A 57,671-nucleotide genomic window follows, 5' to 3' on the forward strand; every position below is an offset into this window, starting at 1 on the left:
GATTAAATTCCGAAACCCCAATTGCGAAAGCAGTTGGGGTTTTGTTTTGCGCGCTAGAAAAGCGTTGTAGAGCTTTTTTCCTTTCCTTCGTCGTCGATATATAGCTCCGCTACAACGTCATGAGGAACTGATTGTCTCGTGACAAACACCATTGCGTACCGTTGAAGAAATCGATGCAAAGCGTCTCTGCATTTTTGGTAAGGTGCAGCTCATTTTCAAAGGGACTTATCTTCATTCGCAGGACGCGGCAACGATCTTTTTCAAAGAGATGCTGTAGAAATGCCTGAAGTGATACCGATCAAGGACCACGAGAAAGAGAATCGCCTGGTCAACAAACGCCTGCTTGCCTGTGCGCTGTTGGTCATTGGCATTACCTGTGCCCTGGTGGGCCGTATGTATTTTTTGCAGGTGGTGCAGTTTGACTATCACTCTACGATCTCCGAAAACAATCGCGTCCACGTCCTGCCTATCACTCCCACCCGTGGGCTGATCTATGACCGCAACGGTGTAGTGCTTGCCGACAACCGCCCCAGCTATAACCTGACGATCACCCGCGAGCGCACCACAGACCTTAAAGGTGAGCTGGACACGATCATCGATTTGCTGCATTTGCCTACCGAAGATCGTGGATTGTTCGACAAGGCTCTCAAGCAGGCACGCCACCCATTTGTTCCTGTGACCTTATTTTACGAACTCACCGAGGAACAGATCGCAGTGCTGGCTGTGAATGAGTTCCGCCTGCCCGGAGTTGATGTAGAACCCCAATTCGTTCGGCATTACCCTCTGGGTCCGCATTTTGCTCATTCGATTGGTTACGTAGGACGGATCAACGAGAAGGAGTCGAAAGTCATCGACTCGGTGGAATACCGTGGCACCCAGTCGATCGGTAAAACTGGGATCGAGCGCTTCTACGAGTCCGAGCTGCATGGTCATGTGGGTTACGAAGAGGTTGAGACGAATGCTCAGGGCCGGGTGCTTCGCGTACTCAAGCACACCGACCCGGTCCCTGGAAAAAATATTGTCCTGAGCCTCGACGTCAAACTTCAGGAAGCAGCAGAGCAAGCCTTGGGGGATCGCCGTGGTTCGGTGGTTGCTCTCGATCCGCAAACCGGTGAAGTGCTGGCCATGGTCAGCAAACCAAGTTTCGATCCGAACCTCTTCGTCACCGGCATCAGTTTCAAGGAATATGCCGCACTGCACGACTCTATCGACCGGCCTCTGTTCAACCGTGTCCTTCGGGGCCTGTATGCGCCTGGCTCGACCATTAAGCCCGAGGTGGCCATTGCCGGCCTCGACAGCGGTGTCGTCACTGCCCAAACCCGCGTGTTCGACCCTGGTTACTACCAGTTACCGGATTTTGACCACAAATACCGCAACTGGAACCATAGTGGCGACGGTTGGGTGGATATGGACACGGCCATCATGCGTTCCAATGACACCTACTTTTACGACTTGGCCCATAAGCTGGGGATCGATCGCCTGCATGACTACCTGGCTGAATTCGGCCTGGGCCAGAAAGTGTCCCTGGATATGTTCGAAGAATCAGCCGGGCTGATGCCATCCCAGGCTTGGAAGCGTGCTACACGACGCCAGCCGTGGTTCCCCGGTGAGACGGTGATCCTCGGCATCGGCCAGGGCTATATGCAAGTCACCCCGTTGCAACTGGCTCAGGCTACCGCTTTGATCGCCAATAAGGGCGTATGGAACCGACCACACTTGGCCAAGACCATCAATGGTGTGCCGCCAGTAGACGAAAACCCCATGCCCAATGTGGTCCTTAAGGACCCGCGCGACTGGGAGCAGGTTAACCATGGTATGCAACTGGTTATGCACGACCCACGCGGCATCGCGCGGGCGGCCGCGCAAGGTGCGCAGTATCGAATCGCTGGCAAGAGTGGTACCGCGCAGGTTGTGGCGATCAAACAGGGTGAGCGCTACAACCGCGAGAAAACGCGGGAGCGTCATCGTGATAACGCTTTGTTTGTCGGCTTTGCCCCGGCCGAGCATCCAAAAATTGTTATTTCGGTCATGATCGAAAACGGCGAGGCCGGAGGCCGTGTGGCAGGGCCTGTGGTGCGGCAGATCATGGATGCTTGGTTACTCGACCAAGAAGGACACCTTAAACCGCAATATGCGACACCTGCTAAAGCGCCTGGAGATCCTCACGTCTGAGTCATGGTTTCCATTCATTCCAGCTCTCTACGCCCTCGTAGACCAGCCATGGTTTAGCCTGGGCGGTCCAGATGTGCGAGGTTGGCCGGACGCCGGGATCATCGTCCAGCGTCGCCACTCGCACAATGACATGGGGCTGGTGTTCTCGCTCTGCGATCAAATGAGAGCCGCAGCGTGAGCAGAAATGCCTGAGCTTGCCCGGCGAAGACTCGAAGGAGACCAGCAGTTCTTCCCCTTGCATCCAGCGAAAGTGCTCACGCATCACCCCGGCGGTGGTGACAAACGGTGCCGCATGCACCTTGCGGCAGCTGTCGCAGTGGCAGTGGCTGACAGGCATGTCCAGGCGGCAAACTTGATAGCGCACCGCTTTACAAAAGCAACTTCCGTTGAGTGGGTCAGTCATAAGGTAGGGTCAGGTCATGGACGGGTCATCATCATTGCTTACAACTCCAGGTTGCGCATTGTTTGATGTCACCTACGGTCAATGGAGGAGGTGACTTATGCACGTATTAGATCGCATCGAGCGAAAAATCCTGCTCAACGCTTCACGTAAAAAAGTCTGGGACGCGCTGACAGATGCCGAGCAATTCGGCCAATGGTTTGGCATTGCTCTCAAGGGCAAGGCCTTTGTCGAGGGGGAGACCGTTGAGGCGCCGATCACTTACCCCGGTTATGAGCATGTGATCTGGAAGGCCAGGATCGAACGCATACTGCCCCAGACCCTGTTCTCGTTCCGTTGGCATCCATTCGCGGTCGACGACACGATCGACTATGACAAGGAAAACCCGACCCTGGTGGAGTTCACTATCGAGGACCATGCGCCCGGTATTCTGCTGCGGGTGGTTGAGTCAGGTTTCAACGAAATTCCCGATGCCCGTCGCCAGAAGGCGTTCAAGATGAATTCCCGAGGCTGGGACGAGCAAATGGGCAACATCGAGAATTTCCTCAAATGATGCCCACTGTGTATTTACTATCGGAAACTGTCTGACAAGGAGAGTGCCATGTCTGGCCAACGTCATTACCTCGGATTCATGCCGCCCTACATTCTCAATCGCCTGATTGATCATGGCTCGGAATGGCAGCGTTCGCGCGCATTGAAAACCCTGACGCACGTCCGTCAGTTTTTGCCCGCGACCGCTCGCCAGTCCCAAGCGTCCGTGGCCGAGGCCCATCAGCCCGGTCAACTGCAGCGCAATATTTACGATGCTCAACACTTGACCGTGCTGCCGGGCGCGCTGGTTCGGGTCGAAGGTCAGCGTGCCAGCGGCGATGTCGCCGTAGATGAGGCGTACGATGCCTTGGGTGCCACCCATGACTTTTTCTGGCAGGTCTATGGTCGAGACTCTATCGACAACCGGGGCTTTGCGTTGGCCGGCACCGTGCACTACGGAGAGGGCTATGAGAATGCGTTCTGGAATGGTGCGCAAATGGTGTTTGGCGACGGCGATGGCGAGGTGTTCCAGCGGTTTACGCGCTCGCTCGACGTGGTGGCGCACGAACTCACCCACGGTGTCATCGAAAGCGAAGCGGGCCTGGTCTATCGCAATCAATCCGGTGCACTCAACGAGTCGATTTCCGATGTGTTCGGTGTGCTTACGCGTCAGTACGTCCTGAAGCAAACTGCAGAGCAGGCCGACTGGCTGATCGGCGCCGACCTGCTGACCGACAAGGTCAAAGGTAAAGGCCTGCGCTCGATGTCCCACCCTGGCACCGCCTATGATGATCCTGTGCTCGGCAAAGACCCGCAGCCTGCGCACATGGACGATTTCATCAATACCCAAGACGACAATGGCGGTGTGCACCTCAACTCCGGTATTCCCAATCGCGCGTTCTACCTGGTCGCCATAGCACTTGGCGGTTCGGCCTGGGAGCGGGCTGGCCAAATCTGGTATGACACCCTCTGCGACAAAAACTTGGACAACGACGCTAACTTTCAGGCCTTTGCTACTCTGACCGTACAACATGCCCACCAACGTTTCGGCACTGAAGCGGCTGATGCTGTGCGTAAAGCCTGGGAGGAGGTTGGCGTCGGTCTAGCAGGAGAATCACCCAATGAAAGAACTTCCGGCCTTGGGTAACGACGCCACCGTGCGCCTGTCCCGTCAGGGCGGCCAGGTGACCACCATGACCCGGCCGCGTGAAATCGAATTTGCTCAGTGCAATGTCGACGAGCGTGAGCAAATCTGCAATGTGCTGAACCGTTGCCTGCCGCAAACGTCGACGGACGTAGGCCGGGGCGATCAGCGCTTCTATCAGATTGAAGTTCGCTATCGCTCGGACAATCGTGATGATCAACTGCGTTTTACGGTACCGGAAGACCAGGCCTCGGAAGAGCTGAAGCGTTTATGGGACAAAGGCCAGGTGTAATACCCGTTCTGCGTGAGTATTACTTTTCGCCCTGAAGCTCGCGCCGCGTAGAATCACCGGCTCAAAGCGATTTCTGAGGTGCGGTACGGTGGATTTACAGCAGGGTTTTGTCCTGACCCGGCATTGGCGCGATACCCCGGCGGGCACGGAGGTCAGCTTCTGGCTGGCCACCGACCAGGGGCCACGGTATATCCGTCTACCTGTGCAGACCTCCGTGGTGTTTATCCCTGAAGCCCATCGCAAGCCGTTGGATTGGCTGCTCAAGGGGGAACGCGATGTCGAGTTGCGCCCGCTGCAGCTGTGTGACTTCCATCACCGCCCCGTCCTCGGTCTGTATACCCGCCAGCATCGCCAGTTGATGGACCTGGAAAAACGCTTGCGTGCCGCGGGCGTTGATGTGTACGAGGGCGACGTACGGCCTCCTGAGCGCTACATGATGGAGCGTTTTATCACTGCGCCCGTGTGGTTCGGTGGTACGCCGCAGGCCACGGGCGTGCTGTCGGACGCCCAGATGAAACCCGCGCCGGACTACCGCCCGCCGCTCAGGCTGGTGTCCCTGGATATCGAGACCACCGCCCAGGGCGACCTGTATTCCATTGCCCTGGAAGGCTGCGGCGAGCGCCAGGTGTATATGCTCGGGCCGCCCAACAGCAGCGGCGCCGTGGACTTCAAGCTCGACTATTGCGACAGCCGCGCTCAGTTGCTCGAACGTCTCAATGCGTGGCTGGCCACTCATGACCCCGACGCCATCATCGGCTGGAACGTGGTGCAGTTCGACCTGCGGGTGCTCCATGAGCACGCCCAGCGCCTCAATGTGCCCTTGCTGCTCGGGCGCGGTGAAGAGGCCATGAGCTGGCGTGAGCATGGCAGTCGCAATCATTACTTCGCGGCAGCGCCGGGGCGTTTGATCATCGACGGCATCGAAGCGCTGCGCTCGGCGACTTGGAGTTTCGAATCCTTCAGTCTGGAACACGTTGCGCAGACCTTGCTGGGCGAAGGCAAGGATATTTCTACGCCGTACCAGCGCATGGACGAAATCAACCGCATGTTCGCCGAGGACAAGCCCGCTCTGGCGCGCTACAACCTCAAGGACTGCGAGCTGGTCACGCGGATTTTCGAGAAGACCGAACTGCTCAAGTTCCTGCTGGAGCGCGCCAGTGTCACCGGGCTACCGGCTGACCGCAGCGGCGGCTCCGTCGCCGCGTTTACCCACCTCTACATGCCGCTGATGCACCGCGCAGGCTTCGTCGCGCCGAACCTGGGCGATAAGCCGCCCCAGGCCAGCCCTGGCGGTTTCGTCATGGACTCACGCCCCGGTCTCTACGAGTCGGTGCTGGTGCTGGATTACAAAAGCCTGTACCCGTCGATCATTCGCAGTTTCCTGATCGACCCCGTGGGCCTGATCGAAGGCCTCAAACACCCCGATGACCGCGAATCGGTGGAAGGTTTTCGCGGTGCTCGGTTTTCCCGCACGCGCCATTGTCTGCCGTCGATTGTCGCGCGCGTGGCCGAAGGGCGTGAAGCGGCCAAGCGCGAACACAACGCACCGCTGTCCCAGGCCCTGAAAATCATCATGAACGCCTTCTACGGCGTGCTCGGCTCCAGCGGCTGTCGGTTCTTCGACACGCGTCTGGCCTCCTCGATCACCCTGCGCGGTCACCAGATCATGCGCCAGACCCGCCAATTGGTTGAGGCCCAGGGCTATGAGGTGATCTACGGCGACACCGACTCCACCTTCGTGTGGCTCGGCCGTGCGCATTCCCAGGAGGATGCCAGCCGCATCGGCCAGGCGCTGGTCACGCATGTCAACGATTGGTGGCGCGAGCACCTGAGCACCGAGTTCGGTTTGCAGAGCGCCCTGGAGTTGCAATACGAAACCCACTTCACGCGCTTTCTGATGCCTACCATTCGCGGCGCGGAGGAGGGCAGCAAGAAGCGCTACGCCGGCCTGGTCGTGCGCAGCGATGGTCAAGAAGAGATGATCTACAAGGGCCTTGAAACCGTGCGCAGTGACTGGTCGCCCCTGGCGCGACAGTTCCAGCAAGAGCTTTACCGCCTCATCTTTGACCGCAAGCCGCACCAAGCGTACATCCGCGATTATGTGCGTCGAACCTTGAGCGGCGAACTCGACGAGTTGCTGGTCTACCGTAAACGCCTGCGCCGTCGCCTGGACGATTACGAACGCAACGTCCCGCCCCATGTGCGAGCGGCGCGTTTGGCAGACGATTACAACGACCGCCTGGGTAGGCCGCGCCAGTACCAGCGTGGCGGCTGGATCAGCTATGTGATCAGCGTCAACGGGCCTGAACCGCTGGAAGTGCGCCAGGCGCCGATTGACTACGATCACTATGTCACCCGCCAATTGCAGCCGGTGGCCGACGCGATTCTGCCATTCGTAAATGATGATTTCAGCACGTTGGTCGGCGGGCAGATGGGGCTGTTCTAAAACACTTGCGATGCACGGTCGGGCGTGTGCACGCTTGGGGCTCATCGCCATTAAGGAGAGGCCATGATGTATACGCTCTACGGCACCGACGAATCCGGCTCATGCATGATCGAAATCGCCTTGCAGCGTTGTGCAGTACCGTGGCGTCGGGTGGACGCCAGCTCCTGGCACGACGGCGAAGGCAGCGAGGCCCTGGCGCGTATCAACCCGCTTAAACAGATCCCGACGCTGGTGATGCCCGATGGTCAGGTACTGACGGAGAGCGCCGCCATCCTGATTCACCTCGGCCTGGCATTCCCCGACGCGCACCTGCTGAGCGGCGACCGCGTGCAGATCATCCGGGGCCTGGTTTATATCGCGGCCAATTGCTACTCGGCGATCGGCATCATCGATTACCCGCAGCGCTGGTTGGGCGAGGCGCCGGAGGCGGTGCAAGCGCAACTGGTCTGTGGCACACGCCGTTATCTGCATCAAGCCTGGGTGGTATTCGCCGAACAGTTTGCCGAGCAGTTGTTTGCCGACAACGGTGAGCCCAATGCTCTGGGCATCATGGCGGCGGCGGTGTCGCGCTGGGACGCGGCGCGGGAGGCGTTGAGCGCCGTGGCGCCAGGCTTTGCGCACACCCTGGCGCGTGTGGATGCCGACCCTGGCGTGGCGCCCGTGTTCGCCCGGCATTGGCCGCAATGGACGGTGTCGTGATGATTCTGCAATCAGGCGAAACAATCCCTGCGGCCCCACTCAACCCCTTGCGTCACGGGAGTCCTGACCTACTCTTTCTCAAAGTGCCGTAGGAATCATCCTTGAATTTGACTGTCGCAGACATGAAACTCAAGAACCCTGCATGAAATTCAAAGGAGGTGCGCATGCTCATCCGGTCGCTGACCCTGGCTACCTTGATGGCGTTTACGGGGCCGCTGTTGGCGGCTGAGGATATCAACCCGCTCAAGCAGGATTTGGGCAAGGCCCGGCCGCTGGTGGTGGTGGAGCTTGATTCCGGCAACGATACGTTGGCCAAACTCAAGAAAGAGCTGGACGAGCCGGCCATCAAGCAGTCCTTTGAAGAACGCAGCATGGTGTTCTACACCGTCAAGTTCGGCAGTATCGGAGCTGAAGGTGAGAAGTTCGCCAAAGACCCGAAAGACAACAAGAAACTCACCCCGCCGGAAACCAACGCATTGATCCGCGCCCTCAAGCTCGGTGCCGGCAGCGGCACCAAAGTGATTCTGGTGGGCAAGGACGGTGAGAAGAAGCTCGAAAAGACCGTGCCGCCGGACACCCTCGACCTCAAGGAATTCTTCAGCACCATCGATCAGATGCCCATGGCGGAAAAAGAAGCCGCGGCGGCTCCTGAGCCCCAACCTGCGGCGCCTGCCCCGGCTCCGGCCAAGGGCGCCAAGCCTGCTAAACCCGGTAGCAAACCCGCGGTGCAACCATTGGATGATTGATGTCGGCAGGAGCGAGCGTGCTCGCTCCAACCGCTATGGCCGCTGTTTGCGCAGCGGAAACGGAAAATAGAAGAACCGCAGGAACGCCACGCGCTTGATCACCTCCCCGATCAACAACGGCGCGATCACCGCCACCCCAAACCCGATACACGCCGCGACGAATTCATGCAGCCCCATGCGCACCAGCAGGTCGACCGTCTTGTGCTGGATCTCGCCATGGAAGATCAGCAGGATCAATGTGGACTGACCGATGTAGGTCATCGCCCGCGTGAGCAGGGGCGACACCATGATCACCTTCGCCAATGCCCAGCACAGGTACACGCCGATCAGCGCCAGCAGGCTGGTCCACAGCCAGTGGTCGTAGCGACGTTGCGCCAGGTCCATGGTGGCGTGGCTGTAGAGGAACACCGCGGCGAACAGCACCACCGACACCAGCAGCGTCAGCCATGAGCCGGCGTGGGTACGCAGCCAGTCGCGCAACAGGTAGCCATACACGAAACAGGCGCTGCTGATCAGCGTGATGTCGAGGCTGAAGGGCAAGCCGGGCAGCACCCACGTGTGCTCGCCGAGCGTCACCGGCAGTTGCCAGAACCACGGCAGCATCCAGATGCCCAGCAGCAGCGGTAAGATCATCGCCGCGCAACTCACCGCCAGCGGTAAACGTTGAATCAGCCGCAGCAGCACCCAACTGAACAGAATCGCCACCCAGAAGTGCGGCAAAAACCACAGCGCCTGCCACGGGATTGTGTCCACCGTGGCATACAGCACGCCGCCGATATCCGGCAGTAACGGTTGGCCGCGCAGCACATCGCGCACGATCACATACACCAGCATGGTAAAGAAAAACGGTTTGAGCAGACCATCGGCCTTGCGCAGCGCCATCTCCACAAACGGCTGTTCCGGCTTGAAAAGCACCCCGGACAGAAAGAAAAACAATGGCAGCACAAACGACGCCAGGATCGGATACAGCAGATCGGGCGAGGTGGCGACGAACCAACTGTGGGCATACACGATCACCAGGATGCCGATGCCTTTGGCGATGTCCATTTGAATCCAGCGATGTTTCACCTCAATGCTCCCATTCGATCAAGCCCAATCTCACGCTTTACGCCACGGCTTGAGCCACAGTCCCATGCCCATCAACACCACGGCGCCGGCCAGTGTGCTTAGCCCCAACTGCAGCCACACGCCCTGCACCGGGAACAGCACCAGGGCCCCCAGGCCCAGTGCCAATGCGCTGAGCAGCCAGTGGCGCATCCACGGTACGGCGCCGAGCAAGCCCTGGCGCTGCATCAGCAGCAGCGCGGTGCAGATCACCCCGGCCAGTGCGGCCAAGGGGATGCCCGCCAGGCCAAACACGAAGGGCAGGGCGCCCAGCAACAGCACATTGACCAGGCTGCCCAGCAGCTCGCAGCGCAGCGGCTGGCGTGTGTCGCCAGCGGCGTAGGCGTAGCGCGCGAGCAAGGCGTTCCAGGCGCCGAACACTAGCGGCACGGCAAACCAAGCCAGCAGCAGCGGCAGTGGCGAATCCATCGTGTGCTTGGGCAGCAGCAGCGTCACCAGGCTCGGCGCAGCGGCCACCAGGCCGACGCCGGCGGGCAGGGTCAGCACGCTGGCGGTCTCAAGGCCGCGCTTGAGCAAGGCCAGGCGCTCATCGCCCTGACGCCGGCTCATCATGCCCAGCAGCACCTGGTTGAGGCTCATCAGTGCAATCAGCGGCAGGTTCATCAGCTTGCGCGCCAGGTTCACCCAGGTCACCGCGCCTTCCCCCAGCAGCGATGCCACCAGGCGTTCGATCAAGGCCAGGCCCTGGCTGGCACCGTTGCTCAGCAACAGCGGGCCGATGCGCTGGCCCAGTTCGCGTAAAGGCGCAAGCCTCAGTTGCCAGCGCCATGGGCGCCAGCCCTGACGCCAAATCGATGGCAACAACGCCAGCGGCATCAACAGGCTGCCGACCAGGCACGCCAAGGCCAACGACTGCGGCTGCGTGGCGCTGCCCGCGAGAGCGAGGTACGCCACCGGCGGCAGGTTGAACAGCAACGACCCCAGGCCCGCCAGCACAAAGCGTTCGTGGGCTTGCAACGGGATACTGAACAAGGCGTGCAGCAGCAACCCCGGCACGCACCAGGCAACGATCTGCAAATTATTGCCGGCCAGGACGGCGGCACTGGCGGCCAGCCCCGGCCCCAGTATTTGCACCAGCCCCGGCGCCAACAGCGTCAGCAGCAGACTGGTCAGTAGTGCAATCAGCAGCAAGGCCGGAAACAACACCGCCAGCCAATCCGCCCGCTCAGCATCCTTGCGCGCCAGGAACAGTGGCAGGGCGGCGGCACTCAGCACGCCCCCGGCCAGGGACATGCGCAGCGCTTCGGGCAGGAACAACGCGATCAGGAACGCATCGCTACGTTCGCCGGCGCCCCACGCCGCCACCAGCAGCCATTCGCGCGCAAACCCCAGGCACAAGCCCAAGAGGGTCGCCACGGTCAGCCATGCGGCGGAGCCGAGCATCAGGAGTGGGCGCCATCAAGCAGCGGCTTGCCGTAAGCCACACGCTTGACCTGCGGCACGCGCGCCGGAAACAGCCGCCGCGCCTCCAGCACATTGATCCCCACCATCAGCCAGAACAGCGCCACCATCACCACCGCAAAACTGAAGTAGTGATCGAACAAGCCGCTGACCAGCGCCGCCAGGATCCCGGCCGTGCTGCCCAGCCACAGGGCATTGTCCTTGGTCAGGCGGATCGGGCCTTTATCCGGGCGCGCTTCACGCCACCAGCGCACGGTCACCGCGACGAACAGCAGCATGCCCACCAGACCGATCTTGTAGATGTAATTGAGCCACAGGTTGGAGATCCCCAGCAGGTGCGAACCGGGCACCGGTGGGTCGGCCTTGAACCCGATACCCAGGGGATACGCCGCCACCGCCTGCGGGAACATGCGGTACTCGTCGAAGCGCACCTCCGTACTGGCATTGCTCGACGAAAAGATGGTTGCCAGGCGATCCTGCAACGGCGGATAGGCCAGCACCAGCGCTACTGTCAGCGCGGCGCCGATCATCAGCAGGCGCCCGGTGTACGGCACTCGCCGCGTGGCCATCCAGATCAAAACCAACGCCAGGCTGACCATCGCCCCACGGCTGCTGGCCAGCAGCAGCGCCGCCGCGCCGAGGCACGCCACGCCCAGGCCGAGGGCGCGTTTCCAGCCTTGTTCGGTCATGCCGAAGCAGAATGCCAGCGGCAACAGCAAGGCCATGATCCCGCCGATGGCATTCGGGTGGGTCCAGGGCGAACCCATACGCGACGACATGGCTTCCAGCCCGAACTTGAGCATGTCGAAGTTGGCGTAGTTGAACATCGCCAGGATCGGCGCAATGCCGGCACCGGAGCGGGTGCGCACGAACACGGCGATGGACAGTAGCAACATCGCCAGGGTGCCCAGCAGCAGTGCGATCACCAGGGCTTCGCGGTGTTTGCGCTGCACCAGCAGTTTGGCGGCGAGAAATACCGCCGACAGGTTTAGCAACCAGCGCAGCCAATTGGCTACGCCACTGGTGTCGGCCTGGATGGTGACCTGGCCGACGATAAACGGAAACACGCTGAACAGCATCAGCCACAGCAGCATCTGGTCGGTCGGCCGCGACGCCAGGCTCGGCGTGGCGGGCAGGCGCGCCAGCAAGCTGTGCCACAGGATCGCGCCCCAGGTCAGGGCCAGGATCGCTTCGCTGACCGTACTGCGGATGCCCAGATTGACGGTGGAGTACGGCATGAACGTCGCCAGCCCCGCAAACAGCAGCAAGCCCCATAACGGGAAGCGCAAAATGGTCACCATGCCCGCGAGGCCAATCACCGCCAGGAATGCCTTGGCCGGTGACAGCAACAAGGCCAGGGCACCAAACAGCAGGCCGAAAAGGATCGCGACGAGGCTTGCCAGATTCACTCTCACTTCAGTTCCTCAATCAGGTCGGCCAAGCGCTGGCGATAGGCCTGGTGATTGAAGCGCTCGGCCCACAGGCGGCGTTGCTCCGCTGAATCCTCAGCGGGCCGTTGGCTCAGGCTGAGCATCAACTGCACCAGCGCCGGGCCGTCGGAGGGGGAGAAACGCGGTGCGGTCGGCGGCGTTATTTCATCCAGCGAGGTACCGTTGGCCACCGCCACCGGCGTGCCGACGCTCAGCGCTTCGATCACCGGCAGGCCGAAGCCCTCGGCGTATGAGGGTTGCCATAGGCGTAAGGCGTGGCGGTACAGCGCATGCAGCTCGCCATCCGACACGCCGCTCAAGGCCCTAATGCCGGGCAGGCTACGCTGGGCCTCGGGCAAATGATCGAGGCTGCCCACCAGCACCAGTTCCGGCACTGCGGGTGATTGGCGTCGCGCCTGCTGCCATGCGTCCACCAAAAATGGCACGTTTTTGCGCAGCTCGCGGGTGCCCACCAGCAACCAATAGCGCGCGGGCAACTGGCGCGCCGTGAGGTCGGCGGCCAGCGCGGAAAACCCGTCGACCTGATTGGGCAGCACGCGGATCTTGCCCGTAGCCTTGGGAAACAGCCGCGCGGTTTCGTCGGCGCTGTACTGCGAGGGGGTCCACACCCGATCGGCGCTATGCACCGCATAGGTGATCGACAGGCGATCGCTGGTCTTGTAGATCAGCGCCTTGAGGCGGTTGGCGTGGTAGTTCTGCAGGGTGATCTGGAACAGGTCATGCAGCAGCACCACGGTACGCAAACCCGGTGGTTTGGGCGGCAGCGGCAGGCCCATATTGAACGTGCTGATATACAGGTCGATGTGCTGCTCGCGTAGCGCCCTCGGCAGAAAACCGGCTTCGAAGCGCAGGCGATTGTGTGGCTGGTGCATGGCGGTTTTTGCGCAGCCCCAGGCCGGGCAGTGGGCCTGCAAGCGCGCTTCGTCGCCCAGGGGCGCCACGGTGAACCGTTCGAGTTCGAGGCCCGGCAGGCTGTACAGTGCGCTTTCCAGCGCATACACCTGGCGGCTGATGCCCGATTGCGGCGATGTGCCAACGGTGCGGTAATCCAGGCCTATACGCATGCGGGTGCCTCGTGCGGGTGCGGCAACAGCGTGGCATAGACACGCTCCAGCTGGCTGGCGGCAACGCTCCAATCATGGGCGCGGCGCACATAGGCGCGGCCGGCGTCGCCCATCGCGGTGGCGGCCTCCGGGTGCTGCAGCAGGCGCACCACCGCATCCGCCAGGCCGGTCGCGCTTTGCCCGCCGAGGTAGTCCAGACCTTCCACCAAATCCAGCCCCGACACACCTTGCTCGGTGCTCGCCAAGGGCAGGCCGGCGGCCAGGGCTTCGAGTACCTTGAGCTTAGAACCGCCACCGTGGCGCAGCGGCGCGAGGAACACCGAACAGCTTGATTGCAGGTGCAGCAGGTCCGGCACAAAGCCTTGCCATTCGATGCGCGAGTCCGGCCAGCGCGCGCGCCAACTGCCAGGCATGCCGAAGCCGCACACGCTCATGCGCGCCTCGGGGCAACGCTCCCAGACCTTGGGCAGAATCTCGTCCAGCGCCCACTCGATGGCATCCACATTCGGCGCGTATTCGTAGTTGCCCAGGAACAACACGCGCTGGGTCGAAGGGTCGGGATGGGCGCCAGCAAAGTGACCGCAGTCCACACCATTGACCACTACCGCCACCGGTTTGCCGGCGATGCCTTCCAGCACCTGGGCATCGCTGGGGGTAACGGCCACCACTTGGGCGGCCTGGCGCATCACCCGCTGCTCCCAACGCTGATAGCGCCATTGGTCGTAGCGGATGAAGGGCAGCGACCAGCGCGGCAGACGGTCGTAGGTCGCGGCGCCGAGGGCCGATTCCACATTGTGTTCGGTCAGCACAAAAGGCTGGGACAGTCGAGCCAACGTCTGCTCGTAGGGCTCAAAGGTATAGGAATGCTCGATCTGCACCACGTCCCACGGCTCTTTCAGCAATTGCTCGAAGCGCTTTTGCAGCGGCCCCGACAAGCCGTTGACGCTGGCCAGCAACGGGTAGGGCGCGAACAATCCGGCCACCAAGGTCTTGAGGCTGCGCAGCGGGCGGCGCGGCAGAATGATCACCTGTTCGAGAAACGTCTCCAGCATTTGGCGGTCGGCGGGCGCCACCGGGTGTTTGTCGTGCAGCAGCAAGGTGATCCGATGCCCGCGCGCGGCCAGGCTGCGCAGCAGGTGGAACTGGCGCGTCTTGCCGCCGCTGGTGGCGGGCCAGGGCGAGTAGGGCAGGATCCATAAAATGCGCATGGCCGTTTCTAGTCCCATAACAGAATTTGCAGGTTCGGTTTGACCGCTACGGTCAGCCCTTGTGTGCCGCTGACCGGGGTTTGCGTGCCGCGCAATGGGTCATACAGGGTGGCGCGGGCCAAACCGGGCAAGTGCGCGTTACCGCCCTTGGCCGACCAGAAGAACCATAGCTTGCGCCCGTCCGCGCGGGTCCAGCTGATGCTGAACAGGCCGTCGGGCAGGCGGTCGGCGTTGGGCGGGTCGGCGGGAGTGAGCGTGGGCCCGCTGACGTCGAGGAAGTTTTTCAGCGCGGTGTAGACCGGCTTGGGGTTGGCGTCGATGTCCAGCAAGCCGTAGGACTGATCGCGCACGCTGGCGCGTTGGTCGAGGTCGCTGAGGGTGAACAGGAAAATCCTGTCGTAGTCCAGCGCGCTCATCAGGGCCAGGCGCCGCACCACGTAATCGGCCTGAGTTTGCGCAGAGATAAGGTCCTGCGCGTCCTTGGGCCCTTTGTACGTCGACCAGCCCCACTCGGTACTCCACAAGGTCTGGACACCGCTGTTGCGCAGGGCCTGGTTGAGCTGGGTGGTCTTGGCGACAAAGTCCAGGTTGGCCGGGTCGTTGCCTTCGGGCAACTGGGTGTACGGGTGGTACGAAATGACCGTGTTCAGGCTGGCCACGCCCAGCGCGCCGAGGGCGTCGAGCATGGACTGGCCGTTGGGCATCTCGCCGAAGAACGCCATGCCGGCGGCCACCACCGGTTTGCTCGGGTTGACCGTGCGCAGCGCCGTGGCGGTGATCGTCAGCAGCCTGGCATACCCGGCCGGGTCGGCCACCGGGCGCCAGAAGCCCAGCAGGTTCGGCTCGTTCCACACTTGCCAGGCGTTAACGCTGGGGTAGCGCTGGGACAGCAACAGCATGCGGTTGGCGAATACGTTCGGGTCTTTGGGCGGGTACTGGTCCTGATAGGACGCGCCGACCGGTGCGGTGGTTGCGAAGGGCGCGGACCCGACCAGATAGAACACCGACTTGAGTTGGTTGTCTTGCAGCTTCTGCACCAACTGATCCAGGGTCGCCACCCGGTATTGACCCTCGACGGGCTCCAGTTGGTCCCAGTGCAAGTCCAGGCGCACCCACTCCAGCCCAAGCGCCTTGAGACGGTCGATCTGTTTCTGATAACGCTCGGGGCTGAACCATAGGAACTGCGCGTTCACCCCGAGAAAATCCTTCCACACCACCGGCTTGCCGGCCTTGAGCACATGGCTTTCGGCATCCGCCGGACGGCCCCAGAAAAACGCCGTCAGGCTCAAGGCTGCAACGACGGCCAGGCTGGCGAGGTACGTGCGTTTACGCGCCATGGCGGGCTCCTGCGATGGCTTGACCGAACAGTTCGACGAATTTTTCCGCAGTCAGAGGCCACAAACGCTGGCGTCCGATTTCTCCGGCGCTTTCGGCCCAGTCCCGGGCCAGCAGCGGTTGACGCGCCAGCCTCAGAAGCTGCTCGCTCAGCGCGGCCACATCGCCCTCGGGATAGATCGCCCCGTTGCCGCTGGCCACTTCCTCGGCAAAGGCGCGGGCATCGGAAGTGATCGCGCCGCGCCCGCAAGCTGCGGCCCAGGACAGCGCACCGCTGGTGCCACGCTGGCGCCCCAACAGGCCGAGTTTTTTCGACTCGCGATAAGGCAACACCATTACATGGTGATCTTGGATGGTCTGAGCGATCTGCTCAGCCGGCAGGTTCAGTTGCCAGTCGACGGCATCGGCCAGGCCCAGTGCGACGATCTGAGCGTTGAGCTGTTCCAGGTAGTTGCCGCCCGCGCCGAAAGCCATCTCCGGCGCGGTGCCGCCGGCCAGTGTCAGGCGCACCCGTTCGCGCAACTGCGGGTCTTGTTTGAATACGTCCGCCAGCGCCTGAACCAGGTCTTCGATGCCCTTGCCGCGGTAGATAAACCCAAAGTACAGCAGGCGCAGGGGCTCCAGCGGCGGCAGCGCAACCGGGTCGATGGCCAGGTTGGCATGGTTGATCACCGCCACTTTGCCGGCGGGCAATTGCATGCGCTGGCTCAGGCACCCCGCGCCCAGGCGCGTAAGGGTAACCAGACGCGTCAGGCTTTGGGCCACCTGACGTTCTTCGCGCAGGGTCAAGGGATCGGCCAGCACCACGGCCGCCTGAGGCATCGGGCTGGGCAGGCGCTCCACCAGATTCAACGGAAATGGCAGACGCTCGCGTCGCCAGACCATGCGCTCCGGGTCGTGTACGGTGGCGGTCAGGGGCAATCGCGGGTAGGCCTTGCGCAGTTCACGCAAGGCCAGGAATTCCCCCAGGCGCCCGCCGCCCAGCTCGGCGTGGACCAGGTCCACGGTGTGCCAATCAAAGGCGCTGATGGCCGACCTGATTGCATCGCTGTTGCCCGCCACGCCCGCCAGCGGGGTCAGCACCGTCACGCCACGCGCTTGGAGTGCCGTGCGGAAATGGTTCGCGTAGTCGGCGATGCCATTTTTCTCCGGCGGCAGCGGCGCGAGCAGAGCGATACGCATCAGAACGCTCCCCGGTATTTGGCGATGGTCTTGAGTACTTTGGACGGCACTTCGAACTTGCGCCGGTTGATGATGATGCCGTCGACTTTGCCGAACGCAGTGTTGAGGATCGATAGCGCATGCTCGACCACCGGCACCGTGCTCTTCTGGGCTTCCACCACCAGTGCGATCAGGTCGGCGCGGCGCAGTGTGATGAACGCATCGCGGTTGTCCAGCAGGGCCGAGGCGTCCAGCAGCACCACTTCGCCCGGCGCCGCCGGCTCAGCGCCGCCGACCCGTACGTTGATGCCGTTTTCATCGAGTAGCTGGCGCAATTGTTCGACCACAAAGGTCACACCTTCGCCATGTCGCGCCGAGGTCAGGCCCAACGTCAGACCCCGTTCGGCGATGCGGTCCGGGCGCAACAGGCTGTAGAGCCGGTAGATGCTCGCATTGAACGCGTTGGTGCCTTGCGCGGTGCTGGTGTCCAGTTCCGGCAGGGTGGTCCACAGCGGCAGGCCGAACTTGCGTTCCACCAATCCACCGTCGTGGATGCGCTGATCCAGCAGGTAGCACAGGTACACCACCAACAGGCCGACAACGATGGCGAACGGAATCGCCAGCACCAGCATCACCAGGGTTTTGGGGAAGATCCGCCCGGGGTTGAGGGTGGCTTCTTCGATCACCGCGATATTGCTGATCTGGCTGTTGTCCAGCTCACGGTCGATGCGCGATTTCTCCAGGTTGTCGACGTACAGCGCGTAGTTACGCTCGGTGGCGCTTAGCTCCCGGGCCAGGCGGGTCAGCTCCGGCTCAATCTCCAGGGCTTGCTTGCGTTGGCTTTCAAGGTTGGCCAGTTGCTTCTGTTGCTGGGTCAGTTGGGTGCGCAGGGCGCGATTGTTGCTCGACTCGTCCAGCAGCACCCGCTGCAAGTGGATTTCCAGGGTGTTGGGCGCGCGGTTCTCGGAGCTTTGCACCGTGTCGCTCTCGCTGGCGACCTGGGCCTGCATGGCTTTGATCGACGCATCCAGGGCTTTGACCGGCGGCGCGTTGTCAGTGTAGGTGCGCATCATGTCAGCCTTTTCCAGCAGCTTCTGGTTGAGCAGGCGACGCAGGTCCTGCTGCTGCGGGTTGAGTGCGATCTGGCGCACCGTGGTGACTTCCTTGGGCTGGCTCTTGAGCTGGTTACGGGTGCTCTCGATGGCGCTGTCGGACGAGGCGATCAGACGTGTGGTGTTGAACACCTCGCCACGCAGCACATTGATGCGCTCGGACAAATCCTCCAGACGATCGGTGATGCTCGCCGCGCCGATTTGATTCAGGTGCGTAAGGATCTGCTGCTTGTAGCTCTTGATCTCGGTGGCGCTGTTGGACACCTGCCCCTCGTAGAAGGCATAGAGGCTTTTGCGCCCCAGGGCCTGGGTGCGTTCGCTGATATAGGTTTCGACCCAGTGCTTGACCACCTCCTGGGCAATCTGCGGATCGCCCCAGGTGAAGGTGATGTCCATCACCGTGGAGCCGGCGGCATGGCTGACGTCAAAGTTCTTTTCCAGGCTGGCGGCGAGGCGTTCCACCGGGGTGGTTTTTTCCACGATGCCAACGGTTTCCAGCACCACGCGCAGGCCGTCGAACACCGCGCCGATGGCGCTCTTGACGTAGTACTTGATGCGCTTCCAGGCGCCTTCCGGCGGCGGTGCGTTATTGATTACTTCCAGGTAGTGCTCGGCCACCGCGCGCACGATCGGCCGCCCGGTCAGCAGGCGCTCCTCGTCGACGATCGGGTCGCGCTGGGTGCTGGGCATGACCAGTGCCTGACGGTTGCTGATCTCGATCGGCAGTGTCGAGTCACGCCCCGGCTTGACCAGCAGGCGCGCGGTGGATTCGTACTTGGCCGGCAGCAGGAATGCCCCCAGCAAAATGATCAGCATCGCGGCAAGGGCCGCCAGTTTGAACTCGTGGCGGAAGATGAAGAACAGGCGCAGAAGATCGCGGAAAGAACGGATCTCGATCATGGGATGTCGCTCCTTTTAATTGCTGCCGCCGCTGGTGCGCGTGTAGTTGTAGCCGACGCCAATGGACTTGGTGAACGGAATCAATTGGTTCAGGTAGGTATCCACCCCCTGGATGCGCTCACCCACATTGGACTTGGGCACAAACACCACATCGCCACGTTGCAGCCGCACCGGTTTGCGCCCGTTGGGACCGGTTTTGAGCAACTGGCTGAAGTCCAGAAAGTACGCGCGGTAGGCACCCTGGGCGTCTTCGCGCAGCAACGCGACCATGCTGGCGTCGCCTGCCGGGTTGATCCCACCGGCGCCGACGATGGCTTGCTCCAGGGTATTGGCCGTGGCGATCTGCACCGCCGTCGGGTTGTTTACCGCGCCGCCGACAATCACCGAGTTGGCCGGCGCCTGGTTGATATTTACTGTCACGCGCGGCTCGCGGTAGGTGGGCGCGAGTTTGCGGGTCAGCTCGGTGGCCAGCTCCGAGGGCTGGCGTCCGGCGACCTGGATCGGGCCCAGAAACGGATAGTTGATCTTGCCGTCGGTTTGCACCGTGTACAGGGTCAGCTCGTAGATGGTGCTGACGTTGAACGCCGATAGGGTGGGCATCTCGCCGGCGTCGCGCACGATGCGCAGTTGGTCGCCGATGCGGATGCGTTCCACCGCCGGCGGCAATTGCGCCAGTTGGTCGAGGGCGCGCTTGCCGTCCTCGACGGTTTTGTCATCCGGCGCCTCGATACGCGCCGGTGTATTGCAGGCGGCCAGGGCCAGCATGGCCAGGGCGAGCAGGGTTCGTTTCATCAAGGGGGACTTCCTGTGGGTCATGATGCTCACCTCCAATACCCGGGAAACATGCTGATGCGCCGCTTGAGGGACACCGGCAGGCGCCGCTCCAGGTGGCCAAGCCGGTAACCCAGCCATTTGAATGCACTGCGTACCAGCACTTCGGGCGCACGGTGCAGCGCGCCCGCCTTGCGCAAGGCAGCCAGTTCCGCCAGCACGTAGCGCTTGCCTTCGCCGCCCGCGTCGCCGAAGGCTTGGCGGATCCACGGCTCGCGGCCGTAGAACACGCCGATATCGAAGTAGCGGTGAAACTCGTCCATGAGTGAGTAATCGTGGGAGTGATGCACCTGCGCCGTCGCGGCGTAGCGCACTTTGTAGCCATCGAGCAGCAGGCGCGCCGCGACGTAGGCGTCTTCGCTGCCGATCACATCGACGGGGAACCCACCCACGGCGTGCAGCGCGCTGCGTCGGTACACGGCAAACGAGTCGGAGCTGAAGCAGGTCTTGATCCCCAGCTCCGGCGCGTCGACCAGGCTTTTGCTGCGGCTGTGGGGCGGGTAGTTGAAGTGCCGCGACTGCGCCCCCAGCAGCCCGGCGTCGGGGTGTGGTAACTGGCGCCCATAGGCGACGCCGTTGAGCGGGTCCTGCTGCAGCTCATCAAGCAGGTTGGCGAAGGTGTCGGGGGCAGCGGGAATGGCATCCTGGGTCATCACGATCAGTGCGTCGCCGCCCACTCGTTCGCTGGCCCAGCGCCGGGTGCCGCCGTGATTGAAGGTGCGCGCGTCGATCACTTCGACCCGTGCGCCGAAGGCGCGAAAGCGCGCCACGGTGTCGTCGCTGGAGGCGCTGTCCACCACCAGCATCTCGTCCGGTTGCAAGGTTTGCATCGCCAGGGCCGGCAGTAACCGCGCCAAGTGGCTGGATGCGTTGCGGGTCGGGATGATCAGCGCGGTACGCATGTCATTTTTTCGCGTCGGCCGGGGCGCGGCCGTAAATGTCATCGAAACGCACGATGTCGTCCTCGCCCAGATACTCGCCGCTCTGTACCTCGATCATTACCAGGTCGATGATGCCGGGGTTGGTCAGCCGGTGTTTGTGCCCGGCGGGGATGTACGTGGATTCGTTGGCGTTGATCAGAAATTCCCGTTCGCCGTTGGTGATCTGCGCCGCGCCGCTGACCACCACCCAGTGCTCGCTGCGATGGTGATGCATCTGCAGCGACAGCGACGCTAAGGGTTTGACCACGATGCGCTTGATCTTGAAGCGGCTGCTTTCCTCCAGCACCGTGTAGGTGCCCCATGGCCGCGTGACGGTGCGGTGCAGGCTGTATGCCGGGTGATTCTGGCGCTTGAGTTCGGCGACGATGTAACGCACATCCTGGCTGCGGTGGGCGTCGGCGATGAGCAGCGCGTCGGGGGTGTCGACAATGATCAAGTCGCGCACGCCGACCGCGCCGAGTACGCGTTTTGGCGAGTCGATGTAGCAGTTGTGTACGTCATGCAAAATCGCTTCGCCGTTAACTTGGTTGCCGTGGGCATCGTTGGGCGTGAGTTGGCGCAGCGCTTCCCATGAGCCGATATCGCTCCAGCCGATGTCGCAGGGGATCACGGCAACCTGGGCGGACCTCTCCATCAGCGCCACGTCGATGGAGATATCCGGCGCCTTGCCGAACGCCTCCGCATCCAGTTCACGCTGGCGCGAGGCGCTGTTCTGCAGGCTCTGGCTGTGTTCCAGCGCGGCGCGTGCGGCTTGCAGCACGTCGGGCGCATGGGTGGCCAGTTCATCCACCAGGGTGCTGGCCTTGAAGCAGAACATGCCGGCGTTCCACAGGTGTTTGCCACCGTCGAGGTAGGCCTGGGCGGTGGCCTGATCGGGCTTCTCGACGAAGCGTTTGACCCGGTTGCCGTGGGTGAGCGCTTCGCCTTGCTCGATATAGCCAAAGCCGGTTTCCGCGTGGTCGGGCTGGATGCCGAAGGTCACCAGGAAACCGGCGTCGGCCAGTTCGCGGGCCTGAGTCACGGCTTCGGCGAACGCGACTTCATTCAGTATCAGGTGGTCCGCTGGCATCACCAGCAACTGCGCCGTATCGCCGAAATGCTCTTGCACATGCAATGCCGCGACCGCGATGGCCGCCGCCGTGTTGCGCCCGAACGGCTCCAGCAACAGGTCCAGGGGCAAGCGGGCTTTGTTCACGCTGCGGTAGTCATCGAGGGTGCGAAACAGCAGGTCGCGGTTGGTCACTGTCAGCACATTTTCCACGCCGGGCAGTTTGGCGGCGCGCTGGAAAGTTTTCTGCAACAGGCTCTGGCCGTCACGCATGCGCATGAAAGGCTTGGGCATATTTTGTCGCGACACCGGCCACAGCCGCGTACCCGAACCACCGGAAATGATGCAGGGGATTAATCCGTTGAGGGTATTCATCAATACACTTCCTTGGTGGACAGGACGGCCGGGACCGTCATGAAAACGATGTACAGGTCAAACCACACCGACCACTTGGAGATGTATTCCAAGTCGTACTCGACACGTTTCTGGATTTTGAACAGGGTATCGGTTTCCCCCCGGTAACCGTTGATCTGCGCCCAGCCGGTGATGCCCGGTTTTACCCGATGACGGGAGCTGTATTCGCTCACCGCCACTTCGAAGGGAATGCCCGCCGCCTTGGTCGCCGTGGCATGGGGGCGCGGGCCGACCATGGACATGTTGCCCAGCAGCACATTGAACAGCTGTGGCAGCTCGTCGATGCTGGTCTTGCGGATAATGCGCCCCACACGGGTGATGCGCGGGTCTTCGCGGGTGGTCTGACGCTCGGCGGTGAAGTCGCTCTGGTCGGTGTACATCGAGCGGAACTTGAATACCCGGATCTCGTTGTCGTTGTAGCCGAAGCGGTTCTGGCGGAACAGCACAGGGCCTTTGGAGTCGAGCTTGATTGCAATCGCCGTCACCAGCATCACCGGCGACAGCGCCACCAGCGCCAGGCTGGCCAACAACACATCCTCGCAACGCTTGATCACCGGCGACCAACCGCGCAGGGGCAATTGCGAGGTGTTGAACATCAGGATGCCGCCCACGTCGGTGATGCGGCTGTGACCGTAGCGCAACGCGGCCATGTCGGGCACCAGCATCACGTTCACCGACATCTGCCGCAGGCGGTTGACCAGGCCGTGGATACGTTGCTCGGCGGCCCAGGGCAGGCAGATCATCACCTGGTTGACCTGCTCGGCGCGGATCAGCTTTTCCAGGTCGCGAGTGTTGCCCAGCAGCGGCAGGTTGCTCAGTTCCTTGGGGATACGCTCGGTGCGGTCATCGATAAAGCCCACCAAGCCGGAGCGAATATCGCCGTTGCGCTGCAGGTGCTCGGCCACATGCACGGCGGTGTCGGTAAAGCCCAGAATCACTGTACGTTGCAGGTATTTGCCCTGGCGCATCAGGCTGCGGTACAGGCGCAGCATCAGCAGGCGTTCCAGGCAGAACAGACCGAGGCTGGCGATGTACCACGCCACCAGGTTGCGCGGGGTCAACTGCGGGAACATCTGCAGAATCTGGTACATGAACAACAGGATGCAAAACGCCGCCGACCACGCCTTGATCTTGGTTTTCAGACGCATGCGGTTGCTGAACAATTCTTCGGAGTAGATGCCCAGCGCCTGGAATAAAATGATGGTCAACGCCGCAAAGAACACCAGCAGGCCAAGGAAGTGCGTGCGCATCTCCGGGGCCATCGGGTCCAGGAAAAACACCAGCACCAACGGTGGCAAAATAGCCGACAGACCGTGGATCAATTTGACGAAAACAACAAAGAATTCAACAAAACCGGCGCGCGTTAAAAACAGGCTGTCGACGGACGACTTCTGTCGCATAAAACATCCCTCATTGCACTCCAGGCGTGTCGTTTCGGCGTTTAAGCAGCAAGCTGCATTGGCGCTGAGTTGAACAACGGCACGCTGGGTAATACGCAACTATCCAATTCAAAAGGATCAATCCAATTGAATTGAATACGCGGGGCTAAAACTAAGGAGCGTTTCCTTTAAGGATTAGTCAACGAGTTGACGATGCTGCGGAATGGCTTGTTAGAAGGGTTAAGCGCTGGAGCTTTCGGCATTTTATTGACCTTCCTTGTTCGAGACTATCGCCTTTGAATATGCTTTTGAGTGTAGGAATAAATATGAGATTTTTCCTGCTCAATGCAAAAAAACCTTTTTCGAAGGGAGGTAGGAAAGGGGGACAAAAGGTCAGGCAGGACCCACTGGAGGCCCTGCCACCGGGCGGGGGAGGGTTCAGAAGTTACCTTTCAGACTGACCGTAAAATTACGCGGCTCTCCCCACCCGACGGCAGGGGCGTCCCGTTGATCGTTCTTGGCGCCGACCCGCCTTTCAAAGCGTATCCAGCTCAATTTTTTGTGTGGGTCGGGCGTGCTGATTAATCTACGGGCTTTCACCCAGGACGACTCGGGCATGATCGATTTTGCAACCTTGGCGGTTTTTTCCGGCGCAGTGCTGTTGTTGCTCCTGTCACCGGGGCCGAACATGGCGTTCGTAATCAGTCATGGCATCTCCCATGGCTGGCGCGGTGGCCTGGCCGCGAGCCTGGGGATCGGTGTGGCCGACATGGTGTTGACGGTGCTGACCGCCACCGGTGTCACCGCAGTGGTTGCCGGTTGGCCGCCGTCGTTCGACCTGATTCGCTATGCCGGCGTGGGCTACCTGCTGTGGCTGGCGTTCAAAACCGTGCAAAACCGCCCCGGTAATGCGGTCGCTGCCGTCGAGCCCGTGGCGCTCAAGCGTGTATTCCTGCACGCCATGCTCAACAGTCTGCTCAATCCCAAGGCGTTGCTGTTTTTTGTCGTGTTCCTGCCGCAGTTCGTACAACCCGAGGCGGGGGCGATTGCCGGGCAACTGTTGCTGCTTGGAGGAATTCTGACGCTGATCGCTGCGATATTTCATGGCGTGCTGGGGTTCAGCGGCGGCGCCATCCGCCGTTGTTTCAGTGGCCGCCCGGGCAGCGCCGTGCTGCAAAGATGGGGGCTGGCCACTGTGTTGACGGCGTTGGCAGTGCGCCTGGCGCTGATGTCCCGGCCCGCTTGATGCCGCCTTTAGCCCAGGCGTGCGGCCGCGCGCGCGGTGATCTCGCCACGGGTCTTGCGCGATTCGACGGTGCGCTTGTTGGCTTCATCCAGCACCGCCTGCGGAGCTGTGTCCGGGCGGCCGGCGTTGAAGGGCGGGGCCGGCGCGTATTCAAGCTGCAACTGCACCAATTGCGCGGCCTCCGGGCTGTACAGCTCGGCGGCCAGGGTCAGGGCGAAATCGATCCCGGCCGTAATGCCCCCACCGGTCAATAGGTTAGCGTCGCGCACCACGCGGTCTTGCACCGGGATGGCGCCGAGCGGGGCGAGCATATCGTGGTAGGCCCAATGCGTGGTGGCTTTGCGACCGCGCAGCAGGCCGGCCGCGCCGAGCACCAGCGAACCGGTGCACACCGAGGTCACGTAACGCGCGGTATCGGCCTGGGCCTTAAGGAAGTCCAGGGTGACCGGGTCTTCCATCAGCGCGCCAACGCCCGAACCGCCGGGCACGCAGATCACGTCCAGGGCGGGGCAATCGGCGTAGGTCATGGTCGGGGTGAACACCAGGCCGGTACTGGAGGTGACCGGCGCCAGGTCCTTCCACACCAAGTGCAGCTTGACGTCCGGCAGCGAGCCCAGCACGTCGTAGGGGCCGGTAAGGTCCAGTTGCTGGATGCCGGGAAACAAAACAAAACCGATATGCAGGGTCATCAAGAACGCTCCGAGATAGGGGTGGACGGCCTCACTGTAGAGGCCTAGGCTTTGGCGAATACGCCATTGAGCCCACAAATCACGCCAATCATGACCCGAACCGTCCACGTCCTCGCGTTCCCTAATGCCCAAGTGCTCGACGTCACCGGGCCGTTGCAAGTGTTCGCCTCCAGCAATGACCTGGCGCGCCAGCGCGGTCTGCCGCTGCCTTATACCGTGTCAGTGATTGCCGCCCAGACGGAACCGGTGATGACCTCTGCCGGCCTGGCGCTGGTGGCCGAGCCGCTGCCCGCCGTCGATGCGCCGTGCGACACCTTGGTGATCGCCGGCGGCTGGGGGGTGTACAGCGCCGCCGATGACCCGTCGCTGGTGGCGTGGGTGCGCGATAAGGCCCGGCATACCCGGCGCATGACCTCGGTGTGCACCGGCGCGTTCCTGCTGGCTGCCAGCGGTCTGCTCGACGGTTGCCGCGTGGCGACCCACTGGACGCGTTGCGAGGAGCTGGCCAAACGCTTCCCGTCGCTGACGGTGGAGGCCAATCCGATTTTCATCCAGCAGGGTTCGGTGTGGACTTCCGCCGGCGTCACCGCTGGCATCGACTTGTGCCTGGCCTTGGTGGAGGAGGACCTGGGGCGCGCCGTGGCGTTGGAAGTCGCGCGCCATCTGGTGGTATTTCTCAAGCGCCCGGGTGGGCAATCGCAATTCAGCGCGACCCTGGCCCTGCAAGAGGGCGGCAGCCGCTTCGCCGAACTGCATGCGTGGATCGCAGAACACCTCACCCTCGATTTGAACATCGCCACCCTGGCCAGCCAGGCTGGCATGAGCGAGCGTAGCTTTGTGCGCCACTACCGCGCCGAAACCGGCCAGACTCCCGCACGCGCTGTGGAGCTGATCCGTGTCGAAACCGCGCGCCGGCAATTGGCCGACAGCAGCGCCTCGATCAAGCGCATCGCCGTGCAGTGCGGTTTTGGCAGCGAGGAAACCCTGCGCCGCAGCTTCCTGCGCGCCCTCGACGTGACGCCCCAGGCCTATCGCGAACGCTTCAGCGCGCCGGTCTAGGCGAGCAACTCCAGCAGCGCATCCAGGGTCGCCTGCGGTGCCTCCTGAGGGATGTTATGGCCCACGCCGGGCAGCACGCGGCGCTGATAAACGCCGCTGAAGTGCACCGCGTCTTCATCTTCCTCAGAGGGCGGCCCCACGCCGTCGTCGGCGCCGCATAGGGAAATGCAAGGCACCGTGATCGACGGCTGTTGCGCGAGGGCCTGTTCAATCGATTCCAGTGCGGGATCGCCGGGCGCATACATGAAACGGTGACGATACGAGTGAATCACCACCTCGACAAAATCCGGGTTGTCGAACGAAGGCGCCGTCTGCTCGTACAGGCTCGGGCCTGCGGACCAGGTCGGCGACCACAGTGACCACAACAGTTCACACAATTCACGGCGGTTGGCGGTCAAGCCGTCGACGCCGCGCTGCGTGTGAAAGTAGTACTGGTACCACAAGCGATGCTCGGTTTCGGGCTGGCGTGGCGCGGTGGACTGGGCAATGTCCTGAATGTTGTAGCCATCCCCGCTGACCAGCGCGCGCACCCGTTGCGGCCACAGTGCGGCGACGATGCACGCGGCGCGCCCACCCCAGTCGTAGCCTGCCAGGGTGGCGCGGGGGATCGCCAGCGCATCCATGAAATCCAGCAAGTCCTTGGCCAGCGCTGCCTGTTGCCCGGAGCGCAGCACCTGATCGTGGATAAACCGCGTCGGGCCGTAACCGCGCAGGTATGGGACCAGCACACGGTAGCCGCGCTCGGCCAGCGGCGGCGCGATAGCGTCATAGGCGCGCGGGTCGTAGGGAAAGCCATGCAGCAAAATCACCGGCTCGCCGTCCAGGGGGCCATGAGTTTCATAGGCGATGTCGAGCATGGACGTGCGCGCGTACAGCAGTGGAGCGAGGAGGGCCATGGGAAGGTTCCTATGGGTGGTTCGGGTTCTGCCCACTGTAGTTCAAAGGCCAGCGGCGGGCAGCGTGGCGCTGCTCGCCCTGTGCAGGTTTTACGGTTGCCACACAGTCTTGGCGCCACTGAGCTTACGGTCCAGAAACGTGGCCGCGCTGATCAAGGCCAAGTGGCTCAACGCCTGGGGCGTGTTGCCCAGGTGGCGCGCCTGGTTGTCGAACTCTTCGGCGTACAGGCCCAGTGGGTTGGCGTAGCGCAACAGTTGCTCGAACTCCAGGTGGGCTTTTTCCACCTGGCCGGCGCGGGCCAGGCATTCGACGTACCAGAACGAGCACGCGGCGAACGCACCTTCGGTGCCTTGCAGGCCGTCGATCTGGCTGTCGTCGTTGCGATAGCGGTAGACCATGCCGTCGCGCACCAGGCTTTTCTGAATCGCCTCCAGGGTGCTCAGCCAGCGCGGGTCCGTGGCCGCGACGAAGCGCACCAGCGGCATCAACAGCATCGAACCGTCCAGCGCGGTGCTGCCGATGTACTGCACAAAATGCCCGCGTTCTTCGTTCCAGAAGTTGCTCCAGATATCGGCGTAGATCGCTTGGCGAGTCTGGTCCCAGCGCGCGAACGGTGCCGGCAGCGAGCGCTTGGAGGCCAGACGGATCGCACGATCCAACGCCACCCAGCACATCAGGCGCGAGTGCAGAAAGTGGTGTTGCTCACCGCGCATTTCCCAGATGCCGACATCCTTGTGGTTCCAGATTTCGCAGACCTGATCGGCAACCTCCACGGTATGTTTCCAGCCTTCGTGGGAGATGGCTTCGCCGTACTTGTTGACCAGGTAAACCGCGTCCATCAGTTCGCCGTAGATATCCAACTGAATCTGATCGAACGCTTCGTTGCCGATGCGCACCGGCGTGGCGCCGCCGTGGCCGCCGAGGTGGTCTAGCTCGGTCTCCGGCAGTTCCTGGCGACCGTCGATGCCATAGAGGATGTTGATTTTGGTCGGCTGGCCGCAGCAATCGCTGACCCGCCCCCTGAGCCAGCGCATGTAAGCGTTGGCTTCCTCGACAAAGCCCAGGCGCATAAAGGCGTAGACGGTGAACGAGGCGTCGCGGATCCAGGTGTAGCGATAGTCCCAGTTGCGCTCGCCGCCCGGGGTTTCCGGCAGGCCGAAAGTGGCGGCGGCGATGATCGCGCCGTGCCGGCGCGAGGTCAGCAGTTTGAGCGCCAGGGCCGAGCGGTTGACCATCTCGCGCCAGCGCCCGCGGTAGGTGGATTGGGCGATCCAGCCGCGCCAGAACTTCAGGGTGTGGGCCAAGGCCAGGTCGGTGCAGCCGCCGTCTACCCGTGGGTCGTCCTGGCCACCGAGTACGAACTCGGCCGTTTCTTCCTGATTCAGGGTGAAGGTGGCCACGGCTGCGTTGTCGTCGAGCTGCAACGTCTGGCTGCCGGACAACCGCAGGCCGGGTTGGCCCTGGGCGGTGAAGCATACGGTGCCGTTGTCGAGGCCGGCGTGGGTCGGCGTTCGCCCATAGTCGTGACGCACTGCGCAACGCAGGTGCAAAGTGGCACTGCCGCTGACCACTCGCACGCGGCGGATCAGCAGCGGCAGGTCGTCGATTTCTTCGCTGATAGTCAGCAGGTCGGTGATTTCCACCACGGCAGTGTCGCTGAGCCAGCGGGTTTGCAGAACGTTGGTGTCGGGCAGGTAGATCTGCTCGCGGCGCGCGTTGGGCAGGTCTGGGGTGAGTTGGAAGGTGCCGGCCTCGGGCGAGTCCAGCAGTGCGCAAAAGATCGACGGGCTGTCAAATTCCGGCCAGCAGAAAAAGTCGATGCTGCCTTTGTCGTTGACCAGGGCGGCGCTGCGCATATCGCCGATGATGCCATGGGCATCGATGGCGCTTTGGGGTTCGTTTTTAAGATCAACCATTGTCGCGAAACTCCGGATACAGGCTCATGCCGCCATCGATAAACAGGGTGCTGCCGACCACATAGTCGGAGGCGTCGCTGGCCAGCCACACCACGGCGTTGGCCACGTCCTCCACGTCACCCACGCGCCCGTAGGGAATCAGTTTGAGCAACTCTTTTTGCGCCGCGCCTTCGGTGGCGGCGCGGTTGATGGCGGTGCGAATCGCCCCCGGCGCGATGCCGTTGATACGGATGCGCTGCTCGCTGACTTCCTGGGCGAGGGTGCGCATCAGCATCTCCACGCCGCCTTTGGATGCCGCGTAGTTCGCATGCCCGGCCCAGGGGATCACTTGGTGCACCGAGCTCATATGGATAATTTTGCCCGCCGCTCGCGACACGCCTTCGCGTACGCCTTGGCGCTTGAAGATGCGCACCGCCGCACGGGCGCAGAGGAATTGCCCGGTCAGGTTCACGCCGATGACCGCGTTCCAGTCGTCGAGGCTCATGTCGACGAAGGCGGCGTCCTTCTGCATGCCGGAATTGGCCACCAGGATGTCCAGGTGCCCGAAGGCGTCGAGGGTCTGGGCGAACAGCCGTTCCACATCGTCTTCCTTGGAGACATCCGCGCCGATGGCAATCGCCCGGCCACCTTCGGCATTGATCTGCGCCGCCAATGCTTCGGCGGGGGCGGCCTGGGCGTTGTAATTGAGCACCACCGCGGCGCCGGCTTGCGCCAGGGCTTTGGCCGCACCGGCGCCGATTCCGGAACTGGCGCCGGTTACCAGCGCCACTTGTTGCTCCAACGAGATATGCATGCACACCCAGCCTTTGATTCGTGAGTTCAGTTAGCTGACTGATGGCACACAAGGGAAGTTCAGATGCCTGGATTCCGGCGCTTACGGATTAAAGCTTATCTGATATAAAAATTAAAATATAAATAACTAGATGGTATTAACAAGCCGGCTAAAAGCGTTTGACAGGATTTTGCGCCCCGTGTTTTATAGGGACACCTCAATCCGCTCCGCTGGTAGTTCAGAAGTCATCGCGGAGTTACCTATAAGAGATGCCCATGTTTTCATTGGCCGTTATAGGGGAACTACCAGATCAGGGGCCGGCGCCTGTCCGTATTGGCTTGCCTATGTCAGTGATCTTCAATGGCAATGATGTCGTCGTGCACATTGGAGTTGTCACCCTGTCTGCAGTACGCTCCCTGATTATTAATTACGTGCTCATGCGTAAGTTGTTTGCTTGTTTTGCAGCCTTGAACACCCAACGGTTATACGTGGGGGCATGCTTAGTTCATCGCTGTTGATAAGTACCCGCTGTCGTCCCTGTCATTAAATAACCCTTATCCGAGGAGGATGTGTCGTGGGCACTCCGGGTTACTTAGAACAACTAAAAAGTCATGACCCTCGTTCAGAGTTGTGGTGGGATTCATCCCCCGTGTTGTATGCCCCCCATAAACACTGCTTGCTGGATAAGTACCCAACGGTAGCTGCATATATCGAGCGGTTGATGCCGGATGATTGGTGCCAGTCGCGAAGTTTCAGCAGCGTGACCACTAACCCGCGTCTGGTGACTGCGGTGATTCTGGACAGACGGGAATACGGGGCTTCACGCGTTGATCAGAGCAATCTGTCGCCTGAGGCGTTGCACAAAAAGTTGTACGACGAAGTAATTATCGACGGTGCGTCGGCGCTCAAAACCCTGTGGGAGCAATCGTTACACGCTGAGGGCTGGATGTGCGCTCAGGTGGAGCCGAGCGACGTGCGCTGCGCCCAGCGCATGACCGCCCGCGGCATGGAGCTGCATCACCTGGCACCGAACGTGATGGTCAAGGTGCCGGGCAGCCAGGAAGGTTTGGCGAGCGTCGAGCACCTGGTGGCGCGAGGGGTGTCGATCAACATCACCTTTTGTTTTACGGTCTCGCAGTTCCAGGCGGGTTTGCAGGCCATTGAGCGTGGCCGACTCAGTGCGCGCAGCCATGGCATCGATACGCGCCATTGCAAGTACGTGATTACCTACATGATCGGGCGCTTTGGCTGTCAGCCCGAGTTCGCCCAGCAAGCCGCCGCCCGCAGTATGGCGCTGGCACCGCAGGAATTGCGCTGGGCCGAACTGCTGATTTACGAGCAGATCCAGGCCCTGGTGGCCGCGTCGCGCGTGCCGGTCCACACCTTGCTGTCGAGCCTCAAAATCGACGTCGATGCGCGTGGCGACCAGCATTGCTGGCACCTGGAACGCACCGGCCTGAGCGCCACCTACTACACACTCACGCCGGAGATGGTGGCGTTTCTAGTGGAGCGCGAAAGCCGTGGCCAACCCGTGCTGCCCGCCCATGCGCCGCTGCAGGTACCGCCTGCGACGTTCGCCAAGTTGATGCGGATTCCGTACTTCTACCAAGCCTATTTGCTCGACAGCATCGCGCCGCAGGACTTCGCCCGCCATGCAGCCTTTGTCACCGCCTGCAACGAGGCCAACGCCGCGCACCGGCGCCTGACCGATCACTGTGTTCGCCTGTGCGCCGCGGCCCAGCCCTCCAGACGCTCGATCAACGAAATTCTGGCGACCGAATATGGGAGCGTGGCATGAACCAAATGGTTGCCTTATGGGCACACCCGCGCTCGCGTTCCACGGTGCTGGAACGCGTATTTATCGAGCGCGGGGACTTCGAAGTCTTCCATGAGCCTTTTGCTCATGGGGCATTTTCCGCCGATTCCAGCATTCCTTCGGACGACTGGGATCATGCTTTTCCCACGACTTATACGGCGATCAAGCAACGGCTGATCGAAGCGGCAAGCCGTTCCCCGGTGTTTCATAAAGATATGTGTTACCACTGCCTGGAGGAGTTGAAGGTCGACGTCGACTTTCTCGCCTGCCAAGACAATGTATTTATTATCCGCGAGCCGGTCAGCAGTATTGTTTCCCACCACCGTATATACCCGGATATGCCGTTACAGGCGATTGGGTATAAAGCGCAGTACGAGATCTTTTGTGTGCTGAAAAAGCTCACCGGTAAAGTACCGTATGTGATTAATGCCGATGATCTGGCCGCCGATCCGCAACACGTTATACGTAAACTCTGTGATTATTTGAATATTGAGTTTCTGCCTCGCGCTTTGTCTTGGAAGCGCGAATGCCCGCCGCAATGGAAGATGTGGAGACGTTGGCATGTGACCGCCGAAAACAGTGAACGGATTATCGCACCTGATAAACAAGGTATGGATATAACGCTATTCGAACAGTGCGCAAAATTAAAAAGCTTATATGACTATCACCGGCCGTTTTACGAGCGCATGAACGCGTTTTGTCAATAAGGAGCCTGACATGCAAAAGTTAATAGTGACCGGCGCCGCCAATGGGATTGGTCGAGCGACGGTGGAGAAAGCCATTGAAGGCGGCTATTTCGTGATCGGCACCGATAAAGATGCCGCAGGCTTGAAGGCACTGACCCATCGCTATGGCGACGATGTACTGGACACCCAGGTCGCGGATTTCACCGACGACGCTGTGATCAAGCGCTTTATTCCCGAGATATATGCACGCCATCAGTCTATTTACGCCTTGATCAACAATGCGGGGATCTATCACGGCAAAAGCATCTACGCCTATTCCGACGACGAAGTGGACGACATCCTCAACGTCAACCTCAAAGCCTTGGTCTATCTGTCCAAGGATTTCGCCGAGCGGGAAATGCGCCATGAAGCCTCGCGCTGCATCGTCAATATAGCTTCGGTGGCCGGCGAGGTGGGCAGTTGCGATGCGCTGTATGGCGCCACCAAAGCGGCAGTGATCGGCCTTACCAAGGCTAACGCTTGGAATTTTGCACCCTTTGTGCGGGTGAACGCCGTGTCGCCGGCTCTGATCCACGACACTGCTATCTACGACCGGATTCCGACCTACCGGCGCGACGAATACGCGCGTCAGGAGATTCTCAAGCAACCCATCCTGCCCGGCGGCGTAGCGGACATCATTCTGTTGGTGATCAGCGATGCCATGCGGCATATCACCGGCCGGGTCATCCCCGTCGACAATGGAGCCTACCCACGGTGAGCCCATCCACGCGCAAAAAAAAGCTGTTGCTGGTAGGCGCCGGCAACCTCTGCCTGCAGATCCTCAAACTGCTCGCGCCGAAGAATGCCTTCGAATTTGTGGTGCTGGGGCGCAATGAGGACGCCACCGTGCGTCTGTGCAACCTGGTGGCGCTGTCGTGTGCGCAGTTGGAGCAGTTCGTCGCGATCAGGCCGGTGATCGCGGATTTGACCGATATCGACCGCGTCGCCCAGGTGCTGCGGGACGAGGCACCGGACATACTCGTCAACTGCGCGTCGCTGCAGTCGTGGCGCGTCATCACGGCGTTGCCCAAGCGCTCGTTCGAACAACTCGACCAGGCGCAGTTCGGTCCCTGGTTGCCCATGCACCTGACGCTGATGCACAACCTGATGCGTGCGGTAAAAGCCTCAGGCATCGTCACTCGCACCGTAAATGCGGCTTTTCCCGATGCGGTCAACCCGATTCTGGCCAGGGTCGGCCTGGCGCCGGATATCGGCGTGGGCAACGTGGCCAACCTGATTCCGGCGGTGCGTTTTTCCATCGCGCGGTTGCTGGAGTGTTGCCCCGCCGATGTGCAGGTTCGCTTGTATGCCCAGCACTATTTCAGCCATTACGTCCCGCGCGCAGGGTTGCCGCCACGGGCTAATTACCGTCTGTTGTACGAGGTCCGCGACCAGCCGAATGTGGCGCGGTTGCCTGCCGAAGCGATTTTCTCGGCGGTCCGCTCCGAGTTCCGGCGTCGCGGTGGCGTGGACGGGCAGTTCCTCACCGCGTGTTCAGCGGTCACGGTAATCGAGGGGCTGTTTTCCAGTACGCCTGTGCTGGTGCATGCCCCTGGCCCGCTGGGGTTGCCGGGCGGTTACCCGGTGTGGTTGCACGAGGGTCGCATCGAGGTGCAGTTCTCCAACGCCTGCCCCCATGACGACGCGGTGCGCATCAACACGATCTGTCAGAGCCAGGACGGCATCGACGAGATCCATTGCGACGGTTCGGTCACCTTCAACCCGCAGTGCATGGTCGTGATGCAGGCGATGCTGGGCTACTCGAAGAAAAACATGTCCATCGAACAATCCGCCGAGTTCGCCCGCGAGTTGGCGAGCAAGTACGCGGCGTTCAAAGCACTCAACCTGGCAGGTGCGTGATGAACCAGATGCCCAAGCAGCCGAATGGCCCCATCGCCCGTTATTCCACGCAGTACTCTGCGGATTTTGTCGAGCGCTGGGACGAGTTGATCGATTGGGAAAAACGCAAGGCGGGGGAGAGCGGGTTCTTTGAAAACCTGTTGCGCAACCACGGCGTGCAGACGGTCATCGACGTCTCGACCGGCAGCGGCTTCCACGCGGTACAGCTTAAGCAGGCCGGGTTCGACGTGGTCGCCACCGATGGCAGCCCCACCATGCTGACCAAGGCGCGCGCGAACTTCCGCCGATATGGCTTGGCGATCCCCTCCCATCATCGCGACTGGCGTGCCCTCGACCCACAGGAACTGGGGCAGTTCGACGCCGTGGTGTGCTTAGGCAGTTCGTTGTGTCATGTGTTCGAAGCCAGCGAACGCCTGGACGTCCTGCAAACCTTTCGGGCGTTGCTCAAGCCGGGCGGCCTGCTGGTAGTGGATCAACGCAATTTCTTCGCCATTCGCGCCGGCCATTTCAAATCCAGCGGCCACTACTATTACTGCGGCACCCACGTGTCAGTGAGCCTGGGCGAGGTCAACGCGCAGCTGTGCGAGTTCATCTACCGCTTTGACAACGCCGAGCAATACCGGCTGCAGGTCTACCCGTTGCTGCCCGGCGAGTTGACCCAGGAGGTGCTGGCCTGCGGGTTTTCGGAGCATGCCAGCTATGGCGATTTCCTGGCCGATTACGACATGATGCAGTGTGACTTTGTCATCCACACCGCGCTCGCCGCGCGAGGGGCGCTATGAATACGCTTGTGCAAGGCAACGCCCGGGCCCTCGATAGCGGGGTGCTGGCGGTGGTGCTCACGGGGTTCGTGGCCAGCACTTATGGGTTCGGCGTTTACCTGTTCGCCAACCTGGTGGTGGACATGCGTCGCGACCTCGGCTTCGACTACACCACGGTGGGCTTGATCACCGGTGGCGCGCAGATCGGCTTTCTGCTGTTTTCATCGGTCACCAGCGTAATCAGCCGCTATGTCGCAGGCTGGAAGATCAGCCTGGCGTCCACCGTGATGACGTCCTTGGCGCTGCTGGGGCTGAGTATCAGCAACACGATCTGGCTCTCCGGCGCGCTATTGATTCTGCTCGGCGGCTGTTCGGCGTCGGTGTACATCCCGCTGGCGGAGATCGTCACCAAAGGCTTCAGCGCCGGCCTGCGCTCACGGGTCATGGGCTTGATTTCCAGCGGCACCAGCTACGGCGTATTTATCAACGGGTTATTGGTGTCGTTTCTGACGATGCACGGCGGCTGGCGCGGGATTTGGCTGACTGCCGGGCTGATCTCGCTGACGCTTTGCGTGGTGGCCTGGTACCTGTTGCGCAACCTGGCGACGAGCGAGGAGGGCGACGCAGCCGGGGAGCCCGGGCAGACGTCTGACCGCCACGCGCCCTGGCTGAGCCGTTCTTTGTACCTGACGTGGGGCATCGCCTTTCTCAATGGCATGGCGTTGCTGCCGTTCCAGACCTACCTGGCGCCCTACCTGCGCGACGAGTTGGGGGTGTCGGTGCAAGACACCGGTTTTATCTGGACCACCCTCGGCGCCGTGGGCATGGCTTCGGGCTTTCTGCTGGGGTGGCTGGCCGACAAAGCGGGCGTGCGCACCTCCCTGGCTCTGTGTTTCATTAGTGCCGGGGTGGCTGCAACGCTGGTGTTTACGTTTAACAACCTGCCGTCGTTTTACCTGGCGGCGTTTTTATTTGCGCTGGCGTTTTATCCGATCTTCGGGCTGGTGCCCAGTTACATCGGGCAAATCGTGCCGGTCAGCCGGCTGACCCAGGCGTTCGGCATCGCCAATGTGCTGATCGGCTTGGGTGGGGTGTGCGGCAATTTCCTGGGGGGCTGGTCGAGGGACCTCAGCGGCTCGTTTTCCCACGTCTACTGGGTGGTGGCGCTGCTGCTGTTCGGGCAATGCGCAATGGTGTTGCTCTTGGGTAAGCGGGAGTAGCGCTGCCTGCGACCTGGAAAAACGCGGTACTCTGCGTGCTTGCAGCGAGGCCGTATTTTCCCAGGAGCAGGCATGTCGCATTTTACTGGCTCTGCGAACTCGATCCGCCTGATTGGTGGCGCCCTGGTATTGGACTTTATCAATACCACCAACGGACGACGCCCTGGCACGACGCTCAAGGTGATGGAGGAACGGCTCACCAGCTTTCCATTCTTCTTTGAATGGGCGCTGCATGCGTCGCTGGTCTCGCCCCATGAGTTTGAACATTACAAGCCCATGGTATTTGAGTGGCCTATTGCCTATCAGCCGAACCTGGAGGCGGTGATTGCCTTCAGAGAATGCCTATACGCGGTGTTTTACCCGCTGGCGCTGCATCAGCCCATCCCCGATGAGGCGTTGGCGCAGATCAATCTGACCTTCCAGCAAGGTGTGGCCTGGCGCGAGCTTCGGGCGGTCGACGGTCAACCTGCCTGGCTCTGGAAGCCCTGTACGTCGGCCCAGGAACTGACCACGATGCTGCTCGGGCGCCTGGCGATCGACGCCACGCAATGGTTGGTACCCGGTGCGCTGCAGGGTTTGAAGTGCTGCGGCGCCCATGACTGCGATTGGATATTTCTGGATATTTCCAAGAACAAGCAGCGCAGATGGTGCCAGATGAGCGTGTGCGGCAGCCGGGAAAAATCCAGTCGACTCAAGCACGGCAGGCCGCCTTAGTCGTCGCGCGGTCAATCACGACGGGTAGCAATTGCTCCACTTAATAGGAAGCATTACTATTCACGCCCCGCCTACCCAGTGCCTTCGCGATGATCCCTCAGCCGCCCCGCAGAACAGGCTTTTTCGAGCACTATGAAGAGTTGATCGGAACCTGGACGCGTCGCTTGAGAAACCGTCAGCAAGCCGAAGATCTGGCCCATGACACCTTCGTACGGGTGCTGGAGTCCAGGTCCGCCGATGTGCAGCAACCGCGCGCTTATCTGCATCAAACTGCGCGCAACATTGCGGTGGACGCTTATCGTCGTGACGACCGCCGCGACGCCGTATCAGTCGATGCCTTCGTTCAATGCTCACCCCACGCCGGCGATCCGGAGCATGTCATGCACGCGATCCAGTTGGCGGACTCCATCGAACGGGCACTGGCCGAATTGCCGCTCAACTGTCGGCGGATCTTCATTTGGCAGAAAATCGAGGGGCTCACCCAGCAGGAAATCGCCGAACGCCTGGGGTTGTCTAAAAACATGGTGGAAAAGTATATGATCCGCACGCTGCGGCATCTGCGCGACCGCCTGGACGCGCCGACGCCATGACTCGTATCGAAACAGGATCTTCCGCGATGGACAACCGTGCCCGTGAAGAGGCCGCGCAGTGGTTCGCGCGCGTGCAGGACGGCGAACTGAGCCCCGAGCAAGCCCGGCGGTTCGAGGCGTGGTGCGCAGAACATCCAACCCATCAATACGAATTCGACGTGCTGCAAGGCCTGTGGCGGGCCGCCGACCTGCTGCCCGAGGCGCGCTGGCAGGCGTTGTGCGAAGCGCCGGCCGAACGGCCTCGCAAGCCTGCGCTGTGGCGTTATGCGGTGGCGGCCAGTGTCGTCGCGGTCGCCGTGGGCCTGGGCTTGTTCAGCGGGCTCGATCATTCCAAGGTCTACCGCGCCGAATTCAGCACCCGTCTTGGGGAGCATCGCCAAGTGGCCTTGCCGGACGGTTCGCTGATCGACCTCAACAGCCGCAGCGTGGTTGCGGTGACATACGAAAAAGCCCGGCGCGGCATTGAACTCAAACAGGGCGAGGCGATGTTCAGCGTCGAACACGACAGCAGCCGCCCCTTTGTGGTGGCCGCCGGGGCGGGGCGGGTCACGGTCACCGGCACCCGCTTCGATGTGCGCCGCGATGACGACCAGACTCGCGTTGCGGTCGAGGCGGGTACGGTGCAGGTCCAGGGGCGTCTGGCGCAGCAGCGGGTCACCCTGACCGCCGGCCGTGGCACCCATGTGGACCGTCAGGGCGAGGTGGCGACGGCCTACGCGGTGAACGCCGAGGAACTGACGGCCTGGCGTACCGGCAAATTGGTGTTCAACAACGCCACACTGAGCGACGTGGCCCGGGAAGTGTCGCGCTACCGCGAGCAACCGTTGCGGGTCAGCGCGCCCGCCGTGGCCAACCTGCGCCTGACCAGCGTATTCAAGGCCAACGACACCGACGCCTTGCTCAAGGCCTTGCCGCGCATCCTGCCGGTGGCCCTGCGTACGTTGCCGGACGGTAGCCAGGAAATTATTTCGCGCTGACATTCAGGTTTTTTCCCCGTTCATCGTCTTCTCCTGCAACTGCAACTGGTTTGCATTAACGGCCGCATACTTTTGCGATCACAGGACAAGGTTCGACGTGAAAAAAATCGCCCTCCACAACAATAAAATCCGCCGCTGGGTGCCCTTGGCCCTGGCGCTCGCTGTCAGCGCCTCGGCCAATGCCGACGACGCAATTCACATCCAGGCCCAACCCTTGGGCGCGGCCCTGAGCCAACTCGGCCAGCAGACGTCCCTGCAAGTATTCTTCAGCCCCGAGCTGGTTGCCGGTAAACGCGCGCCTGCGGTGGACGGCAACCTCAGCGCCGAGCAAGCCTTGCGCCAATTGCTGCAAGGCAGCGGTCTGGACTACCAGATCGACGCCGGTTCGGTGACCCTGCGCCCGCAAACCAGCGGCAGCGGTGAAGCCGGCTCACCGATCGAGTTGGGCGCCACCGATATCCGGGTCGTCGGCGACTGGCTCGGCGACGCCAATGCCGAAGTGGTGCAGAACCATCCTGGCGCGCGTACGGTGGTCCGCCGCGAAGCCATGGTGGAGCAGGGCGCGATGAATGTCGGCGATGTGCTGCGACGCGTGCCCGGCGTGCAGGTGCAGGAGGCCAACGGCACCGGTGGCAGCGATATTTCCCTCAACGTCGGCGTACGTGGGCTGACGTCCCGTTTGTCGCCACGCTCCACCGTTCTGATCGACGGTGTTCCAGCCGCGTTCGCGCCTTATGGCCAGCCGCAGTTGTCGATGGCGCCGATTTCCGCCGGCAACCTGGACAGCATCGACGTGGTGCGTGGCGCCGGTTCCGTGCGCTACGGTCCGCAGAACGTCGGTGGCGTGATCAACTTCGTAACCCGGGCGATCCCCGAGACGTTCTCCGGCGAAGTCGGCACCACCCTGCAAACCTCCGCCCATGGCGGCTGGAAGCATATCGAGAACGCCTTTATCGGCGGCACGGCCGACAACGGTATCGGCGCGGCCCTGTTGTATTCCGGGGTCAACGGCAACGGTTATCGCAACAGCAACAATGGCAATGATATCGATGACGTGATCCTCAAAACCCATTGGGCGCCGACCGATCAAGACGACTTCTCGTTGAACTTCCATTATTACGATGCCAGCGCCGACATGCCCGGCGGCCTGACCCAACGGCAGTTCGACGCCAACCCGTACCAGTCGGTGCGCGATTGGGACAACTTCAGTGGCCGCCGCAAGGATGTGTCCTTCAAGTACATCCGTCAGATCGACGACCGCACTCAGGCCGAAGTGCTGACCTATTACGCCGACAGTTTCCGAGGCAGCAACATCGCCAACCGCGACCTGAAAACCATCAGTTCCTACCCGCGTACCTACTACACCTTCGGTATCGAGCCGCGTGTGTCCCATGTTTTCGACCTAGGGCCCAGCACCCAGGAAGTCAGCGTGGGTTATCGCTACCTCAAAGAAGGCATGCACGAACAAGCCACCAGCCTCAACCTGGTCAACAACGTGCCGACACCTGGCGGGCAGAGCGACGGTCATGTGTACCAGGACCGCACCGGTGGCACCGAGGCCAATGCGTTCTATATCGATAACAAAGTCGATATCGGCAAGTGGACGATTACCCCGGGCATTCGCTTCGAAAATATTCGCACCGAATGGCATGACCGCCCGGTGATCGCCCTGAACGGAACGCGCACTCCGGAGAAGCGTCGCGAAGTGCATAACAACGAACCCCTACCGGCCCTGAGCGTGATGTACCACGTCTCTGATGCCTGGAAACTGTTCGCCAACTACGAAACGTCGTTCGGCAGCCTGCAGTACTTCCAACTGGGGCAGGGTGGCACCGGCAACCAGACGGCCAACGGCCTGAACCCGGAAAAAGCCAAGACCTACGAAATCGGCACGCGCTACAAGGACAGCGTGTGGGGTGGCGAAGTGACGCTGTTCTACATCGACTTCGCCGATGAGCTGCAATACGTCAGCAACGATGTGGGCTGGACCAATCTCGGCGCCACCAAGCACACCGGTGTCGAAGCGTCGGCGCATTACGACCTGACCAATCTGGACCCGCGCCTGGAAGGCCTGACCGCCAATGCCGGGTTCACCTACACCAAGGCCACCTCCGAGGGCGATGTGCCCTTCAAGGGGCGCGACCTGCCGTTGTACTCCCGCGAAGTGGCGACCCTGGGGCTGCGTTACGACATCAATCGCTGGACCCATAACCTGGACGTCTATGCCCAGTCTGGCCAACGTGCCCCTGGCACCACCAGCACTTACGTGACTCAAGGCACGGCCGATGGCCAGTTCGGCGATATACCGGGCTACGTTTCGGTCAACCTGCGCAGCGGCTATGACTTCGGCCCATCCTTGTCGAACCTGAAGTTGGGCGCCGGGGTGAAAAACGTGTTTGACCAGCAGCACTACACGCGCTCCAGCGACAACAACGCCGGACTGTACCTGGGTGAACCGCGTACGTTCTTTGTACAGGCCAGCGTCGGGTTCTGACCGTCGAACGCTTGGGGAATATCGCAGCTCTGCATGGGGCTGCGATTTTTTTGCCCGTTTCCTACAGGTGCTGCGTGCATCTGATTGTCCGATCAGGAACCGATTCCGACATCCCCGCCACAGATGGGCTAGCTGCCGCGCTTCGACGCGCCGTCGCACTGGCAGGCTGAATATCACGCCCCCTTGTGTTGGAGAACAATATGTCGGTATCGACACTTGATAAATCCTTGTCTGCTTCGCCTTCCCGTGACCGTTTACAGGACAGTCCCAAAACCGACGTCAAGGCCCGTCGCCCGGCGCCTGAGGCCCTGTCCTTTTCGGACCGCAACATGACCAACGTCAGTTTCTCTTCGCGGGAAAACAAGGCCGGTCCCGTTTTCGGCGACCCGCAGCCGCCGACGGAGCGCCATTATCCTGCGTCTCCCGGTATGCACCACAGCATGACGGCCATGCGTCCAGGCTTCATGGACCCGTTCCGACACTGGATGCACACTTGCTTCGGTTGGCCTCGGCCGCCACACCGTCCGTGCTGGGGCAATCCTCCGCCACGGCCGCAGCCTGGTTACGGTAACCCGCCGCCACGCCCAGACCCCACCATCGGTAAACCCTACCCCACGTGGCCGGGCCGGCCTGATCCGCAGTACTCGCTCAAGAGCAATGAACAATTGGCAACGCAGTTGCGCGGTAACTTCAAAGCTTTCATGGACTCTAAAAATCCCGGTTTCGTCAGCATCGACAGCATTCAGGCGATGGCCGAAAGAGGTTGGTCCCCGTTTCCCCGCGTCAACGATAACATTCGCCTGGCCAAGGAAATGCTGCGCCGTCCGGAACTGCTGAGCGCCCTCGACCGGCACAGCTCCACCGGCGCACTGGACGGTCTAATCGATCGGCAAAACGTGGACCTGGTCGTCGGCGGCAAAAATTACTTCAAATATAAGTCCGACAAAGAGTTGGTCGGCGAGCTTCTCAAGCACTTCGACGAATTGAAAGACGGGCCGTCGTCTTGGGACATCGATATCCAGGATTTGAGAAACCTGGCGCGAGAGCCTTTGACCGGCGATTCTCCTAGAGACCATCTGGTGCAGTTGGCGCAGGAACTGCTCAGGCGTAACGATTTGGTCACAAGGTTGGATGACCTGGCGAGCCAAGAGTCTGACGAGCGAATCCACCTGTTTGCGCTTTTCCTGCTGCGCTCCTGACTGAGCGGCACCGCAACCCGGTTGCGGTGCCCGCCACCGTTTTGTAAGGAACTGATTACGTTGATATGCCACACAGGAAGTACCTGCCGGCGTTGATCAAACCGGCTGCTTTTCGGGCTCCGAGCCAGGGCAAACACAATGACTTCGACCTCGTCCTCGTTTCAATCACCTCATCACGGTTGTCACGAACCGTTTCGCAGCCTCCACGATGGCGATCCTGCTCGGTCAGCAGGCGCCTTGGCTTCGCCGGACTTGCAGATGTCACCGGCCCTGTATGCCGCCGAAGCACGACGCATGAAAGCCTTCGCCGGCCAGCGAAAGTTCCAGGCGCCGGTTGCCGATGATTTCTCCCGCGGCATGCTCGCGGCCGGGCAGGCTTCGAATGATGGCACCAAGTCAATCAAACTCCCGGGGCTGTTCGAGGGCCTGGCCGCTTGGTGGCGCCGCAGGCTCGGCTGAGCTAACAGGATGGCGATATTCTTCTGGTTCGGCGGTTACAAACGCTCAAATTTTACTGCATTCGACTGGTCTGCCTCGCTGGAACCAGGAGTTTCCGAGTACCACTCACTCTTCGCCTGTTGAGTCAGGTGCGTAGCGATCGACCCAATAAGTCTCGGTCCACGGAATCTTATTATGCTGGAGATAAAAAATGGCTGATTGGCTGAATAATTTGAGGCAGGTATCGCCCCATCTGAACCTGAACACAGGCAATGGTCACGCACGTTTCGGAATCGCTGAGCGAGCGACGGGCAAGTCACTCCCCCCTCAAGGGAATCAGCTTTTCGATACGCGATTCCCGAACAATGGACAGGTGCATTTTGACGCCCAAGGCTTCTATTCAGGCGGTTCGCAGGTAGGCAACCCGTATACCAGCTCGGACGACCATCTGCTGGCAACCCAACTGAATAACGTTTTTCCAATGCTCGGTGATTTCAAGAAGGATGGTCGCCTGACCCTGGGCTCCTTGGAGGCAATTGCGAAAGAGGATCCGAAAGAAAGCAAGGTGCTTGAGCGCACGATCATGCTGGCGCGGGAGATACTCAACCGTCCGCGGCTGGCCGACGCGATTGTTGCCAAGGGTGGCGAGATAACCTCGGCCAGTCTTGAAAAGGTCGCCAGTTATTCCATTGGCAATACCAATCCCAATACTCAGAGTGCCGACCCATTCCATTCGAAGACCGACGCACAGGTCGTCCAGGTGTTTAGGGGGATGTTTGATGACTTGCGGGATCAGTCGGAAGACTACAGTTTCTTTTTTGAAAAGCACCGCTACGTCAAGAAAGAAACGCTTATCGAGATGAGCAAGGACCCCGACGAAACAGACAAACAGGGCCAGGTAGTGCGCGACGCAGCCACCGGTTTTCCCAAGAAGAAATACAGCGAGCTGCAGGTCTACATGGCCAAGAACCTGGTGGAGCGGCCAGGGCTTCTGGCATCGCTGGACGGCCCCAAGGCCAATGGCACCAACATCTTCGGTAGCCACAACGACGATGGCTGGTTGAAGAACTACAGCATTGACCGTTGGTTGGAAAACGACAAGGAAGAAAAGGGACGATAAGGCTTCCTGGCGACCTATGAGCTTCTCGGTCCAATGCGGAAGCTCATGTCGTTCACACCCGCAGTATTTTTCCACTGACTGCCACTGCCACCAGCAATATTCCTATCACCAGAAAGGCCGTGGCCAGGCTGCTGCCATGGGCGATGAAGCCGATTGCAGCAGGCCCGGTCAGAATGCCGGCATACCCCAACGTGGTAATGGCCGGCACGGCAATGTGTTCGGGCATGACCTTCTGTTGCCCAACGGCGGTGTAGAGCACCGGCACAATATTCGAGCATCCCGCCCCCACCAATGCGTAGCCGAGCAATGCGACCTCCCAGGCAGACGACAACGTGGCCAGGAAGATACCACTGGCGGCCAGCACGCCACCCACAATAATCACCTTCTTCGCGCCCAAGCGCCGCACGATGGCGTCGCCGGTCAGGCGCCCGGCCGTCATGGTCAGGGCGAAGGCTGCGTAGCCCAGGCCGGCGTAGGCCTCGTCCAGGCCACGTTCGGCGCTCAGGAACACCGCGCTCCAGTCCAACACCGCACCTTCGGCCAAAAACACGATAAAGCACAGACAGCCGATAAACAGCACTACACCATGGGGCACCGCAAACGCCGGTCCTGAACTTTCGCTGCCATAAGGCAATAAATGCGGCCCAGCCTTGAGCAGCGCCGCGAGCGTGATCACGATCACCACCAGCGTCGCCTGCAGCGGTGTCAGCCCCATCCCCAGCAAACCGGCAACGCCTGCCGCGCCGACAATCCCGCCCAGGCTGAACAAACCGTGAAACCCCGACATCATGGTTTTGCCGCTGGCCCGTTCGACGATCACCGCCTGCAGGTTCACCGTGGAATCCACGGTGCCAAGCCCGGCGCCAAACAAAAACAACCCGACGATCAATAACGGGATCGAGCTGACCGTGGCCAGCAGCGGCAAGGCCAGGCAGATCATGATTGTGCCGGCGGTGAGTACACGTCGACAGCCAAACCGCGATGCCAGCGCACCCGCCGCCGGCATCGCGATGATCGAACCCACCCCCAGGCACAACAGCAGCAGACCCAGCGTGCCCTCACTCAGTCCCGCGCGAGCCTTGGCGTACGGCACCAGCGGTGCCCAGGCGGCAATGCCGAAACCGGCGATAAAAAAGGCGATGCGGGTCGACATTTGCTCCAGTCGCCCGGGAACCACGGGCGCTGAGGTAGGGATGGCTGTCATGAAAAGTCCTTGGTTTTGCGTTCAACGAACGATGTCCGACGCGACATCCTTGCACATCAGGCCCTCGCGAGCGAGCTGGGTTCCCCAAGCAGCATTGAGCGTGAATTTTCTTTTTACAAACCTGGAACGCAATTGGCGATGAACGCCACATAGGTGTTATCGCTTCCGTAGGAGGCGTTCTGGAAGGTGTGTAATCCCCGCACTAAGTGATGATCCCCGGGCTTTGTGCGGTGGATTACCACCTTCCAGGCCGCTTCGCACAAATGCGTCGTTCTGTAATACGCTGCTGCTCCCTATGTAGGAAACCGGATGGACTAACCGATGACAATGCGCAGGCGGGCGACAGCATGACTCAGTTCTACGATGCCCGAGGCAATGTGTATGGCGTGGTCAGCCCGGCAGCGCTCCGGCGTCAGGGCGTTCAGCTACCCGACGACCCCGTCCAGGCCGCGCTTACGCGCAAAACCTGGGCCGCTTTGGCCATCGCGTCCGAATGCGGTTGGGGCTCACTGCCGCGTCCAGCGAATGCCAAGGCCCATCGATGCGATGGCTTGCTGGTCGGCCCGTTTCAGAACGAGCCGCCATTTGACCTGTTGATCGTTAACACCGACGGTTCCCTGGCCGAGCGCAGTGGCAATGGTTTGACGATTTTTGCCCAGGCACTCACGGATCAGGGCTTGATGACCGACACATGTGAGTTGCGCGTGCACCATGACCAGCCCGACGGGCACTCGCCTGTGGCCACGCACATCGCCCCCGCCGTGCATGACCACACTGCAGGGTTCTGGCTGACCCTGGGCGTACCCGAGTTCGGGCCATCGGCGGTTGGCGCGCAAGGGGTAGAACCGGTGCTGCTCGGTGACGCTGAACTGAGCCAGGTGGACGCGCTCGCGGCCATCAATCCGAATTGGACCCACAGTCAGTTCGTGCGCGTGGGCAACCCCCATTGCGTGACCTTGGTCGATCGCGTTGCCGACCTGCCGGACAACGGGCCAATGCAGCAACCTTCCTTGTTCGCTCCCCTACAGGCCATTGCCTTCGCCCCGCCGATGGGCGGCGGTCAGCCGTGCATGGCTGGAGTTAACTTGCAGTGGGCCGCCAGGCTCCCCGGCAATCGTATGGCGGCGCGAGTGTTTGAACGTGGTGAAGGCCCCACGGCGTCCTCTGGAACCAGCGCCAGTGCGGTGGCCTGTGCGGCATGGCGAGCGGGCTGGGTAGAGGCCGGCGACGTCGCAGTGGTCATGCCGGGTGGTACTGCGCCAGTACGCTTGCAAACCCACGACCATCGGCTGCTGAGCGTCAGTCTGTTCGGGGCTGCACGGCGCCAGGTCTGAGGGTTTCATTGAGCTGACGTCTATAAGTGGACGTCAGTTTCTTCTTAATTAATTAACTTGTTTTCGCAAGTTGGTGTAGGCCCTTTCGTGCACTTCGGAAGTAGTACTTTGTCGCGATTTATTATTTTGTAAAAGACACTTCCATTACCTCCGTACGAAACTTCTTTTTTATTTTCCAATAGTCGATTTTTGCCTGAAATCGCTAAGCTTCAGGGCTCTGGCTCAAACTCTTTCGCCAGGTTCTCGACGTTCAGTGGCGGGGTTTCAGTCCACTGATCAATTCAGTTGGGTCATAACCAAAGCGGGTAACAACGGATGGTTAACGCGTTTGTTTCTTCAAGTTTTAAATTGATTCTCCCAGGCGTAAATACCGACTTTCAGGTGCTGGCGTTCAACGGTCAGGAGGTACTGGATCAACCGTTTTTCATTCAAGTACAAGTGACCAGCGAAAACCCGTCGCTGGAGCTTGAGGCATTGCTGCACCAGCCCGCCTACCTGGATTTCGGCGACGCTGATCAAGGCCTGCACGGTCAGGTATACGCCGTCGGTCGCGATGACCCTGGCCGCCGATTGACCCGCTATCACCTCACCTTGGCGCCGCGTCTGGCCTGTCTGGCCCATCGCTGCGATCAACGGATTTTCCAGCAACGCAGCGTGCCCCAGATCATCGCCGCGGTGCTTGAGTATCACGGCATCCTGGCCGATGCCTACCGGTTCGAATTGGGCCCGGTGATCTATCCGCCGCGTACGTTCTGTGTGCAGTACGCGGAGACCGACCTGCATTTCATCCAGCGGCTGTGCGAGGAGGAGGGGATTCATTACCACTTCCGCCACAGCGAGCATGCCCATGTGCTGGTATTCGGTGATGACCAGACGGTGTTTCGACGTCTGCCCACGCAACATTATTCGGCCAGCGGCGGGCCCGAGGCGTCGACGCGGGTTATCCAGCGGTTCGATGTGCGCCTGTCCACCCGCAGTCGGCAAACAGTGCGGCGCGACTACGACTTTGAACATCCTTCTCTGCGCCTGCAGGACAGCGCAAGTATCGAGCCCGCGCACCGGCTTGAGGACTACCGTTATCCGGCAGGATTTACCGGCCATGTTCGCGGTGCACAACTGGCCCGTCGCGGCCTGGAGCGCCATCGCAGCGACCGGCATCGTGTCTTGGGCAGGAGTGATCAGCCGCTCCTGCGCAGTGGGCACTTTCTAGAGTTGCAGGATCATCCGGACCCGTCCTGCAACGATCTGTGGCTGATCACCTCGGTCCGTCATGAAGGCTATCAACCCCAGGTGCTGGAAGAAGCCGGCGTTGATGCCGAGCGGTTTCAGGGTTACCGCAATCGTTTCACCGCGATCCCCTGGCGTTCGACGTATCGACCTCCGCTCAAGCATCCCAAACCCACCATCAACGGCAGCCAGACCGCTACCGTGACCGGGCCGGCAGGGGAGGACGTGCATTGCGACGCCTATGGCCGGATCAAAGTGCGTTTTCACTGGGACCGTCTGGATAAGAGCGATGATAAAAGCAGCGGTTGGGTGCGGGTGGCATCGGGTTGGGCGGGCGATGGGTTCGGCGCCACGATGGTCCCACGGGTGGGCATGGAGGTGGTGGTGACCTTTCTGGAGGGCGACCCGGACCAGCCATTGATCACCGGCTGTGTGCCCAATGCGCTGCACATGCCGACCTACCCCTTGCCGCAGCACAAGACCCGCAGCGTCCTGCGCAGCCGCAGTTCCCCGGGCGGCGGCGGCTTCAATGAAGTGTTCGTGGAGGACCGGCGCGGCGATGAACTCATTTACCTGCGGGCCCAGCGGGATCTGGAGCAACGGGTCGGCCATGACAGCCGCCTGGAGGTAGCGGGCGAGCGGCATGAAACCATTCACGGCTTGAGTTCGACTCGCCTGGAACATGAAGCGCACCAGCACATCGCCGGCGACCGCAAGGTGGTGTTGCAGGCCAATGACCACCTGCGTGTGCACGGCAGCCGCCACGTCCACGTTGACCGAAACCTGGTCATTGAAGCGGGGCAAGAACTCCATCTCAAGGCGGGGGCCAGCCTGGTCATCGATGCGGGCGCTCAGTTGAGTCTCAAGGCTGGAGGGGAACACTTGGTGATCCAGGCCGGCGGCATTTTCAGCAGTCGTCCCATTGTGCTGGGCGGCAGCCCTGCTATCACGCGATCGGCCACGCCATTGGCACCGGGCGAGGATATTGCAGCAGCGCCCGCCCAGGTTGACGGTCCGAAGATGTCCCCCATTCAGGGCATGATCATGAGCCTGGCCAAACAGTTGGGCGCGGACTTTTGCCCGGTGTGCACAGGCTGTGGCGAAGGTGTATGCGGTCTCAACGGGAGGGCGGCGTGATGGATAACCTGGCTCACCATTGGATGGCTCGCCAACAGCAGGCAGGGCGGCGATTGTGCCTGATGCTGGAGGGGGCAAGCCAAGCGTGCCAGTCGCTGTTGGCGGTGCGCAGCGTGTCGCAGTACCGCAGCCTTTACGCCCAGACCTCCCTGGCGGAATTGGCCGCGACAGGGCCTGTGGTCTTGCTGCTGGATCGCGTCGGCGAGCCCGCGCTGCTCAGCCTTCTGCTAACGCCACAGATGAACTGGGGCTGGCTCGGCAGTATGGCAAGCGCGGACCTGACTGACCTGACACAGCACTGGCGCGATCGGTTGCTCATCGGGCCGCAGGGGGATCAGGCGCTGTACCGCTTTTATGACAACCGCACCCTTGCACGGGCCCTCGACCATTTGGCGCCGGAGCAGTGGCCGCCATACCTCGGTCCGCTGATCAGCGTGTGCTATTGGCATGAGCAGCGCTGGCATAGCGCCGACAACCCAGCGCCCGGCGAGTACCCAGTACCCGATCCTGCGCCGTGGCTGAGCACGCCCAACCCGCAAGCCGACGCCATCCTGCACGCCAATATCCTGCGTTATCTGCTCGCCGAACACAGCGAGGACCTGGCGGCACTGTTCCAATTCCAAGACCCGCGAGTCTGGCTTTCACAGGTGCTGGAACAAGCGCGCGCTTGGCAATGGAACCGGCCGCAACAGCTGGAGTTCCTGGTGGTACGGCGCTTGGAAGAAGCCACTCGCGCCAGCAAGGTGCACTGGCCGCCCATGGCCGGAGAATTACCTGAAGACCACTTTCAACGGGTGGTGAAGCAATGGCGTTCAATGGGGAAAGCCGATGAGTAAACGAAGGTGGTGCGCACTGTTGGCGCTGAGTATGAGCGGGCTCGTGGGCTGCACGATGAAACCGCTGGACAGCTTCACGCTGGAAGTGGATTTGCCGGCGGACTTTGAACTTAAAACCGCCGCCAACTACGGGCCCGCGACAGGCGAAACCTGCACTCTACCCAGGCGTCGAGGTAAACGGCCCGAGCGGAAGGTTTTTTTTACCGACTACAAGCCGGTGGCCAGCCGGGTGAGCTATGAGCTGCCGTTGGGTGAAAGGGTGGAAGGGTGTCCGTTGGTGTTGCGTAGTGTGGAGTTGGGTTTTACCGCAAAGTGGGGAACGAGGAGTACGGATATCGGAATGGACAGTGGCGTCATTGGTGTACGAGATTGGATGGAGGGAAACGTCCCGGGTATGCCTGGCTCGGGTATTCAGGAACTGCGAGGGGAATGTCACTGGTTATTTCGGACGGCAGGTTCACAGCACGCAATTATAAAAATTCTTAAATGCAACGAGTTGGATGCGAATCATCAACTGCTGCAGACGCGACCTGGAGGCATGGTTCAACGAGATCATTTAGCGGGAAGAACACTGAGGCTGAGAATGACGCTTACTGATAAGGAGCTGCCAGCGATTGGCGACAACTGGGTCGCTGTGCCTGGCGGTTGGAAGCGGTGCAGAGGGGTTAACTTCGAAGATCGTTATGCTTTCTGCAATGGTGATTCCGCTCACTTCAAACCTATCAAGATGCCGGATGGCCGCACGTGTGATGTGTATCCATCTTGCAATTAACCAAGGAGCTGGTCATGAGTCTGGATGCACGGAAGCAACCATTTTTTAATAACAGCAGACCTGCCTGCCCGTTGCGAGGTGACTGGGTGAGCTTTCGTTTGGTCGATGAGCTCGGAGTAGGAAGCGGCTATGGCGGATTGCCCTACACATTGCACGACAGCGCAGGGCAAAGATACGAAGGCAGACTCGATGTCGACGGATTCGCCAAACTGGAAAATATGTATTGCGGCCCCGTGGTACTTATTTTCGACACTCTCTATACCGGCGTTGATCAGCTGTATCGGCGGTTAACAGCGCGAAGCAGTTATCCGTTGCCTATTACCGAACTTCAGTTTCGGGCGGAACATACTCGATTCGCCACGCCTGATGGCAGCTGTACTGAAAATAACCCTGCTCGACAGCCGGCGACTAAGTTTTATCAAGTTGAGGTGCGCGATTTAGTCCGCCACGTTGCTCATTTACCCCCGATAGCCCCTCGTACTCATCAACCGCAACGCCATGCTCTGAAAATGCTGGCTGAGCTGGGATTCGGCGCACCTGAGCCGACATTGGCGGGAGTCGTGCTGTTTCCCAACAATCACACGGTGCTGGAAGTGCGACCGCTGCGCGCTTTACGCCCAGCTCTCTCAAGTGAAGACAGCTTTAGTGCATTGAATCTGTATCAGCTGTCGTTGATCGCGGCTTTGAGTTATTGCGATTTTGGTCAGGAACCTCCTGTAAAACCCACGGATCAAGTCCATTTTCCACTGAGTCCAAGTGTCGGCAATCTATTTGCCGAACAGCTTTCCTGCTGCGTGGAAGCCTGGAAAATTGATCCAGAACAGGTACAGCGTTTTTACCCGCTTTATGAAGAGGTGCCTTATTCGCGACGGTTTGAAATCCTTCCTTTCGATCCGCAGCTGTATCCACAAAATCGTCCCGAACTCGGTAAAGAACAGGAGCACCCCGCCAGTTTGCACTTTTTTGATGACGAAAAATTCGGTACCGATACTCAAGCGTTCATTACTCATCACGACGAGGTGATCTTGATTTCCGTGCGAGGGACGTTCAGCAGCGCCGATGCAGTGCGGGACGCAAACGCCCACCAAGTGCCTTTCGCGGATGGTATCGGCAAGGCACATGAAGGTTTTTATCAGGCTTACCGTGCGATGCGCGATTTTGTGCTGAGCTATCTCAGTCAGTTTCATATAGGGCAGCGAGTGGTCATTTGCGGCCACAGCCTGGGCGGTGCTATTGCATTGCTGTTGGCAGAGGGTTTACGCCGTATTCCTGATCGCGACTACAACATCCTCCTCTACACCTACGGCGCTCCCCGCGCCGCCGATTCCGAATTCGTCGCCGGTGCATCCGCTCTGGTCCATCACCGTATCGTCAACCATAACGATCCGGTCCCCAGCGTTCCTGCGCCGTGGATGAACACTACCGCCAAACTGTGGGTTCCCGGTGCGGTCACCTTGTTCAGCGCGCCCACGCCGGGCGGGCTGTTGTTCGCGGCCGGTCTGGTACGCGTCGGTGGCAATCCTTACCAGCACCATGGCGAACAACAGCATTTCATGCCGATCACACTGCCCGACGGCACCCCGTCCTCGGTGCTGTGGAAGCCCGGTTGTGAGTCCATTCAGGAGGCCGGGGTCAACCGTGCATTGAAACTGCATGGCGACACGCCCCTGCGTGAGAATTTCTTGAGGCAACTGTTCCAGGCGAGTCAGCACTTCATGACCGCCAGTTACATCCCGGCCGCTTGGGCCACATTACGGCGTTGGCAGCAGGCCTTGGACAGTCAGGATTCGCTGGTGACCCAGCGCGAGTACGAGCTGGTGGATCGGGCGCTGGAAACCATGCGTGAGCAATTGCGCGACAAGCGGCGTGAGCTGGACCGCAGGCCTGTGCCGAATGGGCGCAGCCATGTCCCCGAACACTATCATCAGGCCCTGAACGCCGAGATCGACCGCTTGCACACTAGCCGTGGACGCCTGGAGAGCCTGCGCTGGCGTCGCCTGGAGGCACGCGATGTGTACGGCAGCCATGCGCAGTCCGTGCACCTGCAAGGCTGCCTAAACCGTTGGTTCAGCCATCGTGAAAACCGCGAGTCGCCGCCAGTGGCCAGCATCCCTGCGGCGGCGCCCAGCGAGCGGGGCAGGGCACAGCCATTGGATATCGACTCGATTGTCTGAAGCGCCGGCTTACATGAATGCGACCTGGGCCGGCTGGCGTTTCATCAGTACTTTGCCGTTGCGGATCGAGTAGAGCGGCAGGCCCTGGCTGCGGATTACCTCGTAGTCGCTGTCTGCCGAGAGGATCAACAAGTTGGCGGGGCGCCCGGGTTCCAGGCCGTAGCGCTCGCCCAGGGCCATCGCCTTGGCGCTGTTGTCGGTAACCAGGTCCAGAGCACTTTGCAGGTTGCGGTAGCCGAGCATGTGGCAGATATGCAGACCGGCTTCCAGCACGCGCAGGATGTTGCCGTTGCCCAGGGGGTACCAGGGATCGACGATGGAGTCCTGGCCAAAGCACACGTTCATGCCGGCCTCCAGTAACTCGTTCACTCGGGTCACACCCCGGCGTTTCGGAAAGCTATCGAAGCGCCCTTGTAGATGGATGCTCTCGGTGGGGCAGGAAACGAAGCTGATGCCCGAATGCCCCAGCAGGCGAAAGAGTTTGGCGCAGTAGGCATTGTCGTAGGAACCCATGGCGGTGGTGTGGCTGGCGGTGACGCGGGCGCCCATGTCGCGGCTGCGGGCTTCTTCGGCAAGCACTTCGAGAAAACGTGAGTGCGGGTCATCGGTTTCGTCGCAGTGCACGTCCACCAGGCAGCCGGTGCGTTCGGCCAGATCCATCAGGAACTTCACCGAACTCACGCCCTGGTCGCGGGTGTATTCAAAGTGCGGAATGCCGCCGACCACATCGGCACCCAGACGGATGGCTTCCTCCATCAATTCGCGGCCGTTGGCGTAGGACTCGATGCCCTCCTGGGGAAACGCCACGATCTGCAGATCGATCAGGTGTGCGCTTTCCTCGCGCACCTGCAACATGGCCTTGAGCGCCGTGAGCTGCGGGTCGGTGACGTCGACGTGGGTGCGTACATGCTGGATGCCGTGGGCGGCCAGGGCTTGGATGGTTTGTTTGGCGCGGGTGCGGGTGTCTTCCTGGGTGATCGTGGCTTTGCGTTCGCCCCAGCATTCGATGCCTTCGAACAGGGTGCCGCTCATGTTCCAGCGTGGCTCGCCGGCGGTGAGGGTGGCATCGAGGTGGATGTGCGGCTCGACAAAGGGCGGGATCACCAGGTTGCCGGCAGCGTCCAGATCATCGGCCCCCAGGGATGGCACGTTGGTTTGTGCGGTGATGCTGGCGATCCGGCCGTTTTCCAGGTGCAGATCATGCAGGCCTTCACGGTGGCGCAGGCGGGCGTTGATGATGTGCATGGGCAAGTTCCTCTTGGCTAAAAACAATCAGGCAGACAGCCGCCAGATCATCAGGGCGATACCGATGTCCAGGCGGTCATAGGCGTTGTCCAGCGTCAACCCGCACAGGGCTTCGATGCGCTGGATTCGGTGTGTCAGGGTGTTGCGATGTACGGCCAGGCGCTGGGCGGCGGCCATCAGATTACCATTCTCGTGAAACCAAGCTTCCAAGGTCGGCATCAAGCTGGGGCCGTGCTGCAAGTCGTGACGCAGCAAAGGGCCCAGGCGCTCCTTGAGGAATTGGTCGAGCAGAGCGCGATCACGCACCCCGCTGAGCAACTTGAGCACTCCCAGTTCGTCGTACACGCACAGCCCGGCGCGCTCGCGGAAGCGTCGCGCGGCGGCCAGGGCCTGGCGCGCTTCATCCTGGGCCTGGGCCAGGCGGGCCGCCGGGTGCGCGGCGGCGCTCAGGCCGATAAACAATTTGAGCGGGGCCAGGCGCAGGTTCAATGGGCTCAACCACTGCGCCAGTTGATTGCGGTTGGCCAAGGCGGCCACAGCGTCCGGCGCCGGCAGCAGCAGGGTCCATTGCCCGGCGCGGCCCAGGATCGGTACGGTCGGCGACCACTGGCGCAAACGCCGACCGATCGCGTCGTGTCGCCCCGTTAGGTGCGCCTCCACCTGCGCTGCATCACCCTGGGCAAACAGCGCTTCACTGCCCTCCAACTGCAACTGCACGACCTGCCAGTGCCCCGTCAGCGGCATGCCCAATTGCGCGGCGCGGTGCAGCAAGATGTCCAGGGACTGATAATCACCGGCCAGCAAGCGCTCCAGCACATCGTGCCGCGAGCGTCCCAATTGCTCGGACTGGATCAGCGCCGAGCCAATGGCTTGGGTCACCAGCACCATTTTCAGCGAATAGGGCTGCTCGATCAGCGGCATACCGGCAGCCGCGGCGGCTTCCAGCACGCGCGGGGGGATGGCCTGGATATACGTCGGCCCGGTGAGCACCACCAGCCCGGCGACCTGGCGTTGACAGGCCTCCTCCAGCAGTTGCAGCAGGTTGGCCTCATCGCGGGGATGGTTGATACCAGTGACAAACACCAGCTCACCGCCCAGCACCCATTCGGCGATCCCGCTGTTTTCCGCCACATAGGGCCAGCGCACGGGGTTATCCAGGCCCGTCTGGCCGGCACGCAGGGTCAGGGATTCCAAGCCCGGCAGTGCCAGCACATCGGCGACGGTCAGGCTCATGCCTGGACGTCAGCCAATGGCGCACGTACCCGCAGGAGGGCGCTCAATATGATGTAGGTCAGCGACGCCGCGACAATCCCTACCAGCGGCGCTACCCACGGCGAGTTGAAGGCCAGCACAGTGCCCACCGCGTAGGCCAGGAGCCCCGGCCAGTTGAACGCGGGCAAGCGTGTTTGCGCCAGGCGTGGGTATTGACCACGGTAGCGGTAGAAGAAGTCCGCCATGATCACCCCTCCGATCGGCGGGATCACCGTGCCTAGCAGGATCAGGTACGGCACCAGCATGTCGTACATGCCCAGCAGCGCCAGCAGCGTGCCGATCACCGCGCCGGCGAGGGTCACGGTCTTGCGGCGTTTGGTGCGCAGCAAATTGCAGCCGGCCACCGCGAAGTTATAGATGGTGTTGTCCTGGGTGCTCCAGATATTGAGCAGCAGCATCGCCATCGCGGCCATGGCAAAACCCTGCAACAGCAACACTTCCACCACATCCGGCTGCTGATAGACGATGGCGCCATAAGCCCCGATCAGCACCATCAGCCCATTGCCGACAAAGAAACCAATCAGGCTGGCCAGCACCGCCACCTTGGCCGAGCGGGAAAACCGCGTCCAATTGGTAGCCTGGGTCGCGCCGCTGACAAAGGTGCCGAACACCAGAGTAATGGCCGTGGACAGATCGAGTTGACCGGTTGGCACCACCGCCAGCAACCCTTGCAGTCCGCCGACTTTCACCGTAGCCACCCACATCGACAACACCAGCAGGATGCCCATGGCCGGCACCGCGATGTACGACAGAATCTCCAGCCCGCGATAGCCCACGTAGGCGGTGGCGCAGAACACCAGGCCGAACAGCACCATCATCACCAGCACGCTGCCCTGGCTCAGTTCGAAATACTTGCCGAGCACCACGGCGGCGGTGGCGGTGCCCCAGGCGTACCAGCCGATCTGGGTAAAACCGAGGATCAGGTCGCTGAGCTTGCTACCCACCTCGCCAAAGCAGAAACGCCCCATCAACACCGAGTTCAAACCGCTCTTGAAGGCGATATAGCCCAGGCCTGCGGCGTAAATACCCAATAGCAGGTTACCGAGGGCCACGACACCGAGCATCTCGGTGAAACTGAACGCCACCCCCAATTTGCCGCCGGCAAACATGGTCGCGGTAAAAAAAGTGAAGCCCAGCAGCACCATGGCGGTGGACGCCAGGCCTTTACGTGCATGCATCGGGACTTCGCTCAAGGGGTAGTCATTGCCGGATTCTTGCTGCGTCATGTGCCTTGCTCCCTGAATGAGTGACGCAGGCCCATTGCACCACGCGTGCCAAACCGACAGCAGTGGTGGACGCACGGCGCCGGTTGTGCAGCGTGCACAATTTTGCGCGCCAAACAGGAGGGCTAAGCTCAAAGCACTGTTCGCAATGCCCAGTAGGGCACGAAAGCGGTGCAGGGGTGATACAAAATGGATCAGTCGAACAAGGTCTGTGTGGTCTCGCCGCGATGAAACGCAAACGCCGCCTGCAGATCGCTTTCGATGGTGCGCCCACGGGACAACGGCGGCAGGTCGTCCAGGCTGAAAAAGCCCACCTCAGTGGTTTCGACACCGGCCACTGGCGCTGACTGATCGATGGGCTCACACAGGAAATACAACTTGTAGAAGTCCCGCACATCCGGCCGATACAAGCCTTTGGCTTTGTGCGTCACGCTGTACAGCGCCCGCGCCGTGACCGTCAGCCCGGCCTCTTCATAAATCTCCTTGATGATGTTTTCCGACGCCGACAGGCCAATATCGGCATAACCCCCCGGCAGCGCCCAGCAACCGTCGGTGGCTTCGCGCACCAGTAAAATCCGCTCCCCCTCGATGACGGCGCCGCGCACATCAATCATCGGTGTCGAATAGCGCTGGGCGAAATCCGGCACCAGCCCGGTGATGCGCTCCAAGGGCACATCGCCCAGCTGCGCGAGCATGCTGTGGGCGATCCGGGCGATTTCCTCCAGGCGTTCGCGCTCGAAATCATCGGTGCAAAAATGCAGCCCCGTGGACGCCAACGCTTGCAGGCGCTTGGCCTGGGCCAGCCACGTGTTCTCCATTGCATTCTCCTAGATTGCAGGCAAAAGGGCTGGCTGAAAGGGTGCAACGCCAGGCACAAAAAAACCACCGCAAGGGTGGTTTTTTTACCGCGCCGGTTTATTCGCCGCGGTAGATGCAGCCGCTGGTGCAGGTTTC

The 57,671-nt window shown here is 61.2% G+C and carries 50 protein-coding genes (1 of these 50 running past the window's edge); 27 read left to right on the forward strand and 23 right to left on the reverse strand.

What is annotated here, in order from left to right; all coding sequences use genetic code 11:
* The first annotated feature begins 279 nt into the window (after window positions 1-279).
* Window positions 280-2,172 (forward strand): penicillin-binding protein 2, encoded by a 1,893-nt coding sequence (gene mrdA, locus QRN41_RS17540; protein ID WP_167417992.1) that lies wholly within the window; start codon window positions 280-282, stop codon window positions 2,170-2,172.
* A 1-nt stretch (window position 2,173) separates the two neighbouring features.
* Here the strand turns inward: mrdA and QRN41_RS17545 are convergent, their stop codons facing one another.
* On the reverse strand, window positions 2,174-2,575 hold the full coding sequence (locus tag QRN41_RS17545) for a GFA family protein (RefSeq protein WP_167417991.1): 402 nt from the start codon (window positions 2,573-2,575) through the stop codon (window positions 2,174-2,176).
* Window positions 2,576-2,672: 97 nt separating this feature from the next.
* Between QRN41_RS17545 and QRN41_RS17550 the strand changes: the two genes are divergently transcribed.
* From QRN41_RS17550 to QRN41_RS17575, 6 genes are all read left to right on the forward strand, one after another.
* Window positions 2,673-3,125, forward strand: coding sequence for an SRPBCC family protein (locus QRN41_RS17550; RefSeq protein ID WP_094066381.1), 453 nt, complete (start codon window positions 2,673-2,675; stop codon window positions 3,123-3,125).
* A gap of 48 nt (window positions 3,126-3,173) precedes the next feature.
* Window positions 3,174-4,250, forward strand: coding sequence for a M4 family metallopeptidase (locus QRN41_RS17555; protein WP_094066380.1), 1,077 nt, complete (start codon window positions 3,174-3,176; stop codon window positions 4,248-4,250).
* Window positions 4,225-4,539 carry a protealysin inhibitor emfourin gene (locus QRN41_RS17560; protein ID WP_034096802.1) on the forward strand — a complete coding sequence of 105 codons (315 nt, stop codon included), beginning with the start codon at window positions 4,225-4,227 and terminating at the stop codon, window positions 4,537-4,539. Before QRN41_RS17555 ends, QRN41_RS17560 begins: the two co-directional genes overlap by 26 nt.
* A gap of 88 nt (window positions 4,540-4,627) precedes the next feature.
* Window positions 4,628-6,985: a DNA polymerase II gene (locus QRN41_RS17565; protein WP_167417990.1), complete on the forward strand. Its 2,358-nt coding sequence runs from the start codon at window positions 4,628-4,630 to the stop codon at window positions 6,983-6,985.
* A 66-nt stretch (window positions 6,986-7,051) separates the two neighbouring features.
* Window positions 7,052-7,684, forward strand: coding sequence for a glutathione S-transferase family protein (locus tag QRN41_RS17570; protein ID WP_167417998.1), 633 nt, complete (start codon window positions 7,052-7,054; stop codon window positions 7,682-7,684).
* 164 nt (window positions 7,685-7,848) lie between these two features.
* The gene (locus tag QRN41_RS17575) at window positions 7,849-8,430 is read left to right on the forward strand and encodes a DUF4174 domain-containing protein (protein ID WP_034137672.1); all 582 of its coding nucleotides are present in this window, start codon (window positions 7,849-7,851) and stop codon (window positions 8,428-8,430) included.
* A gap of 33 nt (window positions 8,431-8,463) precedes the next feature.
* On the opposite strand, the gene QRN41_RS17580 is transcribed toward QRN41_RS17575, so the two are convergent.
* Genes QRN41_RS17580 through QRN41_RS17635 form a run of 12 tightly spaced genes read right to left on the reverse strand, consistent with a single transcriptional unit; the run spans window position 8,464 to window position 23,821 of the window.
* On the reverse strand, window positions 8,464-9,477 hold the full coding sequence (locus tag QRN41_RS17580; RefSeq protein ID WP_173603579.1) for an acyltransferase family protein: 1,014 nt from the start codon (window positions 9,475-9,477) through the stop codon (window positions 8,464-8,466).
* A 51-nt stretch (window positions 9,478-9,528) separates the two neighbouring features.
* On the reverse strand, window positions 9,529-10,938 hold the full coding sequence (locus QRN41_RS17585) for a lipid II flippase MurJ (RefSeq protein WP_167417988.1): 1,410 nt from the start codon (window positions 10,936-10,938) through the stop codon (window positions 9,529-9,531).
* Entirely contained in the window at window positions 10,938-12,365 is a 1,428-nt protein-coding gene (locus QRN41_RS17590; protein ID WP_167417997.1) for an O-antigen ligase family protein, read from the reverse strand. Before QRN41_RS17590 ends, QRN41_RS17585 begins: the two co-directional genes overlap by 1 nt.
* 2 nt (window positions 12,366-12,367) lie before the next feature.
* Window positions 12,368-13,471, reverse strand: coding sequence for a glycosyltransferase family 4 protein (locus QRN41_RS17595; protein WP_167417987.1), 1,104 nt, complete (start codon window positions 13,469-13,471; stop codon window positions 12,368-12,370).
* Window positions 13,462-14,679 (reverse strand): glycosyltransferase family 4 protein, encoded by a 1,218-nt coding sequence (locus QRN41_RS17600; protein ID WP_167417986.1) that lies wholly within the window; start codon window positions 14,677-14,679, stop codon window positions 13,462-13,464. Before QRN41_RS17600 ends, QRN41_RS17595 begins: the two co-directional genes overlap by 10 nt.
* Window positions 14,680-14,687: 8 nt before the next feature.
* Window positions 14,688-16,016, reverse strand: coding sequence for a GH39 family glycosyl hydrolase (locus tag QRN41_RS17605; RefSeq protein WP_167417985.1), 1,329 nt, complete (start codon window positions 16,014-16,016; stop codon window positions 14,688-14,690).
* Complete coding sequence (locus QRN41_RS17610; protein WP_167417984.1) at window positions 16,006-17,196, reverse strand: glycosyltransferase; 1,191 nt, start codon at window positions 17,194-17,196, stop codon at window positions 16,006-16,008. Before QRN41_RS17610 ends, QRN41_RS17605 begins: the two co-directional genes overlap by 11 nt.
* A complete protein-coding gene (locus tag QRN41_RS17615) occupies window positions 17,196-19,187 on the reverse strand; it encodes a GumC family protein (RefSeq protein WP_167417983.1) in 1,992 nt (663 codons plus the stop codon). The genes QRN41_RS17610 and QRN41_RS17615 overlap by 1 nt, the downstream gene beginning before the upstream one ends.
* Window positions 19,188-19,202: 15 nt before the next feature.
* Window positions 19,203-19,979, reverse strand: a complete 777-nt coding sequence (locus tag QRN41_RS17620) for a polysaccharide biosynthesis/export family protein (protein WP_094066367.1) — start codon at window positions 19,977-19,979, stop codon at window positions 19,203-19,205.
* Window positions 19,980-20,008: 29 nt separating this feature from the next.
* Entirely contained in the window at window positions 20,009-20,920 is a 912-nt protein-coding gene (locus QRN41_RS17625; RefSeq protein ID WP_040267735.1) for a glycosyltransferase family 2 protein, read from the reverse strand.
* A 1-nt stretch (window position 20,921) separates the two neighbouring features.
* On the reverse strand, window positions 20,922-22,382 hold the full coding sequence (locus QRN41_RS17630) for a mannose-1-phosphate guanylyltransferase/mannose-6-phosphate isomerase (RefSeq protein WP_167417982.1): 1,461 nt from the start codon (window positions 22,380-22,382) through the stop codon (window positions 20,922-20,924).
* Window positions 22,382-23,821, reverse strand: coding sequence for an undecaprenyl-phosphate glucose phosphotransferase (locus QRN41_RS17635; protein ID WP_034137684.1), 1,440 nt, complete (start codon window positions 23,819-23,821; stop codon window positions 22,382-22,384). The genes QRN41_RS17630 and QRN41_RS17635 overlap by 1 nt, the downstream gene beginning before the upstream one ends.
* A 595-nt stretch (window positions 23,822-24,416) precedes the next feature.
* On the opposite strand from QRN41_RS17635, the gene QRN41_RS17640 reads away from it, so the two are divergent.
* Window positions 24,417-25,046 (forward strand): LysE family translocator, encoded by a 630-nt coding sequence (locus QRN41_RS17640; protein ID WP_167417981.1) that lies wholly within the window; start codon window positions 24,417-24,419, stop codon window positions 25,044-25,046.
* A gap of 8 nt (window positions 25,047-25,054) precedes the next feature.
* Here QRN41_RS17640 and inhA read toward each other — a convergent pair whose 3' ends face one another.
* On the reverse strand, window positions 25,055-25,735 hold the full coding sequence (gene inhA / locus QRN41_RS17645) for an isonitrile hydratase (RefSeq protein ID WP_034137689.1): 681 nt from the start codon (window positions 25,733-25,735) through the stop codon (window positions 25,055-25,057).
* 90 nt (window positions 25,736-25,825) lie between these two features.
* Between inhA and QRN41_RS17650 the strand changes: the two genes are divergently transcribed.
* On the forward strand, window positions 25,826-26,794 hold the full coding sequence (locus QRN41_RS17650; protein WP_167417980.1) for a GlxA family transcriptional regulator: 969 nt from the start codon (window positions 25,826-25,828) through the stop codon (window positions 26,792-26,794).
* On the opposite strand, the gene QRN41_RS17655 is transcribed toward QRN41_RS17650, so the two are convergent.
* The 3 genes from QRN41_RS17655 to QRN41_RS17665 form a co-directional block, all read right to left on the reverse strand.
* A complete protein-coding gene (locus QRN41_RS17655; RefSeq protein WP_167417979.1) occupies window positions 26,791-27,690 on the reverse strand; it encodes an alpha/beta fold hydrolase in 900 nt (299 codons plus the stop codon). The two genes, QRN41_RS17650 and QRN41_RS17655, sit on opposite strands and share 4 nt — an antisense overlap.
* A gap of 90 nt (window positions 27,691-27,780) precedes the next feature.
* Complete coding sequence (locus QRN41_RS17660) at window positions 27,781-29,607, reverse strand: glycoside hydrolase family 15 protein (protein ID WP_167417978.1); 1,827 nt, start codon at window positions 29,605-29,607, stop codon at window positions 27,781-27,783.
* Window positions 29,600-30,400, reverse strand: coding sequence for a glucose 1-dehydrogenase (locus QRN41_RS17665; RefSeq protein ID WP_034137692.1), 801 nt, complete (start codon window positions 30,398-30,400; stop codon window positions 29,600-29,602). Before QRN41_RS17665 ends, QRN41_RS17660 begins: the two co-directional genes overlap by 8 nt.
* 700 nt (window positions 30,401-31,100) lie before the next feature.
* Here QRN41_RS17665 and QRN41_RS17670 point away from each other — a divergent pair.
* From QRN41_RS17670 to QRN41_RS17730, 13 genes are all read left to right on the forward strand, one after another.
* On the forward strand, window positions 31,101-32,177 hold the full coding sequence (locus QRN41_RS17670) for a transaldolase family protein (RefSeq protein WP_243269828.1): 1,077 nt from the start codon (window positions 31,101-31,103) through the stop codon (window positions 32,175-32,177).
* Complete coding sequence (locus QRN41_RS17675) at window positions 32,174-32,902, forward strand: sulfotransferase-like domain-containing protein (protein WP_167417976.1); 729 nt, start codon at window positions 32,174-32,176, stop codon at window positions 32,900-32,902. Before QRN41_RS17670 ends, QRN41_RS17675 begins: the two co-directional genes overlap by 4 nt.
* Window positions 32,903-32,912: 10 nt before the next feature.
* Window positions 32,913-33,638 (forward strand): SDR family NAD(P)-dependent oxidoreductase, encoded by a 726-nt coding sequence (locus tag QRN41_RS17680; protein ID WP_167417975.1) that lies wholly within the window; start codon window positions 32,913-32,915, stop codon window positions 33,636-33,638.
* A complete protein-coding gene (locus tag QRN41_RS17685; protein WP_167417974.1) occupies window positions 33,635-34,780 on the forward strand; it encodes a hypothetical protein in 1,146 nt (381 codons plus the stop codon). Before QRN41_RS17680 ends, QRN41_RS17685 begins: the two co-directional genes overlap by 4 nt.
* Window positions 34,780-35,562: a class I SAM-dependent methyltransferase gene (locus tag QRN41_RS17690; RefSeq protein ID WP_167417973.1), complete on the forward strand. Its 783-nt coding sequence runs from the start codon at window positions 34,780-34,782 to the stop codon at window positions 35,560-35,562. Before QRN41_RS17685 ends, QRN41_RS17690 begins: the two co-directional genes overlap by 1 nt.
* Window positions 35,559-36,761, forward strand: a complete 1,203-nt coding sequence (locus tag QRN41_RS17695) for an MFS transporter (protein WP_167417972.1) — start codon at window positions 35,559-35,561, stop codon at window positions 36,759-36,761. Before QRN41_RS17690 ends, QRN41_RS17695 begins: the two co-directional genes overlap by 4 nt.
* 72 nt (window positions 36,762-36,833) lie before the next feature.
* Entirely contained in the window at window positions 36,834-37,475 is a 642-nt protein-coding gene (locus QRN41_RS17700; protein ID WP_123480880.1) for a CGNR zinc finger domain-containing protein, read from the forward strand.
* Between the two features lie 89 nt (window positions 37,476-37,564).
* Window positions 37,565-38,065, forward strand: coding sequence for a sigma-70 family RNA polymerase sigma factor (locus QRN41_RS17705; RefSeq protein WP_167417971.1), 501 nt, complete (start codon window positions 37,565-37,567; stop codon window positions 38,063-38,065).
* A 26-nt stretch (window positions 38,066-38,091) separates the two neighbouring features.
* Window positions 38,092-39,042, forward strand: a complete 951-nt coding sequence (locus QRN41_RS17710) for a FecR family protein (protein ID WP_285421929.1) — start codon at window positions 38,092-38,094, stop codon at window positions 39,040-39,042.
* Window positions 39,043-39,139: 97 nt separating this feature from the next.
* Complete coding sequence (locus tag QRN41_RS17715) at window positions 39,140-41,536, forward strand: TonB-dependent siderophore receptor (RefSeq protein WP_285421930.1); 2,397 nt, start codon at window positions 39,140-39,142, stop codon at window positions 41,534-41,536.
* A gap of 200 nt (window positions 41,537-41,736) precedes the next feature.
* Window positions 41,737-42,735 carry a type III secretion effector protein gene (locus tag QRN41_RS17720; protein WP_167417968.1) on the forward strand — a complete coding sequence of 333 codons (999 nt, stop codon included), beginning with the start codon at window positions 41,737-41,739 and terminating at the stop codon, window positions 42,733-42,735.
* 258 nt (window positions 42,736-42,993) lie between these two features.
* On the forward strand, window positions 42,994-43,194 hold the full coding sequence (locus QRN41_RS17725) for a type III secretion effector protein (RefSeq protein ID WP_231980922.1): 201 nt from the start codon (window positions 42,994-42,996) through the stop codon (window positions 43,192-43,194).
* Window positions 43,195-43,384: 190 nt separating this feature from the next.
* Window positions 43,385-44,293, forward strand: a complete 909-nt coding sequence (locus QRN41_RS17730; RefSeq protein WP_243269826.1) for a hypothetical protein — start codon at window positions 43,385-43,387, stop codon at window positions 44,291-44,293.
* A 52-nt stretch (window positions 44,294-44,345) separates the two neighbouring features.
* Here the strand turns inward: QRN41_RS17730 and QRN41_RS17735 are convergent, their stop codons facing one another.
* Window positions 44,346-45,497 (reverse strand): MFS transporter, encoded by a 1,152-nt coding sequence (locus tag QRN41_RS17735; RefSeq protein WP_034137704.1) that lies wholly within the window; start codon window positions 45,495-45,497, stop codon window positions 44,346-44,348.
* A gap of 347 nt (window positions 45,498-45,844) precedes the next feature.
* On the opposite strand from QRN41_RS17735, the gene QRN41_RS17740 reads away from it, so the two are divergent.
* The 5 genes from QRN41_RS17740 to QRN41_RS17760 all read left to right on the forward strand — a co-directional run bounded on the left by QRN41_RS17740 (window position 45,845) and on the right by QRN41_RS17760 (window position 52,977).
* Window positions 45,845-46,831 carry a diaminopimelate epimerase gene (locus QRN41_RS17740; protein WP_167417967.1) on the forward strand — a complete coding sequence of 329 codons (987 nt, stop codon included), beginning with the start codon at window positions 45,845-45,847 and terminating at the stop codon, window positions 46,829-46,831.
* 315 nt (window positions 46,832-47,146) lie between these two features.
* The gene (locus QRN41_RS17745; protein WP_167417966.1) at window positions 47,147-49,195 is read left to right on the forward strand and encodes a type VI secretion system Vgr family protein; all 2,049 of its coding nucleotides are present in this window, start codon (window positions 47,147-47,149) and stop codon (window positions 49,193-49,195) included.
* A complete protein-coding gene (locus QRN41_RS17750) occupies window positions 49,195-50,031 on the forward strand; it encodes a DUF4123 domain-containing protein (protein ID WP_167417995.1) in 837 nt (278 codons plus the stop codon). Before QRN41_RS17745 ends, QRN41_RS17750 begins: the two co-directional genes overlap by 1 nt.
* A complete protein-coding gene (locus QRN41_RS17755) occupies window positions 50,024-50,803 on the forward strand; it encodes a hypothetical protein (protein WP_167417965.1) in 780 nt (259 codons plus the stop codon). The genes QRN41_RS17750 and QRN41_RS17755 overlap by 8 nt, the downstream gene beginning before the upstream one ends.
* Window positions 50,804-50,817: 14 nt before the next feature.
* Window positions 50,818-52,977: a lipase family protein gene (locus tag QRN41_RS17760; protein ID WP_167417964.1), complete on the forward strand. Its 2,160-nt coding sequence runs from the start codon at window positions 50,818-50,820 to the stop codon at window positions 52,975-52,977.
* Window positions 52,978-52,986: 9 nt separating this feature from the next.
* Here the strand turns inward: QRN41_RS17760 and codA are convergent, their stop codons facing one another.
* The 5 genes from codA to queD all read right to left on the reverse strand — a co-directional run.
* Complete coding sequence (gene codA, locus QRN41_RS17765; RefSeq protein WP_094066346.1) at window positions 52,987-54,222, reverse strand: cytosine deaminase; 1,236 nt, start codon at window positions 54,220-54,222, stop codon at window positions 52,987-52,989.
* 27 nt (window positions 54,223-54,249) lie between these two features.
* On the reverse strand, window positions 54,250-55,455 hold the full coding sequence (locus tag QRN41_RS17770) for a PucR family transcriptional regulator (protein WP_034137711.1): 1,206 nt from the start codon (window positions 55,453-55,455) through the stop codon (window positions 54,250-54,252).
* Entirely contained in the window at window positions 55,452-56,720 is a 1,269-nt protein-coding gene (gene codB / locus QRN41_RS17775; RefSeq protein WP_034137712.1) for a cytosine permease, read from the reverse strand. Before codB ends, QRN41_RS17770 begins: the two co-directional genes overlap by 4 nt.
* A gap of 191 nt (window positions 56,721-56,911) precedes the next feature.
* Window positions 56,912-57,535 (reverse strand): NUDIX hydrolase, encoded by a 624-nt coding sequence (locus QRN41_RS17780; RefSeq protein ID WP_099313195.1) that lies wholly within the window; start codon window positions 57,533-57,535, stop codon window positions 56,912-56,914.
* 97 nt (window positions 57,536-57,632) lie between these two features.
* On the reverse strand, window positions 57,633-57,671 hold the 3' portion of the coding sequence (queD, locus tag QRN41_RS17785; protein ID WP_003173033.1) for a 6-carboxytetrahydropterin synthase QueD. The gene runs 318 nt beyond the window's last position; only the last 39 of its 357 coding nucleotides appear in the window; its start codon lies off the right edge, out of view; the stop codon is at window positions 57,633-57,635.

This window comes from Pseudomonas sp. efr-133-TYG-23 (assembly GCF_030209215.1).
Taxonomy (GTDB): domain Bacteria; phylum Pseudomonadota; class Gammaproteobacteria; order Pseudomonadales; family Pseudomonadaceae; genus Aquipseudomonas; species Aquipseudomonas rhodesiae.

Bases quoted from the DNA above. Each gene is read 5' to 3' on its own strand.
- mrdA (WP_167417992.1), top strand. From the start codon at position 280: ATGCCTGAAGTGATACCGATCAAGGACCACGAGAAAGAGAATCGCCTG.
- QRN41_RS17545 (WP_167417991.1), bottom strand. From the start codon at position 2,575: ATGACTGACCCACTCAACGGAAGTTGCTTTTGTAAAGCGGTGCGCTAT.
- QRN41_RS17550 (WP_094066381.1), top strand. From the start codon at position 2,673: ATGCACGTATTAGATCGCATCGAGCGAAAAATCCTGCTCAACGCTTCA.
- QRN41_RS17555 (WP_094066380.1), top strand. From the start codon at position 3,174: ATGTCTGGCCAACGTCATTACCTCGGATTCATGCCGCCCTACATTCTC.
- QRN41_RS17560 (WP_034096802.1), top strand. From the start codon at position 4,225: ATGAAAGAACTTCCGGCCTTGGGTAACGACGCCACCGTGCGCCTGTCC.
- QRN41_RS17570 (WP_167417998.1), top strand. From the start codon at position 7,052: ATGTATACGCTCTACGGCACCGACGAATCCGGCTCATGCATGATCGAA.
- QRN41_RS17575 (WP_034137672.1), top strand. From the start codon at position 7,849: ATGCTCATCCGGTCGCTGACCCTGGCTACCTTGATGGCGTTTACGGGG.
- QRN41_RS17580 (WP_173603579.1), bottom strand. From the start codon at position 9,477: ATGGACATCGCCAAAGGCATCGGCATCCTGGTGATCGTGTATGCCCAC.
- QRN41_RS17585 (WP_167417988.1), bottom strand. From the start codon at position 10,938: ATGCTCGGCTCCGCCGCATGGCTGACCGTGGCGACCCTCTTGGGCTTG.
- QRN41_RS17595 (WP_167417987.1), bottom strand. From the start codon at position 13,471: ATGCGTATAGGCCTGGATTACCGCACCGTTGGCACATCGCCGCAATCG.
- QRN41_RS17600 (WP_167417986.1), bottom strand. From the start codon at position 14,679: ATGCGCATTTTATGGATCCTGCCCTACTCGCCCTGGCCCGCCACCAGC.
- QRN41_RS17605 (WP_167417985.1), bottom strand. From the start codon at position 16,016: ATGGCGCGTAAACGCACGTACCTCGCCAGCCTGGCCGTCGTTGCAGCC.
- QRN41_RS17610 (WP_167417984.1), bottom strand. From the start codon at position 17,196: ATGCGTATCGCTCTGCTCGCGCCGCTGCCGCCGGAGAAAAATGGCATC.
- QRN41_RS17615 (WP_167417983.1), bottom strand. From the start codon at position 19,187: ATGATCGAGATCCGTTCTTTCCGCGATCTTCTGCGCCTGTTCTTCATC.
- QRN41_RS17620 (WP_094066367.1), bottom strand. From the start codon at position 19,979: ATGAAACGAACCCTGCTCGCCCTGGCCATGCTGGCCCTGGCCGCCTGC.
- QRN41_RS17625 (WP_040267735.1), bottom strand. From the start codon at position 20,920: ATGCGTACCGCGCTGATCATCCCGACCCGCAACGCATCCAGCCACTTG.
- QRN41_RS17630 (WP_167417982.1), bottom strand. From the start codon at position 22,382: ATGAATACCCTCAACGGATTAATCCCCTGCATCATTTCCGGTGGTTCG.
- QRN41_RS17635 (WP_034137684.1), bottom strand. From the start codon at position 23,821: ATGCGACAGAAGTCGTCCGTCGACAGCCTGTTTTTAACGCGCGCCGGT.
- QRN41_RS17640 (WP_167417981.1), top strand. From the start codon at position 24,417: ATGATCGATTTTGCAACCTTGGCGGTTTTTTCCGGCGCAGTGCTGTTG.
- inhA (WP_034137689.1), bottom strand. From the start codon at position 25,735: ATGACCCTGCATATCGGTTTTGTTTTGTTTCCCGGCATCCAGCAACTG.
- QRN41_RS17650 (WP_167417980.1), top strand. From the start codon at position 25,826: ATGACCCGAACCGTCCACGTCCTCGCGTTCCCTAATGCCCAAGTGCTC.
- QRN41_RS17655 (WP_167417979.1), bottom strand. From the start codon at position 27,690: ATGGCCCTCCTCGCTCCACTGCTGTACGCGCGCACGTCCATGCTCGAC.
- QRN41_RS17660 (WP_167417978.1), bottom strand. From the start codon at position 29,607: ATGGTTGATCTTAAAAACGAACCCCAAAGCGCCATCGATGCCCATGGC.
- QRN41_RS17665 (WP_034137692.1), bottom strand. From the start codon at position 30,400: ATGCATATCTCGTTGGAGCAACAAGTGGCGCTGGTAACCGGCGCCAGT.
- QRN41_RS17670 (WP_243269828.1), top strand. From the start codon at position 31,101: ATGCCGGATGATTGGTGCCAGTCGCGAAGTTTCAGCAGCGTGACCACT.
- QRN41_RS17675 (WP_167417976.1), top strand. From the start codon at position 32,174: ATGAACCAAATGGTTGCCTTATGGGCACACCCGCGCTCGCGTTCCACG.
- QRN41_RS17680 (WP_167417975.1), top strand. From the start codon at position 32,913: ATGCAAAAGTTAATAGTGACCGGCGCCGCCAATGGGATTGGTCGAGCG.
- QRN41_RS17690 (WP_167417973.1), top strand. From the start codon at position 34,780: ATGAACCAGATGCCCAAGCAGCCGAATGGCCCCATCGCCCGTTATTCC.
- QRN41_RS17695 (WP_167417972.1), top strand. From the start codon at position 35,559: ATGAATACGCTTGTGCAAGGCAACGCCCGGGCCCTCGATAGCGGGGTG.
- QRN41_RS17700 (WP_123480880.1), top strand. From the start codon at position 36,834: ATGTCGCATTTTACTGGCTCTGCGAACTCGATCCGCCTGATTGGTGGC.
- QRN41_RS17705 (WP_167417971.1), top strand. From the start codon at position 37,565: ATGATCCCTCAGCCGCCCCGCAGAACAGGCTTTTTCGAGCACTATGAA.
- QRN41_RS17710 (WP_285421929.1), top strand. From the start codon at position 38,092: ATGGACAACCGTGCCCGTGAAGAGGCCGCGCAGTGGTTCGCGCGCGTG.
- QRN41_RS17720 (WP_167417968.1), top strand. From the start codon at position 41,737: ATGTCGGTATCGACACTTGATAAATCCTTGTCTGCTTCGCCTTCCCGT.
- QRN41_RS17725 (WP_231980922.1), top strand. From the start codon at position 42,994: ATGTCACCGGCCCTGTATGCCGCCGAAGCACGACGCATGAAAGCCTTC.
- QRN41_RS17730 (WP_243269826.1), top strand. From the start codon at position 43,385: ATGGCTGATTGGCTGAATAATTTGAGGCAGGTATCGCCCCATCTGAAC.
- QRN41_RS17735 (WP_034137704.1), bottom strand. From the start codon at position 45,497: ATGACAGCCATCCCTACCTCAGCGCCCGTGGTTCCCGGGCGACTGGAG.
- QRN41_RS17740 (WP_167417967.1), top strand. From the start codon at position 45,845: ATGACTCAGTTCTACGATGCCCGAGGCAATGTGTATGGCGTGGTCAGC.
- QRN41_RS17745 (WP_167417966.1), top strand. From the start codon at position 47,147: ATGGTTAACGCGTTTGTTTCTTCAAGTTTTAAATTGATTCTCCCAGGC.
- QRN41_RS17750 (WP_167417995.1), top strand. From the start codon at position 49,195: ATGGATAACCTGGCTCACCATTGGATGGCTCGCCAACAGCAGGCAGGG.
- QRN41_RS17755 (WP_167417965.1), top strand. From the start codon at position 50,024: ATGAGTAAACGAAGGTGGTGCGCACTGTTGGCGCTGAGTATGAGCGGG.
- QRN41_RS17760 (WP_167417964.1), top strand. From the start codon at position 50,818: ATGAGTCTGGATGCACGGAAGCAACCATTTTTTAATAACAGCAGACCT.
- codA (WP_094066346.1), bottom strand. From the start codon at position 54,222: ATGCACATCATCAACGCCCGCCTGCGCCACCGTGAAGGCCTGCATGAT.
- QRN41_RS17770 (WP_034137711.1), bottom strand. From the start codon at position 55,455: ATGAGCCTGACCGTCGCCGATGTGCTGGCACTGCCGGGCTTGGAATCC.
- codB (WP_034137712.1), bottom strand. From the start codon at position 56,720: ATGACGCAGCAAGAATCCGGCAATGACTACCCCTTGAGCGAAGTCCCG.
- QRN41_RS17780 (WP_099313195.1), bottom strand. From the start codon at position 57,535: ATGGAGAACACGTGGCTGGCCCAGGCCAAGCGCCTGCAAGCGTTGGCG.